This is a genomic window from Azospirillum thiophilum (assembly GCF_001305595.1).
GTDB classification, from domain to species: domain Bacteria; phylum Pseudomonadota; class Alphaproteobacteria; order Azospirillales; family Azospirillaceae; genus Azospirillum; species Azospirillum thiophilum.
Genome location: NZ_CP012401.1, coordinates 1375001 through 1431168, shown reverse-complemented (window position 1 = coordinate 1431168; position 56168 = coordinate 1375001). Strand labels below are relative to the sequence as shown.

Below are 56168 nucleotides of genomic sequence, written 5' to 3'. Positions count from 1 at the left end.
GCCGGCTGCAGAAGAACGCGCACTGGCTGTACTACAATGGCGGGCGCTATTGGGACGGCTACAAGAAGGCGGTGCCGAAATACTCGCTGGCGGTGCTGTTCAGTTCCTTCCTGATGGGCGAGATCGCGGCGGCGACCATCTTCCACCAGATGGCGGCCGGCTGCAGCGAGCCGGTGTTCAAGGAGGCCTTCCGCAACATCGGCCGCGACGAGGGCCGCCACATGGCGATCTGCATGTCGGTGATGGAGCGCGACTATCCCCACCTGGCGGTCGAGGACAAGTCGGTCATCACCAAGCAGATCCGCGCCGGCTACCTGTTCCTGTCGGCCGTGCTGTTCGAGCCGCCGCCGCAGTTCTGGGACCTGCCCGACGACTTCATCGCCACCCAGCGCGAGGCGGAGGCCATCGCCCGCAACGCCGGTTTCCACATCCCCGACTACGAGGCGAAGAAGGAGAACTGGCGCAACGCCATGCTGAACCTGAAGGGCGTGCTGGACCGCTACGGCATCCCCTTCCCCGCCATCCCCGAGGTCGGCATCACCGGCGAGGAAGTCCGCGACGTCGACATGGACGAGATCATCCCGGTGTTTTGAGCGCGCACCGTTGAGCCCCCTCCCTCCCACGGCTCCGCCGCGGGTCCCTCCCTCCCCCGCCTTTGGCGGTGGAGGGACAGGAAGCGGCAGTCCCCTCTCCCTCGAAGAGGGGGAGGGTTAGGGAGGGGGCAAACGCCGACCAAACCTTACTCTCCACCCAAGGATCCCCCCGGTGAGCCGCATCCGCCTCCACCCCTCGGGCCGCACGGTCGAGTGCCGTGACGGCGAGACCGTCCTGTCGGCGCTGGAACAGGCCGGCTATGCCCTGCCCAACAACTGCCGCGCCGGGGCCTGCGGCGAATGCAAGGTCAAGGTGATCAGCGGCCAGTTCGACCAGGGCATGGTGCTGGACATGGCGCTGTCCCAGGGCGAGCGGAAAGACGGCTACGGCCTGATGTGCATGGCCAAGCCGATCTCCGACGAGCTGGTGATCGAATACGGCACCGCCGACGCCCAGCCCAAGCTGTTCCCGCCGCGCGAGAATGTGCTGTTCATCGTCACCGACCGCATCCCGCGCACGCCACGGATCGTGGAGTTGCGGCTGCGCCCGCTGGGCCAGCCGCTGCGCTACTGGCCGGGACAGTATGTGATGCTGGGCGACGCCGCGGCCGGCGCACCGCCGCGCTGCTATTCCATCGCCAACGCACCCCGCCCGGATGGCGAGATCGTCCTGCAGGTCACCCGCGTCGACGGCGGCCCGACCAGCGGCTGGATCCACGACCGGCTTGCGGTCGGCGAGATGGTGAAGCTGTCCGGCCCCTACGGCACCTTCATCGGCGACCCGTCGGTCGACAGCCCGGTGTTGTGCATGGCCGCCGGCTCCGGCCTCGCCCCCATCCTGGCGCTGACCGACGCGGCGCTGCGCCGCGGCTACCGCCAGCCGGTGACGCTGCTGGTCTCGGCTTGCACGCGGGCGGATGTCTACGAGCAGGGGCTGCTCGGCTACTGGCAGGCCAAATACCGCAATTTCAGGGTCAAGGTGACGCTGACGCGCCAGGAGTTGCCCGGCCATCTGACCGGCCGCATCCCCGCCATCCTACCCGGCCTGTTCCCCGACCTGTCCGGCCACGCCGTCTTCACCGCCGGCAGCCCTGCCTTCGTCGAGTCCTGCGTCGCCGCCGCCCGCGCGCTGGGCGCACAGGACGACCGGATCCACAGCGAGGGCTACGTGTCCCAGCACATTCCGGAAGTGCTGCCGGCCGACCGGCTGATGGCGCTGGGCTGACGAAGGGCTCTTACGCCCTGCGGACGCCCTCGATGAAGCCGTCGATCTCGCGGGTCAGATCCTTGGACTGGCCGGCCAGCGCGGCGGCGGCGGCGAGAAGCTGGTCGGCGGCGGCCCCGGTTTCCCCGGCGCCCGATCGGATCTGGCCCATGCCGCCGCTGACCTCCTGCGCGCCGTCGGCCGCCTGGATCACGCTGCGGGCGATCTCCTGGGTCGCCGCCGCCTGCTGGTCGACCGCCGCGGCGATGCCCGATGCGATGCGGCTGACCTGGGCGATGGTCTCGCTGATGCCATGCACGGCGGTCACCGCCACCTGGGTGGCGTCGCGGATGCCCTTGACCTGGCCGACGATGTCCTCGGTGGCGCGGGCGGTCTGGTTGGCGAGGTTCTTCACCTCGCCCGCCACGACGGCGAAGCCCTTGCCGGCCTCCCCGGCGCGGGCGGCCTCGATGGTGGCGTTCAACGCCAGGAGGTTGGTCTGGCCGGCGATGTCGTTGATCAGCCCGACCACCGTGCCGATCCGCTCGGCGCTCTCGGCCAGCACGGCGACGGCATCGTCGGCCCGCTTGACGTCGGCGACGGCGGCATCGGCGATGCGGGCGGACTCCCCGACCTGCCGGCCGATGTCCTGGACCGAGGCCGACAGCTCCTCCGTCGCGGCGGCGGCGGTCTGCACATTCTCGGCGGCGGCACGGGCGGAGGAGGCGACCTGCTCCGACCGGTCGAGGCTGTGGTCGGCGATGCCGGTCAAGGCGCGGGCCGTCGATTCGAGCTGCTGGGCGGCCGACGCCAGCGCCCCGGTCAGCCCGCCGACCCGGTTCTCGAACCCGGCCTGCAACTGGGACAGCGCCGCGGCGCGGGCCTCCTTGGCGTGCCATTCGGCCTGTTGCCGGCGGTCCAGCTCGCGGGCGCGGACCAGACCGTCCTTGAACACCTCGACCGCGCGGGCCATGCCGCCGGCCTCGTCGTCGCGGTCGGCGCCCGGCACCGCGGTTTCGAGATCGCCGGCCGCCAGACGGTCCATGGCGACGATCAACGCCGTGACCGGACGGGCGATGCCGTCGCCGACCTTCCACGCCACCAGACAGCCGAGCGCCACGCAGCCCAGGCTGACCAGCACGGTCAGCAGGGTCAGACGGTTGGCATCGGCCATCACGCTGGATTGCGGCGCCGCCACCATGAAGGACCAGGCACCGTCCGCCCCGGAGAAGCGGACCGGCGCCAGTCGAAGGTAATGCGGCGCCCCGGCCAGTTCGACGATCCCGTCGAACGCCCGTCCCTCGGCGACGGCGCGGCGGGCGGCTTCCGGCAGATCGTCGGCGGTCTTCGCCAGCCGGCCGCCGTCGGGATGGGCGACATAGAGGCCGGAGCCGGTCAGCACCGCGGCGAAGCCGTCGCCATAGGGCTTCACCGAGCGGACCAGATCGGTCAGCCCGGTCAGCGCCATGTCGACGCCGGCGACCCCGATGACGCGGCCGGCCTTGCCGCCGTCCATCACCGGCGCGGCGGCGCTGGTCATCAGCCGCTTGGTGAAATCGTCCAGATAGGGTTCGGTCAGCACCGCCTTCCGCGCGGTGGCCGCCGCCTTGTAATAGTCCTTCTCCTGCACGTCGGAGAAGGTATAGCCGTCGCTGTCGTCGGCCTGTACCCCCTTGTCCCCCGGCAGCCACAGCAGGCTCATCCGGCCGGTCTTCGGCAGGCCGAGAATCTCGGTGGAACGGTCGTGCGCGGCGAATTCCCTGTCGCGGCCGTCGAAGCCGTCGTCGGCCATGTCGACCCAGACCCCGGCATAGAGCGGGTTGGCCTCGGCGGCACGGCGCAGGTAGCGGTTCACCGTCTCGCGCCGCGGGGTTCCGGTGGAGCGCTCCACCTCGACCAGCGCGGCGGTTGCACGGGCGGCGTCCAGCGCGGCGGAGAGATCGGCGGCGACCAGTGCGCCATGGCGGTCGGCGGTTTCGGCGGCCAGGGCAAGCGCCGCCTTGTGCCCGGCATCGCGCGACAATGTCAGCGACACCGCCGTCACCGCGGCGGCCCCAGCCGCCAGCACCGCCGCGACACCGATGATGATCTTCGTCCTGAACCTGGCCTTCATGCCGCGCACCTCGTCAGGTCCGCCAAAGGTTCGGAAATGAACGGAGGGGCGGCACCAAATAGGGATAGGGGGCGGCACCTTATATTCGATAACGATCGGATGGCACGTCAAATCTCCGGACCGCCGGGCAAGCGCAACAATCCTTCGGACCGACCTGCCATGCCATACTGGCCGGCGACAGGTTATTGCTGCAAATGCGAAAAGGCGCCGGAAGGGCATGCGGGTCCCGCCGACGCCAATTCCACAACCTCGAATTCAGCGGAACGCCGGGCTCACGGTCCCTCGTACCGGACCATCTCCTGTTCGATGGCGCCGAACACGCTGGCGCCGGCCGCATCGAACAGCTCGATCCGCACGCGGTCGCCGAAGCGCAGGAAGGGCGTCTTCGGCGCGCCATGCTCGATGGTCTCGATCGTCCGCAATTCGGCAAGGCAGGAATAGCCGACGCCGCCGGCACCGATCGGCTTGCCGGGGCCGCCGTCCAGCTTGTTCGACACCGTGCCGGACCCGACGATGCTGCCGGCCGCCAGATGGCGGGTCTTCGCGGCATGGGCGATCAGGGTCGGGAAGTCGAAGGTCATGTCGGTGCCGGCATCCGGACGACCGAAGGGCTCGCCGTTCAGCGTCGTCACCAGCGGGCGATGCAGCTTGGCACCATCCCAGGCCCCGCCCAGCTCGTCCGGCGTCACCGCGATGGGCGAGAAGCTGGAGGCCGGCTTGGACTGGAAGAAGCCGAAGCCCTTGCCCAGCTCCGCCGGGATCAGGTTGCGCAAGGACACGTCGTTGACCAGCATCAGCAGCCGGACATGGCCGCGCGCCGCCTCGGCCGAGACGCCCATCGGCACGTCGTCGGTGACGACGGCGATCTCCGCCTCGAAATCGACTCCCCACTCCTCGGTCGCCGCCGGGATCGGGTCCATCGGCGCCAGGAAGCCGTCGGAACAGCCCTGATACATCAGCGGGTCGGTCCAGAAACTGGGCGGCATCTCCGCCCCGCGGGCCTTGCGCACCAGCTCCACATGGTTGACGTAGGCCGACCCATCCGCCCACTGGTAGGCGCGCGGCAGCGGCGAGGCCGCCTCGGCCGGGTCGAAGGGCCGGCCGGACGCCGGATCGGCGTTCAGCGCGCGGTAGGCCTCCTCCAGCTTCGGCGCCAGCGCCTCCCACTCGTCCAGCGCCGCCTGCAGCGTTTTCGCCACGGCGGGCACCGGGATGGCGCGGGTCAGGTCGCGCGACACCACGACGAGGGTGCCGTCGCGCCCGCCCGCCTTCAGACTTGCCAGTTTCATTCGGTCCCTTCCCTTCCTGTCAGATCAGCGTCCGGCAGCCTTGTCCCCGGTTTCCGGCCCCTTGTTTCCAGGCAGCCGCTCATTTCACCTTCCAGCTGTCGGCGTAGCCGCCCCACTCGACGCCCTCCATCGCCGGATAGACGTCCAGCGGGTCGCGGGTATCGATCATCACGGCGACCTCGTCGGTTTCCTTGCGCTCGAACTTCTGCGCCACCTCGTAGGCCTTCGGATGCGGCCCGTGCGGGAAGCCCGAGGGGTGGTAGGTCACCATGCCGGGATGGATGTTGTCGCGCGAGAAGAACTGGCCGCGGTGATAGAACAGCACCTCGTCGTAATCCTCGTTGGAGTGGTAGTAGGGCAGCTTCAGCGCCTCCGGATCCGACTCGATCGGGCGCGGCACGAAGGTGCAGACGATGAAGCGGCCGGCGGCCCAGGTGGTGTGCGCCGAGGGCGGCAGATGGTAACGGTGGCTCATCAGCGGCCGGATGTCGCGCCAGTTCAGCCGCACCGGGGCGAGGTCGCCGTGCCAGCCCACCGCGTCGAGCGGGTTGAACGGATAGGTCATGGCACAGAGCTGCCCGCGCTTCCTGACCCGAACCAGCGTCTCGCGCTCGTGCTTCTGCGCCTGGAAGGCGTCGTCCAGCGACGGGACGTCCAGCACCGCCGGATCGAAGATGGCGTGGGTGCCGACCAACCCCTTGTGCGGCAGCTTGTAGGCGTCGCCGGTGGCCTCGACCATCAGCACCATCACCGCCTCGTCGGTCTCCAGCCGCCAGCAGGTGTTGCGCGGCAGCACGACATAGTCGCCCTCCCGCACCTCCAGATGGCCGTAGTCGCAGTAGAGGTGGCCGCCGCCCTGGTGGAAGAACAGCAAATCGTCGCCGTCGGCGTTGCGGACCAGATGGTCCATCTTGCCCTTGAAGCGCCACAGCCGCACCTGGGTCGCGCCGTTGCCCATCAGGGCCGGCGCCTCCAAGGGGCAGCCTGGAATTTGGCTGGGGATGCGGTCGATGTTGTTCAGGTCGAAGGCGCGCGGGCGCAGCGGCCCGTCGAAGCTGGTCCAGCCGGTCGGCGGGTGGGCATGGTGCATCTGGGTGGCCGGGCCGAAGAAGCCCTCGCGCCCCATCTCGCGCTCGTAGGTGCCGGCCGGCAGCCGGACATGGGCCTGACGCGATGCGGTGCCCTCGACCTTCGGAAACGAAATCCAGCTCTTCATGGCGCTTCCCCCTTCATGCCGCCGGCAGCCGCGACTGGGCGAACCGGCAGGCTTGTTCCATTGGCACCCATAATAGTTTCGTTTGAAACTGTTGCAAGCGCGAAATTCCGGCGCAGGATGGGACCCTACCCTTCACGATTCAGACGATATCCCGCCGATGCCGCCCGCCCGCCGTACCCGAACCGCCGCCAAACCAGCCTCGGCCCCGGCCGACCTGCCGGCGCTGCACCTGCCGCGCTTCCTGCCCTACCGGCTGTCGGTGCTGGCCAACACGGTCAGCCACACGCTGGCCAAGCTGTACGAGAAGCGGTTCGGCATCACCATCCCGGAATGGCGGATCATCGCCGTGTTGGGCGGCGGCGAGACGATGAGCGCGGGCGAGATCGCGCAGCGCACGGCGATGGACAAGGTGCAGGTCAGCCGCGCCATCAGCCGCATGCTCGATTCGGCGCTGATCCTGCGCGAATCGGGCGACACCGACCGGCGCAAGGCCCTGCTGACCCTGACGCCCAAGGCGCTGGACATCTATGCGGAGATCGTGCCGATGGCGCTGACCTATCAGGCCGAGGTGACGGACGCCCTGTCGGCCGACGAGCAGGCGCAGCTCGACACGCTGCTGACCCGTCTCCAGGCCCGCGCCGACCAGCTGGCGACCCGCCCGGCGCCGGCCGCCGCGGAGGCGGAGCCGGCGGCGGGCTGACGCTCAGCCCCCCTTCACCTTGTGCAGCGGCTGGCTGGTGCCGGCATCGACCCGGCCGCGGCCCGGCTCCTCCGCCTCCAGCGGAGCGCAGGCGACCATGGTGGCGAGCGAGCGGCGGGCGAGGCGCTGGTACTCCTCCGTCCCCTCGCCCTTCCAGGCGATCTCGTCGGGGCGCAGGTCGCGCACGACCTTCGCCGGCAGGCCGGCGGCCAGCGTGCGCGGCGGCACGACGAAGCCGGCCTTGACGAAGGCCATGGCGGCGACGATCGACTCCTCGCCGATCTCCGCCCCGTCCATCACCACCACATTCATGCCGACCAGCGCGTTGCGGCGGACGACGCAGCCGTGCAGCACGGCGCCATGGCCGACATGCCCGTCCTCCTCGACGATGGCGTCATGGCCGGGAAAGGCATGGAGCGTGCAATTGTCCTGCACGTTGCTGCCCCGTTGCAGCACGATCCGGCCGAAATCGCCGCGCAAACTCGCGCAGGGCCCGACATAGCAGCCCGGGCCCACCACCACGTCGCCGATCAGCACGGCGGAGGGATGGACGAAAGCGGTCGGGTCGATGACGGGGATAACGCCGTCGATGGCGTAGACGGTGGGGCGCGGCAAGGCGGGGGCGGTCCTGGCGGATGCGGTCATGATCGGGTCGGTCCTCGGGTGTCTCTGTCCGGTCTTTTGCCGCAAGGCTACACCGAGGCATCCTGTACGCGATACTGATTTTCCGTCATGGTAAGCATGTCTGTATCGCTTCACCGACGGACCGGCCGGTGGTCCAGCGGGGGCTTGATTGGTATCAAATGAAACTGTATCGTTGGCAACAATAACAATTCGCCCCACAGCGATCCGCCAATGCATCCCGACATCGGTTTCCGGGGGAGGAAACGCCCAATGCACGCGACCTACAGCTATCCCAAATACAGCTTCACACCATCGGAGGAGCAGCGTACCGGCACCGTCCGCCGCCATCCGGTGGTGGTCATCGGCGCCGGCCCGGTCGGGCTGACCGCGGCGCTCGACTTCGCGCGCAAGGGGGTGCCGGTGGTGGTGCTCGACGCCGAGGACACCGTCAGCGTCGGCAGCCGCGCCGTCTGCTATGCCAAGCGCGCGCTGGAGGTGTGGGACCGGCTGGGCGTCGGCCAACGCATGATCGACAAGGGCGTGGTGTGGAAGATCGGCAAGGTCTTCAACGGCGACCGCATGGTCTACCAGTTCGACCTGCTGCCGGAACCGGACCACAAGATCCCGGCCTTCATCAACCTCCAGCAATATCACCTGGAGGAGTTCCTGGTCACCGAGGCGCGGAAGAGCGACCTGATCGACCTGCGCTGGCTCTCCCGCGTCATATCCGCCAAGGCCGAGCCCGACCATGTCGTGCTCCAGGTGGAGACGCCCGACGGCGTCCATGCGGTGGAGGCCGATTGGGTGGTCGCCTGCGACGGCGCCAAATCGTCGGTGCGCAAGATGCTGGGGCTGGAGTTCCAGGGCGAGGTCTTCAAGGACCGTTTCCTGATCGCCGACGTGGTGATGACGGCCGATTTCCCGGCCGAGCGCTGGTTCTGGTTCGACCCGCCCTTCCACCGCAGGCAGTCGGCGCTGCTGCACATGCAGCCCGACAATGTCTGGCGGCTGGATTTCCAGCTGGGATGGGATGCCGACCCGGAGGAGGAGAAGAAGCCGGAGCGCGTCATCCCGCGCGTCCAGGCGATGCTGGGGGCCGACACCCCGTTCGAACTGGAATGGGTCTCGGTCTACACCTTCCAGTGCCGGCGGCTGGAGCGGTTCCGCCATGGGCGCATCCTGTTCGCCGGCGACTCGGCGCATCAGGTCTCGCCCTTCGGCGCCCGCGGCGCCAACAGCGGCGTGCCCGATGCCGACAATCTGGTGTGGAAGCTGGCGCTGGTGCTGGAGGGCAAGGCGCCCGAGACGCTGCTCGACAGCTACAGCGACGAGCGGGTGGCGGCAGCGAAGGAAAACATCCTGAACTCGACCCGCTCCACCGACTTCATCACGCCCAAGAGCGACATCAGCCGCGTCTTCCGCGACGCGGTGCTGGAACTGGCGGTCGATCTGCCCTTCGCCCGCGCGCTGGTCAATTCCGGCCGGCTGTCCACCCCCACCACCTATACCGGCAGCCCGCTGAACACGCCCGACGGCGACGCCTTCGCCGGCCGCATGGTGCCGGGGGCGCCGGCCACCGACGCGCCGGTCGAGCGCGACGGGCAAGCGGGATGGCTGATGGAGGCGCTCGACGGGCGCTTCACCGTGCTCTACGCCGCCATGGGCAATGACGGGGACGGGGACGGGAACGGGCCGGTGCCGGCGGAGGTCGCGACAGCGCTGGATGACCTCGCCCGCGGTCCGCTGCCGCTCGCCTGGCATGCGGTGACCGAGCGGCGCCGCGGCATCGCCGGGGAGCTGGTGGACAGTGCCGGCCGCATCCGCGAGCGCTATGACCTGACGCCCGGCAGTGTCTATCTGATCCGCCCCGACCAGCATGTCGCCGCCCGCTGGCGCCGCTTCGACGCCGCCGCGCTGTCGGCAGCGCTGGACCGCTGCACCGGACGCTGAGCCGGACGCCCCAAGCCGGCCGCCGATTCCCCCGATCTCCTGGAGCCCCCCTCAATGGCCGACCTCATCACCGACCAGCGCTTCGCCAGTCCGGACGACGTCTATCAGATGCTGATCGACAGCCACCGCGACCTGACCGCCGACCAGAGCGCCCGCCTGAACGCCAAGCTGATCCTGCTGCTCGCCAACCACATCGGCGACCCGGAGATATTGGCCGAGGCCCTGCGCATCGCCCGGCAGGGGGTGGCGTAGGCACGGGGTTCGGGGTCGGTCCCCGCTGACGGCCGCCCCGCTTTCGCGTAAAAAGGCGCATCGTTTCCCCGGAGGATGCGCCCACCATGCCGCCCGCCATGCGCCTGCGCCACCTGCTCGCCCTGCTGATCGTCCTGCTGTGCAGCGGCCCGGTCCTGGCCCAAGGGTTGACGCAGACGCCGTTGTCGATCCCCGCCCGCTACCCGGACGGCAGCAGCGCCAACCTGGAGGCGCTGCTGCTGCGGCCGGACGGCCCCGGCCCCTACCCGGTCGCCATCATCAGCCACGGCACGCCGCGCGACCCGGCCGAACGGGCGGAGATGACGCCGCTGCGCTATGTCCCGCAGGCGCGCGAGTTCGCCCGGCGCGGCTGGGCGGTGCTGGCGGTGATGCGGCGCGGCTATGGCGGGTCGGACGGCCCCTACATCGAAAGCAACGGCCCCTGCGACAACCCCGACTATCTGCATTCCGCCGAGCAGAGCAGCGAGGATGTCCGGCAGGCCGTGCGCTACATGGCGCGCCAGCCCTTTGCCGATCCGGGCCGTATCATCGCGGTCGGCGTGTCGGCCGGCGGCTTCGCCAGCCTGGCGCTCGCCGCCAACCCGCCGCCGGGGCTGAAGGCGGTCATCAGCTTCGCCGGCGGGCGCGGCTCGCGCGGCGACGACGACGTCTGCCAGGAGAACCGGCTGGTCGCCGCCTTCGGAACGATGGGCCGCACGTCGCGGGTGCCGACCCTGTGGATCTATGCGGAGAACGACCTGTTCTTCGGCCCGGCGCTGGCCCGCCGCTTCTGGGAGGCCTTCACCCGCGAAGGGGGGCGGGCCGACTTCGTGGCCGCTCCCGCGAACGGCAAGGACGGCCATTTCCTCTTCGGCGCCGCCATCCCGCAATGGACACCGGCGGTCGATGCCTTCCTGTCGAGGAATGGCCTCGCCCCGCGCGCCACGCCGATGGCGCTGGCCCTGCCGGCGCTGGTGCCGCCGGCCGAGCTGTCCGCCGCCAACCGCGCCAAATTCCCCGCCTATGTCGAGGCTGCCGGCAACAAGGCCTTCGCCGTGGCGCCCGACGGCGCCTTCGGCTGGAAATCCGGCCTGCGCAGCCTGGACGAGGCGCAGCGCCTGGCCTTGGAGACCTGCGCCAGGAACAGCCGGCAGGGCTGCCGCATCGCCTATGTCAACGACCGCCCGGCCGGCAGCGCCGCGGCGGCGGCGGCCGAGCCGACAGGCGCCGCCCGGGTGCGCCTGGAGCCGCCGGCCGAGTTGTCCGCCGCCAACCGCGCCAAGTTCACCGCCTATCTGGAGGCCGCCGGCCACAAGGCCTTCGCCGTGTCGTCCGACGGCGCCTTCGGCTGGAAATCCGGCATGGGCAGCGAGGATTCCGCGCGGGTCGGCGCGCTGGACAACTGCGCCAAATACACCCGGCACACCTGCTACGTCGTCTTCGTCGACGACCAGCGGCTGCGGTGAGGGGTTGCGCGCCCCGGACATGGAAAAGGCCCGCCCGGCATCCCTGGCGGGCCTTTTCCGTGGATGGAACCGGAAAGCGCGTCAGCGCGGAGCCAGCACCATGACCATCTGGCGGCCTTCGAGCTTCGGCATCTGCTCGACCTTCGCCAGTTCGTCCAGTTCGTCGCGGACACGGACCAGCACATTCATACCCAGATCCTGATGCGCCATTTCACGGCCGCGGAAGCGCAGGGTCACCTTGACCTTGTCGCCCTCCTCGAGGAAACGGCGTGCCGAGCGCATCTTCACGTCATAGTCGTTGTCATCGATGTTCGGCCGGAGCTTGATCTCCTTGACCTCGATGATCTTCTGCTTCTTGCGCGCCTCGTTGGCCTTCTTCTGCGCCTCGTACTTGAACCTGCCATAGTCGAGGATCTTGCAGACGGGCGGTTCGGCCTGGGGGGCGACCTCGACCAGATCGAGGCCGGCATCCTCGGCGGCCAGCAGGGCATCGCGCAACGACACGACGCCGATCATCTCGCCGTCGGCGCCAACGAGACGAACGGAACGAGCCGTAATCTCCCGGTTGACCCGCGGTCCATCGCGGGTCGGGGCGGCTTCGGACGGAATCCTGGCTATGGACGCTTCTCCATGGTCTTAGACCATGCGGAAACCGGCCCCCCGGAGGGAGGCCGGCGGCATCGCGCGGTCGGTTAAAACTGCGAGTCGGATCCGAAATCCCCGGCGGGAGATTTTGTTTCCTCAACCAGTTTATTCACCGCCGCGTCGAGGGCAAGAATTTCCTGATCCTTGCCGCCCAGCACGCGGAGCGCGACCGTGCGCTCCTCGGCTTCGCGCTTCCCGACCACCAGCATCAGCGGGATCTTCTGCAGGCTGTGCTCGCGGACCTTCAGGTTGATCTTCTCGTTGCGGGTGTCGAGCTCGACGCGCAGGCCGTTGCGCCGCAACAGCCTGGCCACTTCCTCGGCATAGCCGTCGGCTTCGCTGGTGATGGTGGCGACGCTGACCTGGACCGGGGCCAGCCACAGCGGGAACTTGCCGGCGTAATGCTCGATCAGCATGCCGATGAAGCGCTCCAGCGACCCCAGGATCGCCCGGTGCAGCATGATCGGCCGATGGCGGGCGCCATCCTCGCCGATATAGCTGGCGTCGAGCCGCTCCGGCAGGTTCGGATCATACTGCAGCGTGCCGCACTGCCAGGTCCGGCCGATGGCGTCGGTCAGGTGGAATTCCACCTTGGGACCATAGAAGGCGCCCTCACCCGGCAGTTCCTCATACTCCAGCCCGGCGTCGCGCAACGCCTGGGCCAGCGCCCCTTCGGCCCGGTCCCACAGATCGTCGGAGCCGGTGCGGACATCCGGACGCAGCGCCAGCTTCACCGAGATCTTGTCGAATCCCAGATCCTTGTAGACGCCGAGCTGCAGCTTGAAATACTCCGCCGCCTCGCCCTGCACCTGATCCTCGGTGCAGAAGATGTGGGCGTCGTCCTGGGTGAAGGCGCGCACGCGCATGATGCCGTGCAGCGCGCCCGACGGCTCATTGCGGTGGCAGGCGCCGAACTCGGCCATGCGGATCGGCAGGTCGCGGTAGGAGCGCAGGCCGTGGCGGAAGATCTGGACATGGCCGGGGCAGTTCATCGGCTTGATGCCCAGCAGCTTCTCGCCGCCGTCGGCCTCCACCTTGAACATGTTGTCGCCATACATGTCCCAGTGGCCCGACGCCTTGAACAGCGAGCTGTCGATCAACTGCGGCGTCTTGACCTCGACATAGCCGGCGGCCTTCAGCTTGGTGCGGATGTAGGTCTCCAGCGTCCGGTAGAGCGTCCAGCCCTTCGGATGCCAGAACACCGAGCCGACCGCCTCCTCCTGGACATGGAACAGGTCGAGTTCCTTGCCGAGCTTGCGGTGGTCGCGCTTCTCCGCCTCCTCGATCTGGTGCAGGTAGGCCTTCAGCTCCTTCTCGTCGCGCCACGCCGTACCGTAGATGCGCTGGAGCATCGGGTTGCGGCTGTCGCCGCGCCAATAGGCGCCGGCCACCTTGGTCAGCTTGAAGCCCTGCCCGACCTTGGCCGTCGTCAAGGCATGCGGACCGCGGCACAGATCCAGCCAGTCGCCCTGCCGGTAGATCGACACCGGCTCGCCCTGCGGGATCGCCTCGATCAGCTCGGCCTTGTAATGCTCGCCCAGATTCTTGAAGTAGGCGACCGCCTCGTCGCGGTCCCACACCTCGCGCACGATGGGCACGTCGGCGGAGACGATCTCGCGCATCTTCGCCTCGATCTTCTCCAGATCCTCGGGCGTGAACGGCTCGTCGCGCGCGAAGTCATAGTAGAAGCCGGTGGCGATCGACGGGCCGATCGTGACCTGCGTGCCGGGATACAGCTTCTGCACCGCGTCGGCCAGCACATGGGCGGCATCGTGGCGGATGACCTCGAGGGCGTCGGCGTGATTGCGCGTGACGATCTCGATCTTGGCGTTGGTAGTGACGGTGGTGGTGAGGTCCTTCACCGTGCCGTCGATCTTGACGGCAAGCGCATCTTTGGCCAGTCGCGTACCGATGGACTGGGCGATCTCAAGCCCCGTCACCGGCCGGTCGAACTCCCGCACGCTGCCGTCGGGCAGCGTGATGGCGATGTTGGACGTCACCGAAGTCACCATTTCAATAGTGTTGCGTATCACCCGGATCGGGCACCCGGACCAAGGCCGGGAACGCGAAATTTCCATCGCCGCGTGGGGGAATGTCAAGGGCGGCGGCGGAAATCAAGGGCTCCGGGCAACCCATGGCTTTATTTTTGCCACGCTCGCCGTATATCCTGCGTATATCCGACTCATGGTATCATCCATGATTTGCCGCAGCGGCCAGGAGGCCACGCGCATGCAGGTCCAACTCGCCCGATGGGGCAACAGCCTGGGCATCCGCATCCCCAAGGACATCGCCAGTCAGGTCGGGCTGCACGATGGCGCAAGGGTCGACATTCGCGCCGAAGGCGACCGGATCGTCATCACGGCGGACCGCCCCCGCTACAGCCTCGACGAACTCATGAAAGGCGTCACGCCGGAGGCGATGCGCGAGGCATTCGACTGGGGTCCCGACGCCGGCCGCGAGATCGTCGAAGAATGACCGGGGACGAATGGGAGCCGGAAGCGGGCGATCTGGTCTGGACCGACTTCGATCCTCGGACGGGACGCGAGCAGGGCGGGCGCCGGCCGGCGCTGATCGTGTCTCCCCGTGCATTCTGGCAAGCGACGCGCTTTGCGATCCTGTGCCCGATCACCACCCGCGTCCGCCCGTTCCCCAGCAGCGCCGTCCTGCCGCCGGGTCCACCGATCGCCGGCGAAATCCTGACCAGCCATGTCCGCAGCATCGACACCCTGGCCCGGCCCCTGGTGTTTTCCGGCGCACGCGCACCGTCCGCCATCCTGGCGGAGGTGCGCGGAAAGCTCGCGGCACTGATCGGACTTTAGAAACCCGAGCCTCACTCCGGCTTGCGGCTCAGCCGCGGCTCACCGAACAGGTAGCCCTGGCCGAAGTCGAAGCCGGTGTCGAGCACCTCGACCAGCTGGTTCTCGGTCTCGATCTTCTCGACGATCAGGTCGATGCCCTCGGCGGCGCAGCGGCGGCGCAGATCCCCGATGCGCCCGGCGTTGGCCGGGTCGAGCACAAGGGCGCGGTCCAGCTTGACGCAGCGGAACTCGTGGCGCAGCAGCCGGTCCAGGTCGATGTCCAGATCCGTCACCTGATCCATCGAGAAGCGGAAGCCGAGCCGCGCCAGCTGCGACAGGATGCCCATGGTCACCGCACCACCGGCGCCGAGGTCGTGCTGGCTCAGCTCGAACACCAGCTTCGGAACCAGCGCCTGGTTCTGCGTCATCATGTGCAGGAACTGCCGCATGAAGTCGGCGTCGGCCAGCGTCGCGGCGGAGATGTTGGCGAAGAAGCCGATGGCATGCTGCCGCCGCTCGGTTTCGCGGATCAGCTGGACGCAGCGGACCAGCAGCAGATTGTCGATGGTGGCGATCAGCCCCTCGCGCTCGGCGATGTCGAGATAGCGGTCGGGCATGATCTGGGTGCCATCGGCGGCGCGCACCCGCGAGAACACCTCGTAGAAACGGTGCTTGCGCTGGGGCAGGCTGACGATGGGCTGGAGATAGATGTCGATGCGGTCGGCCTTCAGCGCCTCGTGCACCGCCTCCAGCACCGCCGCGTCGTCCATCGGCGCGGAGGAGGGGCGAACGGAGGGCGGCACCGGGCGGACGGCGGCTTCCGGAGGCGCCCCGGCGGCGGAGCGGCGCTCGACGCTGGGGGCCGGCGGACGCGGGGCGCGGCGCTCGGTCAGGCGGGCGACCAGCGACTGGAGAAGCCTCACCTCCTGCATCACCGCGTCATAGCGGGCACCGGCATCCGGCTGGATGCCCTGGACGGCGGTCTCGGCGGCAAGGCGCTGTTCCAGCAGGCGGGCCAGTTCCTCCACCCGACCGTTCAGGCGGGCGATGCGGCGGCCGGCGGCGCGCTCGCGTCCCAGCCGGGCCGCCGTCTCATGGGCCAGCGCCCCGGCAAGAACGACCATTCCGCCGGCCAGCCCCGCCACCAGCGGATCGGCCTCCGGCCGCAGCGCCCACAGCGAGGCCGCGGCCGTCCCGCCGGCGACCAGATAGGCGAGCGCATAGACGGCGTGCGTCAGCAGGGTCATCGCATGGGACGGAAAGCTGTTGTCGGGGCCGGTGGCCGGATGGGACGTTCCATGGCGAAGCTCGGCGGTCAGGACCTTCACGGATGCGGTGCCCTTTGCGGACGGCGTGGCGCGGACCGGGCGGGCCCACCCACTGTCGGGGCACCCGCTTGACGATCCGTTAATGCTACGCCGCCGCCCGGCCCGTCCTGCGCGGCCTCAGCGGTGATCGGCCCCCACCGCCTCGGCGACCGATCCATAGCCGTCGCGGCGCAGCAGCTCCGTCAGCTCGCGGCGGATGCGGTGGACCACCGCCGGCCCGGCATAGACCATCGCCGAATAGAGCTGCACCAGCGAGGCGCCGGCCCGGATCTTGGCATAGGCGTCCTCGCCGGTCGCGACGCCGCCGACGCCGACGATCGGCAGCTTGCCGCCGGTCAGCGCGTAGATCTCGCGCAGGACGGTGGTCGAGGGCTCGAACAGCGGAGCGCCCGACAGGCCGCCAGCCTCGCCGCGCAGCGCCGCCGGGATGCCGTCGGGCCGGGCGATGGTGGTGTTGGAGACGATCAGCCCGTCGATGCCGGACTCCAGCGCCACCGCGGCGATGTCGCCCTTGTCCTCGACCGTCAGGTCGGGGGCGATCTTCAGCAGAAGCGGAGGGTTGCGGGTCAAGCTGCAGGCCGCCCGAGCCTCCAGCACCCGTTCCAGCAGGGCGCGCAGCGGATCGCGGCCCTGGAGCGCGCGCAGGCCCGGCGTGTTGGGGGAGGAGACGTTGACGACCAGATAGTCGGCCAGCGGCGCCAGCCGGCGCACGCCGATCACGTAATCGTCGGCGGCGTCGGCCGTGTCCTTGTTCTTGCCCAGGTTGGCGCCGACGATGCCGGGCGCGCGTTTGCCGGACTCGAGGCGGCGCTCCAGCCGTTGGGCGAAGGCCTCCAGCCCCTCGTTGTTGAAGCCCATGCGGTTGATCACCGCCCGCTGCTCCACCAGCCGGAACAGGCGGGGGCGCGGGTTGCCGGGCTGGGGCCGCGGGGTGACGCTGCCCGGCTCGACGAAGCCGAAGCCGAGATTGAGCATGGCGTCGACCACCTCGGCATTCTTGTCGAAGCCGGCGGCCAGCCCGACCGGGTTGGCAAAGTCCAGCCCCCACACGCGGGTGCGCAGCGCCGGTTCGTCCCTGCCGCGCGCCGGCGGAACCAGCCCGGTCTTCAGCGCCTTGATGGTCAGGCCATGCGCGGTCTCAGGGTCGAAGCGGAACAGCAGCGGCCCGGCAAGCGGATAGAGGTCGATCACGGAACGAGGTCCTGAAGGGTGAAGGGGAAGCCGGCGGGGAAGACGTGGTGTCCGTCCGGCCCCAGCGGCAGCGGGTCGGCGCGCAGCACGGCGCCGACCGGCAGCGGCCCGTAGAGGTGCGGGAACAGCTGTCCGCCGCGCGACGGTTCCCAGCGCAAGGCGTCGCCCAGCCGGTCGGCGTCGACCGTCAGCAGGAGCAGCCCGTCCTGGCCGGCGCGGTGCCTGGCGGCGCTCTCCACCACCTGGCCGGCGGTCGAGAAATGGATGAACCCGTCCCGGGCATCCTGCGACGAGCCGGGATAGCTGCCCGCCGGGCGGGCGGCGTCCCACTCGTCCCTGCGGCACATATGGTGGATGATGCGGTCGGTCATGATGGCCGGACACTATCCCAATGCACGGCGACCGGCCAGACGCATCGAAGCCGCAGGGCCGCCGCGCCGGATGACCGCGGCGGGATGCTCCTCCCCGGCCGGGCGTCACCACAACGCAAGATCGACTCCCCGATTGCAACTGCGCACGCGTCGCGCGTTGCATTTTGCAAAGCCCTCGCGAAATTAAACGGCATTTTGCGGGTATTTTTGGTTTTTGCAGCCGCCGGACCAGCCGCATCGGCCTGCTTCCCCGTGCAAAGCCAACGTTTCCACTGGCCGGAGCCTGTCGCCGAAAAGTGGCACCGCTTTTGCTGTAACAGCTGCAAGACAACGGAGGACCCGCCATGAACGCGATTTCCATGAGCCTGATGAAGAAGACCAAGCCCTGCGACGTGGAGCTGGGCGCATCGGTCACCGCCATGGGCGCGCTGTGCGAGCCGGGCCAGACCGCGGTCCCGCTGAAGCCGAGCGCCACGATGCTGGCCGCCGGGGCACGGGCCGGCGGCGTGTCGGTCGAGGTCGCCTGGAAGATCTACCAGGCGATGATCCACCACGCCGACTGAGCCGGCCCGGCCCAACAGCCGCCAACCGGTCAGCGCCGTCCGCCCTCGCAGGGGCTGAAGCCCGAATCGAGCTTGGTCTCGATCCGCAGCAGATGGTCGGTCAGGCGCTGCTCCACATCCTTGAGCGTCGCGAAGGACACATAGGTCTTCGCGACCTCCAGCTTGTAGGCGGCCAGGCTCTCGCGCACCTGTGACTGCGCCTGTTCGGCGCGGGCACGCAGATCGTCCAGCCCGCTGTCGGCGTCCTTGCGCGCGCGGACGATCATCCAGAACAGCCCGCCCATCGCCGGCAATTCGACGGCGGTGATCCACCAGGCCAGATCGAGGCCTGCAGTCAAGGTGTCGTGCATCGGGGTCTCCCGTCGTTGAGGTAAGGCAGGGTCACAATTCCCAGTCGGCCGCCGCGACCGTCGGCATGCCGGCGCCGCGCCAGTCGGAGCGACGGTCGGGCAACCGGACGGAGCGGTCGAAACGGTGGGGCTCGGCACCGAGGCAGCCGGCCACCGCGTCCAGACCGTCGTCGGGCCCGCGATAGCGGCCGTCCGGGCGCCAGTCGCGCATTTCCCGGATCAGCGGCGTTTCCCACACCAGCCGGTGGGCCAGCAGGCGGCGGTCGGCCAGCAGGGCGTCGAACGCCTCCAGGATGCGTCGGGCCTTCGGCGTGTGGCTCGACTGCTCGACCACCGCGGCGGCCAGCCGGTCGTGGCGCAGCCGCTCGCGCAGCAGGCCGGGCAGGAAGCGGCCAATGCCGTTGATCTCGATGTGGATCGCCGGCAGATGGGCGTCGGCGATCAACCGGGCGACCTGCCGGCATTGCTGGTCGGCCTCGGTCTCCTCCGCCTTCGGATCGACCGCGAGATACAGCACCCGATGCAGGTAGAAGCGGCCATCCTCGCCGCCGAACACCGCGGCGACGACGCTGCCGTCGCCGGCCTTGCCGGTGCCCTCGCCGCCCGGCCGGGCGAAGGCCGGATCCCACCAGCAGGTGGCGGAGACCAGCCGCACCCCGCCGAGCGTCAGCACCGCCCGGCCGAGCGCCTCTCGATAGTCCAGCTCCGCGTCGTAGCGGCCGAGCCGGTCGACGTCGAGCACGCCGTCGGCGACGCTCACTGGCAGCAGCAGCATCTGGCTGGCGAATTTGTTGGGGCCGGTGGTCTTGCGGATGCGGGCGACATGCGCCTCGCCGAAGCGTTCCTTCCAGGCATAGATGCGGCGGCCGTCGGCCTCCTCGCGGTAGACCGGCAGGACCAGCCGGTCGAAGCCGTCGAGGAAGGGTTGTCCGCCGTCGCCGCCCTCCTCGGCATAGAGGCTGTCCTGCGCATGCGGCGTGCCGACATAGAGCTGGGCACCGCCCGGCACCAGCACATACTCCAACTCCGACAGACGCTCGCGCAGGACCGCGCGCTTGACCGCGGTGTCGGCGTTGCGCGGCACCTCGACATCGTCGCAGATCACCACGTCGGCGCGGCTGCCGGTGATGTTCCCGCCGATGCCGGCCGCCGCCATCGACGGATCGCGCAGCTCCATCGGCCGAACCACCGTGAACTGGCCGGCCGCCCACTGGTCGCGCTCGTTGGCCGGCGGCTTCAGGTGCCGGGCCTCGGGGTGGCGCTCCAGGATGCGCTTGACGTTGCGCACCATCTTCATCGCCAGCTTCATGTCGGCGGCCAGCACCAGCAGCCGGCGGTTGGGGTCGCGCAGCAGCAGCCAGGCGGCGAACAGCCCGACCAGGGTCGATTTGCCCGAGCCGCGGAAGGCCATCAGCAGCATCCGCCGATTCGGCCCGGCCATGCAGGCCTCCAGCCAGCGCGCCATGCGGTCATGGTGGGCGGGGGTCTTCAGCTCCACCATGGCGTTCCAGCCGCGGATGAAGGCGGGAAAGCCGGTATCCTCGCCCTCCGTCATGGATTCCGCCCCAGGATGTGCCAGCCGGCGCCGTTCGACATCACGGTCACCGCATGGCCCTGGCCGGCCAGCGCGATCGCCTCGCTGTCCGGGCCGCCGCCGCCGGCCTGGGTGACGGTGACGCGGTTGCCGCCGGTGTCGGACTTCTTGATGGTGACCGTCCGGCCGACCGCGTGGGGCGCCGACGGGGCCGGCAGCCGCACCTCGACCGCGCCGCTCCAGGCGCTGACCAGATAGAGCTGCCGGGTCAGGTCCGGCTCGAACAGGCCGGCGCCCTCGTGATAGCCGGCGTTGCCGGGCGGGTTGTTGCCGGCGACGATCCACCAGCCCGCCCCGTTCGACACCAGCGTCACGAAGTCATAGCGGTTGCCGAGCGCCAGCGTGCGCCCGTCCGGCCCCGGTCCGCCGGTCTCCGTCACCGTCAGCGGATTGGCGGACGCGTCGGTGCGCTTGACCGTCACCGCATGGCCGTTCGCGGCATCGGCCTTTGGCAACCGCAGTTCCACCGGCCCACCATAGGCGCTCGCCAGATAGACCGAGCTGGCGAGGTCGAGCGCCACCACCCCGCCGGTCAGCGGCTCGACGAATTCGGTGTCGTAGCGCAGCGCCTCCACCACCAGCTCGGTGACACGGCTGCGCTGGAGCCGGTTCTTCTCCGGATATCCGGCATTGACCGCGGTGTAGCGCCCGCCCGAGCGGTCGAGGATCGCCGGCCCGGCCGAGGCGGAGAACAGGTTGACCACCGCCGTCTCGACCGACCCGGCGTCGAGCTGCAGGTTCGGCACCCCGCCCAGCGATTCGGCGTAGAAATTCACGATCAGCGTCTTGTCGGTGACGGAGCCGACGCGGAAACAGGCCTCCGCCTCCGGCCACAGGTTGGCCTCGCAATCGAAGAAGGCGTTGTTGAAGCGCCCCTGCTCGACGAAGAAGCCGCAGCCGGTCATCGGCGCCGACAGCGAATAGACCCGCACGGCATGGAAGCGGTTGGCGTTCGGCGTGTCGCCGGCCCCCGTCCGCGTCAGCCACACCCCATGCCGGGACGGCCGCGCCACCAGCACCCGGGCGATGTTGTTCCAGTAGCAGGGCAGGTTCGGGTCGTCATAGCCGTCGAACAGCAGCCCGGTCTCCGGCTCCCACAGCGTCAGGTCGGCCAGCGCGTTCTGCACGCAGGGACCGTCGCGGCCGAACAGCCGCACCCCCGCCCGCCCCCGCTCCAGCCGCAGGGCCGACAGGGTGGCGTAGCCGTCCGGCAGGTGGACGAGGTCGAAGCCGTTGGAGGCGCCGCGGATCACCGACGCCTGCCCCACCCCGTACAGCGTCTGCCCGTACCCGAGCGTCAGCGTATTGACGATGCGGTAGGTGCCCGGCGGCACGAACACCGCGCGGGCCGAGGTCAGCGCGGCCTGGAGCGCCAGCGTGTCGTCGACCAGCCCGTCGCCCACCGCCCCGAAATCCTTCACCGACACGAGATCGGCCAGCTTGTCGCGCACCGGCCGCGCGGTGGCACCCGCCCCCGGCGGCACATAGGTCGCCAGCGCCTCCTCGTCCACCGGCGGGCGGACGGTGGGATTGCCGGCGCTGTCGAAGGCCAGCAGCTTGCCCTGGCGCAAGCCGCGCTCCGGCAGCAGGGCCGACGCCGGCAGGTCGCTGTCGGCATAGCGCAGCATCAGTTCCTGGTCGCCCGCCACCTGCTGGAGCGCGGCGGTCAGCCGGTCCAGCTCGCCGTTGAGGGCGGAGGCCGGCAGCGGCCCGCTCTCGCCGAAATCGCTGCTGCGCTCGATCGGCAAGCGGCGGCGCAGCAGCACGACGATGTTCTCGGCCGGGGCATCGGCGAAGGTGACGGCCCCGCCCGCGGTGGTTCCCGCACCGGAGACAGCATAGCCGGTGCCCTGCAGGGCCGCGCCCAGGAAGACCTGGAGGTCGCCGTCGGCGAAGATCGGGAACGGGTAGGTGAAGACCCGCTGCACACCGTCGGCGAGATACTGCACGCGCGGCGTGCCGCGCGGGATGAGAAGCGACGTGGACATCGGGAGGGGCTCCGAGGGAGGAGTCGTCAGAAGAACTTGCTGAGATAGTCGAGCCGCTGGCGGTCGGCGAGCTGCGACAGCTCCAGCAGGTTGCGGCGCTTCACCTCGTCCAGGCTCTGCTGGATGGCGGCGCGCTTCAGCTGGCTGGCGGCCTGGGCGTCCTTGCCTTCGGCGTCGCTGGCGTTGGTCAGGCCGAGCAGGATCGCCTCGCCCGACCCGTCCTGCCCGGTGACGCCGCGGGCGCCCAGGCTGGCGCGCGTCTTGCCGACCGCCTGGCGCAGCGCCGCCAGCCGGCGCTGTTCGGCGGCATCGGCGGCGGCGGTCAGCTGGGCGAGCTGGGTCTGGCTGTCGGTCTCCTGGGTGCGGACCGCCTCGGACTGGCTGGCGCGGAGCTGGGCCAGCGTCTGTTCCTGGCCGGAGCGGTAATCGTCCATCTCCCTGGCCCGCGCCGCCTGGGCCGCGGCGGCGGCGGCCTCGTCCTGCTGGCGCCGAAGCTCCTGGTCCTGTCGGCGCAGCTCGTCCTCGCGCGCCCAGGCGCGGGCCTCCGCTTCGGCCTCCAGCTGGGCCTGCTGCTGGCGGGCGGTGGCCGTCGCCTGGGCGTTGCGCTCGGCCGCCGCCGCTTCCTCGCGGTATTTCTGTTCCAGCGCCGCCTGGGCCGCGGCGGCGGCGGCGGCATCCTGCTGGCGCTTGTATTCCAGCTCGGCCGCGGCCTGTTGCGCGGCGGCCTGTTGCGCGGCGGAGCCGGACTGGCTGGTGCCGGTGCCGGCACTGGCGCTGCGCACGGTGCCGATCACCGAGTTCGCCAGTGGCAGCGCCGTGGTCACGAGGGGAGCTATTCCACCCATCAGTCGTTCACCTTCAATTCCATGGTTACGGAAAGCAGCGTGAAAGGCAGCGGCGCATCCTGTTCGATGCGCCACAGCGGGACATCGGTGTCGTACCGCCAGCCGAGCGCCCGCAGCCGGCGGTCTCCCGACACGCGCGGCGGCACCCCGCCGGCCGGTTGCGGCCCCAGCCGGTGGAGCGGCAGGTCCTGCAACCCGCGCCCCAGATCGACGCGCAGTGCCGCCGTCTCCTCCAGCCGGAAGGTGACGGCGACCAGCCGCATCAGATCGGCCCCGGCCGCCTGCCCCAGCAGATTGGGCGGCAGCGGTTCGATCCGGTGGCTGTAGGGCAGCCCGATCTCGACCCTGGCCGCCGGCGGGTCGAGCGTGACGCTACCGGCCTGGACGGTGGCGGGGGTGCGCACCACCCCGTCGGCGACGATGGCGACGCTCCGCCCCTCCAGATGGGCCAGGCCGCCCCAGACAGCGGCGGGCTCCGCCCGTTCGCCGGTGATCGCGGCGTCGAGGTTGAGGCCGTCGTCGAAGCGTTCGACGCTCCACACGCCGCGGCGGTCGATCAGCAGATAGACCTCGTCGCCGACCGCGGCGACCGAACGCACCGCCCCGTCGGTCTCCAGCCGGGTCCAGGCGGTGACGCTCTCCGCCCGGTAGGCGGTCAGCGCGCCGAGCGCGCCGTCCTCCATCGCCACGAACAGCAGGCGGCGGTTCTGGTCGTAATCCTGGTCGCGCGGGTTGACCACCAGATGGCGGGCCAGCAGCGCCAGGTCGTTGGCCTGATAGGCCGCCTCGGTGTCGGTGTAGAGGAACTCTCGGATTTCGCGCCGGTTGCGCGGCACGAACAGGGTGCCCCCCTCGACGTCGCGCGGCGGGATGGCACGGTCGAGCGGCGAGCCGATGCGGGTCTGGCGGTTGACCTGCATGCTCTGCGGCGTCAGCGGGTCGCCGGTCACCATATACTCGGCGCCCGAGGTGAAGACCTGCAGATGCCGGCCGGAGAAGACGGCGCGCACGGCGTTCACCTGATCGGACAGGATGCCGAACTCGATGGCCTCGTCGTCCAGCCCCTCGCCCAGGTCGAAGTTCCAGATCCGGGCGGATTTGGACAGCCACAGCCGGTTGGGCAGGTCGCGCGACCCGCCGATCACCAGCCGGTCCTGATGGAAGGCGGCCGACACCGGCCAGCCGCGCAGGGGTGAGAAGGCCTGCTCCTCCCAGACCGTCGTCGGCTGGGTGTCGGCCAGCGTCTCCTTCGCCGTGGCGTTGAGCTGGGTCGGCGAGACGACCCCGGTCACCAGCAACTGCTTGCCCTTGATGCGGATGCGGGTGCCGTCGTGGCGCGGGTCGAAGACCGGGGCCGACGCGGTGACGGTGACCGCCCCGGCGGTGCCCGACGGGGTGAGCGTCACCGCCGGATCGCCGAAGCGGTGGAAGGGCAGCCGGACCAGTTCGCCCTCGACCGCGAAGACCCATTCGGACAGGGTCCACGCCCCGTCCTCGCCGCGCGCCAGCTTGCGCGGCGGCAGGTCGGGATGGCAGACCAGCAGCGTGTCGGCGCTCTGCGTCCAGGTGATCTGCGCCAGCTGCGCCAGCGTCCAGGGCGCCGCGATGGAGGCAAGCCTGGCCCCGCCCTGGAACACGTCGATCCAGCCGCCGGTGAACAGCAGCAGATAGGTCTGCTCGGTGTTGCGCTCGAACGCCACCAGCCGCCCGTCGCCGCGGGCCGGCGCGGTGAAGGCGAGGCCGGAACGCCGCGTCACCCCGCCGGTCGGGTCGATGAACAGGTTGCGCAAGGCCAGCGCGCCGTTGTCGTAGGCCTTGAGGTCGCCGCGCCCGAGCAGGCGGCGCGACACCTCGCCAGCGGTGAAGTTGGTCTTGACCTGATGCAGCCGTCCCATCACGCCCTCCCCATCATGCCCGCGCATCGATCAGGGTGAAATCCTCGAAGCCGGGCTGGCTGTCCTGCTGGGCATCGATCTGGCGGGCGCGGCGGAACTCGGCCTCGGCCAGCTGGGCCAGCAGCTCCGCCCGCGTCGAGCTTTCGGTCAGCGGCAGGCAGAACTCGGCGGCGAGCCGGGCGATCAGCGCCTGGTCGAAGAAGGCGGGGAAATCCTCCTCCGCCGGGCGGCCGATGTAGGACAGGGTGACGGCGGCGGCATCGCACAACAGCGTCCGGCCGTTGATGCGATAGGACAGGCCGCGCCCCCGCCCGCCGCCGCCCGCCCCCAGCGCCCGCAGGAAATCGGCCGGCAGCTGGAAGGCGCAGGCATAGTCGGCGACCGGCGCTTCGGCCAGCCGCGGCAGCGTCGCCTGGACGCTGGCGAAGCTCCAGGCGTTGGCCGACAGCAGCGCGTCGCGCGCCGGCCCATAGAGGGCGGCGGCCACCTCCGCCTCGGCGGAGCCGTCGTCGAAGGAGGCGATGGCGGTGGCGCCGAGCTTGATCAGCGCACGGCCGCACAGGCCGATGGCGGTGAGGGCCATGGGCTGGTCTCCGGTTGGGGGAGGGAGGATAAGGATCAGTCGCTGTTGGTGCCGCCGAACGGCGTCAGGTTGGCGACGTCGACCGCACCGCCGCTGCTGGAGGCGACCACCAGCATGCCGGCCGCCGGGGTGACGGTGCCGGCGGCGCAATTGGCCAGCATCATGTCGCCGGCCCGCAGCAGGCCGGCCGCCCCGTTGAAATAGCCGGCGGTATCGACGTCGGTCGCCGCATCGGGGGTGGTGTAGTGCCAGAGCGTGAAGCCGTTGGCGTAGGCGAGCACGCTCAGATCCTTGGACGCATAGGCCATGGACGGAAGACTCCGGATTTTGTGTGGGGAATACGGCCGACATCCCCCTCTCCCCCCCGGGGAGAGGGTCGGGGTGAGGGGGATGCATGGGGAGGATTCAGTGAGAAGCTGCGGCGTCGCGCGTCGAGCAAAGGCACGACGCCGCGGCTCAGCTCTCCAGGCAGCGCAGCGTCACCACGCCCGAGCCGTCGATCAGCGCGGCGCCCTGGCTCATCATGTTGTTGACGAAATGCGCCGCGCGGTCGCCGTGCCAGGTGATGTCGGTCTTCACGTCGGCACCCGCCGCGTGGCCGATCGCCGTCTTGTGGTACCAATGGCACAGGCGGACGCCGCCGTTCAGCGTCAGGCCGGAATGGGGAACCCACAGCGTGCCGAGCCAGCGCTTGGCCTGGGTGCCGCGCCAGGGCAGCTCGTCCGGTCCGACATAGTCGGTGCTGGCGAACTCGTCGATCCCCAGCAGTTGGCTCCACTGCTTCCAGCCGACGACGGCATAGCGCTGGCCGTCGTCCGGCACGTCGGCCTCGCCCATCATCTCGAAGGCCTCCAGCACCTTGGCCTTGGTCAGGCCGTCGGTGGCGGCGCCGGCATGGTTGGTCGACTTGTCCAGCTCGGCGATCAGCAGTTCGTCGGTCTTGCGGCCCAGCGCATAGGCGCCGGCATTGGCGATGATCTGCCGCTCGTCAATGTTGGTCTTCAACTCGTCCAGCCGGTCGACCCAGTCGCCGGCATAGAAGTCGTACAGCGCGCACTCGACCGGCGTGTGGTCCAGGTTCATCACCGGGACGGCGCCGTGGCGCGATTTGGTGGAGGCCGCGCCCTTGCCCACCTTCTGGAAGACGGTGGAGGCACCCTGCACGTTGTTCTTGCCGCGCACCGTGTTGCGCAGCTTGGAGCCCATGCGCTGGTAGGCTTCATGGACCTCGCGCTCGAACTGCTTGACGAACGCCTGGGCGATCGTGGTCGACATGGGTGATTTTTCCTTTCGCGTTCCTGCGGATCCCGCGGGCGCAGGGGGAGACCATGCGGGAGGGGCTCGTTCCGCCATCCGGTTGTCGGAGTGCGCCGAGGGACGCACCGCCGGCCGCGGGCGGAACGCGAAAATGAAAAGGGCCGGCCGGGCCTTTCGGTTTTCCGGCCGGCCCTTTTCGGACCGAAGCGAGGGGGGAGCTCTGGTGCCGTCAGGCGTCAGGTCCGGATGGATGGAGCTGTCGCCTTGACAAGGCTGGTTGTAGGATTTTTAGCCGCTTCGAGGAAGGACTATTTTCACAAAACCGTCTCAGTGCCGGACCGGACCGGCGACCCAATGGCTGACGATGGTCTCCGCCTGGGCCGGCGGGATTTCAGGATGGTGATAGCGATAGACGGTGACTGCGGCCTCCAGCGCATAGCGTTCCGGCTGGCCGCAGCGGCACAGGCCGGAATAGCAGCGCTGCACCGCATCGCGGCAGGCGATGACGTCGGCGGGAGGCGGGTCGACCTCGAAGAAACGGGGGTCGGTCATGGACGCTCCTCCTCATCCAGGGGCACGCCGTAGATTTCCAGCCGGTGCCCGACGATCTTGTAGCCGAGTTCGCGGGCGATGCGTTCCTTCATCGCCTCCAGCTCGGGGCTGGCGAACTCGATGATCCGCCCGGTGCGGGTGTCGATCAGGTGATGGTGGTGATCGGCCGTCGCCTCCTCGTACCGCGCGCGGCCGTCGCCGAGATCGACGCGCTCGATCACCTGCGCGTCCTCCAGCAACCGCATGGTGCGGTAGACGGTGGCGATCGAGATGCGCGGGTCGATCCGGACCGCCCGGCGATGCACCTCCTCGACGTCGGGATGGTCGTCGGCCTCCGACAACACCTGGGAGATGACACGGCGCTGCCCGGTCATCTTCAGCCCCTTCTCCATACACAACGCTTCCAGACGCGACGTCATAACCCAACCCTGGTCATTGCTTGCCGAGACCCCCATCATACTGAAAACCGTTCGCAATCCCAGAGCGGTTTCGCAGGCGACCCGATGTCGCTGTTCCGCCGGTGCCGTCCGCGGCCCGGCCAACATGGAGGAACGCCCCTCATGACCCGCCTCATGACCCGCGCATGGACCGCCCCGGCCCTGCTGTGCGCCGGACTGGCCCTGCTGGCCGCTCCGGCACTCGCCCAGCAATCCGCTCCCGCCTCTGCCCCCGCTCCCGCCCCTGCCGCCCAGGCCGCCGTCGCCGATGCGCAGGGCAAGCCGCTGGGCACCGTCACCTTCACCAAATTCCCGCACGGCATCCTGGTGCATGGCCAGCTCGAAGGTCTGGCGCCGGGCTGGCATGGCATCCACATCCATGAGAACGGCGCCTGCACGCCCGATTTCAAGGCTGCCGGCGGCCATTTCGCCGCCCAGGGCGCCAAGCACGGGCTCGAAGCCGAGCACATGCATTACGGCGAGCTTCCCAACATCTGGGCCAACGAGTCCGGCAAGGCCGGGTTCGAGGCGATCACCCACATGGTGACGCTGACCGACGGCGCCGACGGCCTGTTCAAGCAGGGCGGCACCTCGATCGTCGTCCATGCCCAGCCCGACGATTATCTCAGCCAGCCGGCCGGCAACTCAGGCGACCGCATCGCCTGCGGCGTCATCAAGAAGCCGTAAGGCTCGAAGGCGCACCGGGGCGCGACGCTATGCCGCGGCGCCCCCGCGGCGGCCCGCGCTCCTTCCCCACCCCCCTCCTCCAAGCCGTTCCACCCTGCGCACGCCTGCCGCGCGCCGAGTTTTCTTGCCAAATCAAGCCGCCGGCCCTATGTGTCCAGAGTCGGACGGCGCCCGGCGCCGCGCAGGACTTGCGCGTGCCATCTCGCCCGCCGCCCGACGGCTCCGCGCCAACCCGCCGCGGAGCGCGCAAGCCCGGCCGCTCCCTCCTGGCGCGGCCCCCATTCTGGTGACCAGGACCATCGCTTCCATGACCGAATTCTCCGGCCTCGGCCTGATCGAGCCTCTTCTGCGCGCCGTCGCGGAGGAGGGATACTCCACGGCCACGCCGATCCAGGCCGGCGCCATCCCGCTTCTGCTGGCCGGCCGCGACGTGCTCGGCCTCGCCCAGACCGGCACCGGCAAGACCGCCGCCTTCACGCTGCCGATCCTGCAGCGGCTGTTCCAGAACAAGAAGCGCGTGGCCGCCAAGTCGCCGCGCGTCCTGATCCTGACCCCGACGCGCGAACTGGCGCTGCAGATCGGCGACAGCTTCACCACCTACGGCCGCCATCTGCCGCTGCGCCGCACCGTCATCCATGGCGGCGTCGGCCAGAGCCCGCAGGTCTCCGCCATCGCCCGCGGCGTGGAGGTGCTGATCGCCACCCCCGGCCGCCTGCTCGACCTGATGGCGCAGAACCACGTCAACCTCGGCGCGATCGAGGTGTTCGTCCTCGACGAGGCCGACCGCATGCTCGACATGGGCTTCATCCGCGACGTGCGGAAGGTGGTCGCGGTGCTGCCGAAGGACCGGCAGACGCTGCTGTTCTCCGCCACCATGCCCGACGCGGTGGTCGAGTTGGCACACAGCATCCTGACCGATGCCGAGCGGATCGAAGTGACGCCGCAATCGACCACGGTCGAACGCATCAACCAGCGCGTCCTGTTCGTGGAGCGCGGCGACAAGCGCCGCCTGCTCGCCGACCTGCTGGAGGATTCGGCGATGGCCCGCACCATCGTCTTCGCCCGTACCAAGCACGGTGCCGACCGCATCGCCGACCATCTGAAGAAGGCCGGCATCGCCGCCGACGCCATCCATGGCGACAAGTCGCAGTCGGCCCGCGTCCGCGCGCTGGAGAGCTTCCGCGCCGGCGAGCTGCGGGCGCTGGTGGCGACCGACATCGCGGCGCGCGGCATCGACATCGACGGCATCAGCCACGTCATCAACTTCGACCTGCCGAACGAGCCGGAAAGCTACGTCCACCGCATCGGCCGCACCGCCCGTGCCGGCACCGACGGCAGCGCGGTGTCCTTCTGCGACCATGAAGAGGTCGGCTACCTGAAGGACATCGAGAAGACGATCCGCCAGCCGATCCCGGCCGACACCGAGCATCCCTATCACGCGGTCGACGTGGCGCAGATCCACGCGTCGAGCAAGCCGCCGCCCCGCCCGAAGGCGCCGGGCAGCAACCGCAACCAGAACAACCGCAACCAGCAGCCCCGGCAGGGCCAGCAGGCCAAGCCGGCGGGCGCCCAGGGTGCCGCTGCCAAGCCTGCGGCGCAGGCCGCCAAGGCGCCGCAGAAGGCCGGCAAGCCGAACGGCGGTCGCCCCGATGGCGCGCGCGCCGATGCCGCGCGCAACGACCAGAACCGCCACGACCGCCGCCCGGCTCCGCACGCCGTCTCGCATGGCAATGGCGGCGGCAAGCCGGCGCCGCGCGCGGCCGGCACCCCCGGCGGCAACACGCCGATGCGCCGCAAGCCCAGCGCCGCCTGACGCCCGGTAATCGACAAGAAAAAGGCCCCGTCTCTACCGAGACGGGGCCTTTTTCTTGTCCGGGACGCTTGGTGATGTCAGCCCTGCGCTTCCGCGGCGAGCGCAGCCTGCACCGCCGGACGGGCGGCGACCCGCTCGACGAAGACGACGAGGTTCGGCCAGGGCGTCAGGTCGAAGCCGATGCGCGGCAGCCAGCTCAGCACCGTGAAGGCATAGGCGTCGGCGACGGTGAAGCCGTCGCCGGTCAGATAGGCCTTTCCCTCCAACTCATGGTCGAGCAGCGCCAGCTTGGCGCCCAGCACCTTGGCGGCGAAGCCCTTGTAGGTCTCGGACACCACGTCCTTCAGCATCGGGAACAGTGGGACAACGCCCTTGTGCAGTTCCGAACCGATGAAGTTCAGCAGTTCCTGGACACGGTAGCGCTCCAGGCTGCCGGCCGGCGGGATCAGGCCGCTGTCCGGCGCCTGGTCGGCGATGTACTGGACGATCACCGCCCCTTCGGTCAGGATCCCGCCGCCGTCGAGCGCCAGGGCCGGCACCTGCCCCTTCGGGTTCACCGCGCGGAAGTCGCTGCCGTCCTCAAGCGTCTTGGCAGCGAGGTCGACCTTGACCAGCTCGAAGGGCAGCCCGGCCTCGCGCAGGACGATGTGCGGCGACAGCGAGCAGGCGCCCGGCTTGTAATAGAGCTTCATGTGTCCGGATCCCGTTCGGGTGTTTCGTGGTTGGTGATGTAACGGCTACCTCAATGGCGCCGCCGCTGCCACCCTTCCGGAAATGCGGGCCGTCGGGTCCGCCGTCAGACCGGCTGGGCCGCCAGCTTCCTGGCGCGGCGGTCGACCAGCCACCAGGCGCCGCGGGAGGCCAGCGTGCACAGGCGGGTGTGCGGCTTCAACCCGCAGGCCTTGAACACCATGGCGACGGCACGGTCGACATGCTTGCGGCGGTAGCGGCCATAGGCGCGGCGCATGTAGGCGGCGTTGTAGAACTTGTGCTCATAGGCAGCGTCGGCCGGGGCGTTGGCGGCGTAATACGCGTAGGCCAGCTCGTCGTCCTCGGACTCGCCGATGCGCGACAGGGCGACCTTCAGCCGCTGGACCCGGTTCAGCCCTTCACGCTCCAGGTACTTCTTGGCGTAGATGTAGAAGATCTTGTAGTGGCGCAGCTCGTCGGCGGCGATGTTACGGCAGATCTCCTTCAGCACCGGCTCGTCGGTCGAATCGCCGATGGCGGCATAGTAGGAGCTGGTGCCGGTCTCCACCATGCAGCGGGCGATCATCTCGCCGGTGCGCGAGCCGCGGACCGAGGCGTCGAGCTCGATCGGCACCCGGTAGCCGGCACGGAACCGTTCGACCGCCCCGCGGAAATCGAAGGCCGGATCGATCAGCTCGGCCCAGCGGCCCAGCGCCTCGCCATGCTGCACCTCCTCCTCCGCCCAGACATGGGCGACCTCCTGGAACTCGGGATCGTCCTTGAAGACGTTGCAGAGATAGGCGGTGTAGTCGTGGGCGTTGAACTCGACCAGCGCCGCCGCCTTGATCAGTGGGACCAGGTCGGGATCGACCTGGTTGGCATCGAAAAGATCCCAGGGAAGCTCGTCGATCCGCCAGTGAGCACGCGCCATGATCCGCTGTATCCGCCTCGTTCGGGGCCGCACCGGTGGCGGCCGTGGTCAATGTCCCGGGGGGGCCGGCCTTCGAATGTAGTCGCTCTTTGGAGGGATGCAACCGACTCGCAACGCGAACGGGCGGCCTGGATACCCAAGCCGCCCGTTCGACTGAAGGACTCTACGCCGTTTGCCCGGGACTTCCCCGGCCCAGCTCCGCTCAGTGGGCGGACGACTGGCTCAACGCCTCCAGCTTGGCGCGCGCGACGGCCAGCTTGGACTCAGCGGTGGCCCGCTCGGCATCCGACTTGCTGTCGTCCAGATCCTCGGACAGATCCTTGATCTGCTGCTCGACCGCGCCGCGGTTCAGATCGGCCAGCGCCACCGCTTCCTCGGCCAGCACGGTGCAGCGGGCCTCGGTGACCTCGGCGAAGCCGCCGGCGACGAACACGCGGTCGACGATGCGGTCGCCCTCATAGACGTCGATGACACCCGGACGCACGGTCGAGATCATCGGCGAATGACCGGCGAGCACGCCGAAATCGCCTTCCGAACCCGGCACCACGACCATGTCCACGGGCTGCGACTTCAGCAGCTTTTCCGGCGAGACCAGCTCGAATTCGACTTTATCGGCCATGGGTTTCCTGGTGCCTCTTCATAGGAACCCCCTCCCCCGTTACGGGAGGGAGGGGGTATGCTGATGTCGATTCCCGTCCGGCCGCGCCCCTTTCGGGATCGGGCCGGGCCGGGATGCCGCAATCCCGGATGGGATCAGGCGGCGGCCAGCTTCTTGGCCTTGGCGATCGCCTCGTCGATGGTGCCAACCATGTAGAAGGCGGCCTCCGGCAGGTGATCGTAGTCGCCGTTCACGATGCCCTTGAAGCCCTTGATGGTGTCTTCCAGGCTGACCAGCACGCCCGGCGTGCCGGTGAACACCTCGGCGACATGGAACGGCTGCGACAGGAAGCGCTGGATCTTGCGGGCGCGGGCGACGACCAGCTTGTCCTCTTCCGACAGCTCGTCCATGCCCAGGATGGCGATGATGTCCTGCAGCGACTTGTAGGTCTGCAGAACCTTCTGGACCGAACGGGCGACCGCGTAGTGCTCCTCACCGACGACGCGCGGGTCGAGGATGCGGCTGGTCGAGTCGAGCGGGTCCACGGCCGGGAAGATGGCCATTTCGGCGATCGAGCGCGACAGCACCGTGGTGGCGTCCAGGTGGGCGAAGGAGGCGGCCGGGGCCGGGTCGGTCAGATCGTCGGCGGGCACGTAGATGGCCTGCACCGAGGTGATCGAACCCTTCTTCGTCGAGGTGATGCGCTCCTGCAGGGCGCCCATGTCGGTGCCCAGCGTCGGCTGGTAGCCCACCGCCGACGGGATGCGGCCCAGCAGCGCCGACACTTCCGAACCGGCCTGGGTGAAGCGGAAGATGTTGTCGACGAAGAACAGCACGTCCTGGCCTTCCTCGTCGCGGAAATATTCCGCAAGCGTCAGGCCGCTCAGCGCGACGCGGGCGCGGGCGCCCGGCGGCTCGTTCATCTGGCCGTACACCAGGGCCACCTTGGAGCCCGGGCCGTCGAGCTTGATGACGCCCGACTCGATCATCTCGTGATAGAGGTCGTTGCCCTCGCGGGTGCGCTCGCCGACGCCGGCGAACACCGACACGCCGCCATGCGCCTTGGCGACGTTGTTGATCAGCTCCATGATCGTCACGGTCTTGCCGACGCCGGCGCCGCCAAACAGGCCGATCTTGCCGCCCTTGGCGTAGGGGGCCAGCAGGTCGATGACCTTGATGCCGGTGATCAGCACTTCGGCGTCGGTCGACTGGTCGACGAAGTCCGGGGCCGAGCGGTGGATCGGCAGCGAGTGGGCGGCGTTGACCGGGCCACGCTCGTCGATCGGCTCGCCGATGACGTTGATGATTCGGCCCAGCGTCTCCGGCCCGACCGGCATCGTGATCGGCGCGCCGGTGTCCGAGACCTCCGCACCACGCACCAGACCGTCGGTGCTGTCCATGGCGATGGTGCGGACCGTGCTCTCGCCCAGGTGCTGCGCCACTTCCAGAACGAGGGTCTTGCCGTCGTTCTGGGTGTGCAGCGCGTTCAGGATCGACGGCAGCTCGCCGTCGAACTGCACGTCCACGACGGCGCCCGTGACCTGCGTGATCTTGCCGACAGAATTGGTGGTGGCCATGGAGTAAAGCTCCCTAGGAACTCGGTAAGTGTCGGTATGCCGTCGCCGGCGCAAATGGGCTTGGCCCTACAGGTCGGATGCGGCGTTACAGGGCCTCGGCACCGGAGATGATCTCGATCAGCTCCTTGGTGATGTAGGCCTGGCGCGTCCGGTTGTAGGTGATCGTCAGCTTGTTGATCATGTCGCCGGCGTTGCGCGTCGCATTGTCCATCGCGGTCATCCGGGCGCCCTGTTCGGACGCGGCGCTCTCCAGGAGGGCGCGGTAGATCTGGATCGACAGGTTGCGCGGCAGCAGTTCGGCGAGGATCTGCTCCTCGTCCGGCTCGAACTCGTAGATCGCCTTGGCTTCGTCCGATGCGGCGGCCTGCGCCGACGCCGGAGGCGCGAAGGGAATGAGCTGCTGAACCGTCACGATCTGCGAGATCGCCGACTTGAACTTGTTGAAGACGACCGAGCAGACGTCGAACTCACCGGCGTCGAACATCGCCAGCACCTTCGACGCCACCATGTCGGCATCGGCGAAGCCGAGACGGCGGCGGCCGACATCCTCGTAGCTCTCGACGATCAGCGAGGAGAAATCGCGCTTCAGCTGGTCGCGGCCCTTGCGGCCCACGGTCAGCAGCTTCACGGTCTTGCCCTCGCCCTGCAGGCGGGCGATCTGACGCTTGGCCTCGCGGACGATGGAGCCGTTGAAGGCGCCGCACAGGCCGCGGTCGGAGCTGATGACGACCAGCAGATGCACCTTGTCGGCGCCCGTCCCGGTCATCAGCTTCGGCCCGTTGCCGCTGTCCTGCACGTTGGCGGCCAGCGACGACAGCATGCGGCCCATACGCTCCGCGTAGGGACCGCTGGCTTCCGCCTGCTCCTGGGCGCGGCGCAGCTTGGAAGCCGCGACCATCTTCATGGCCGAGGTGATCTTGCGCGTCGACTGGACGCTCGCGATCCGGTTCTTTAGGTCCTTGAGGTTAGGCATGCCGGCCCTTCAATTCCGCTCGAGGTCGTTCCGTGCCCGTCGTCCGACGGTGGGGGGCGGTTTCCCGCCCCCGCGCGGTCGGTCAGGCGAAGACCTTGGCGAAGCCGTCGAGGAACGCCTTCAGCTTCTCTTCGGTCGCCGGGGTGATCTGCTTGTCGGTGCGGATCGCCGCCAGGATATCGGCGCCCTTGGCGCGGATTTCCGACAGGAACTTGGCCTCGAAGCGGTTCACGTCCTCGACGCGGATGGCGTCCAGGTAGCCCTTCACGCCGGCGAAGATCGACACGACCTGCTCTTCGACCGGCAGCGGCTGGAACTGGCCCTGCTTCAGCAGCTCGGTCAGGCGGGCGCCGCGGGCCAGCAGGCGCTGGGTCGAGGCGTCGAGGTCCGAGGCGAACTGGGCGAAGGCGGCCATCTCGCGGTACTGCGCGAGTTCCATCTTGATGGTGCCGGCGACCTGCTTCATCGCCTTGATCTGGGCGGCGGAGCCGACGCGGCTCACCGACAGGCCGACGTTGATGGCGGGGCGGATGCCCTTGTAGAACAGGCCGGTTTCCAGGAAGATCTGACCGTCGGTGATCGAGATCACGTTGGTCGGGATGTAGGCGGACACGTCGCCGGCCTGGGTCTCGATGACCGGCAGGGCGGTCAGCGAGCCGTTGCCGTGGGCATCGCCCATCTTGGCGGCGCGCTCGAGCAGGCGGCTATGGAGGTAGAACACGTCGCCAGGATAGGCTTCGCGGCCCGGCGGACGGCGGAGCAGCAGCGACATCTGGCGGTAGGCGACGGCCTGCTTGGACAGATCGTCATAGACGATCAGGGCGTGCATGCCGTTGTCACGGAAATACTCGCCCATCGTGCAGCCGGTGTACGGCGCCAGGAACTGCAGCGGAGCCGGCTCCGACGCGGTGGCGGCGACGACGATGGAGTATTCCATGGCGCCGGCGTCTTCCAGGGTCTTGACGATCTGGGCGACGGTCGAACGCTTCTGGCCGACGGCGACGTAGATGCAGTAGAGCTTCTTGCTCTCGTCGTCGCCCTGGTTGATCGGCTTCTGGTTCAGGAAGGTGTCGATGACGACGGCGGTCTTGCCGGTCTGGCGATCGCCGATGATCAGCTCGCGCTGGCCGCGCCCGATCGGAACGAGGCTGTCGACGGCCTTGAGGCCGGTCTGCATCGGCTCGTGCACCGACTTGCGCGGGATGATGCCGGGGGCCTTGACCTCGACGCGCTTGCGCTCGACGTTGACCAGCGGACCCTTGCCGTCGATCGGGTTGCCCAGGCCGTCGACCACGCGACCCAGCAGGCCGCGGCCGACGGGGACGTCCACGATGGTGCCGGTGCGCTTGACGACGTCGCCTTCCTTGATGCCGCGGTCGTCGCCGAAGATCACGATGCCGACATTGTCGGTCTCGAGGTTCAGCGCCATGCCCTGCAGGCCACCGGGGAACTCGACCATCTCGCCGGCGCGGACGTTGTCCAGGCCGTGCACGCGGGCGACGCCGTCACCCACCGACAGGACCTGACCAACCTCGGCGACATCCGCCTCGGTCCCGAAATTCGCGATCTGCTGCTTGAGGATCGCAGAGATTTCTGCGGCGCGGATATCCATCAGACTGATCCCCCTGAGGCCTTCATGGCGAGTTGCAATTTGTTCAGCTTCGTTCGCACCGAGGTATCGACCATGCGCGAGCCGAACTTAACGATCATGCCGCCGATCAGCTCGGGATCGACGGAGGTGTTCACCAGCACCTTGGAACCGATGGACGCCTTGAGCGCGTCGATCACGGCGGCGCGCTGGGCGTCGCTCAGCGGCTGGGCCGAGGTGACGTGGGCGGTGACCTCGCCGCGGCGGCGCGCCAGCTCGGCCAGGAAGCCCTCGATCATGCCGTCGATCGAGAACAGGCGGCGGTTGGCCGCCACCAGCCCGATGAAGCGCTTGGTCAGGTCCGACAGGCCGGCGCTGTCAAGGACGGCGGCCATGGCCTTGCCCTGGTCGGCGCGGCTGATGACGGGGCTGCGGACGAGGCGACGGAGGTCAGCGCTCTCGGCCAGGATCTGCTTCAGCGTGGTCAGGTCGCTCGCGACCGTGTCCAACGCCTGGTTTTCGTCCGCAAGCTCGAACAGCGCGGTGGAGTAACGCGCGGCGAGTTCGGATACGCCTGTTCCTTCGGATGCCACCTGATCCCTCGAATTGAGTTCGGTAGACGGTGAATTCGGCGGCCTTATAGGGTGTCAACCCGAGGCACAAACACCCCGGCCGCGAAAGCGAGCGGTCCAATATCACAGGAATCGCGCCTACGCAACGGTGTCTGGACAATTTGACTGCGGCGTTTTGAGCAACTGCGGAATCATTGGTCGCAATTGTGCCCGCCAAGGACTCGAGTCGCGTTCGACTGGTCATACCGGCTGTGACTTCGAAGTGGCACCGACTCCGGCTTAATTCAAGGTTAACCAATCTGATCCAGGGTCGGACCACATCGCGCGGGCGGATGCTCCGCCCCCCCCTTCCGGCCGCTTCGCCGCCGCCGCGTCCCGTTTCCCAGAGCCGGTTCCTCGGTTCGTCCCACCCGCATCCGGTCAACGAGACCAAGGGCATCCCCCATGACGATCCTGCCGACGACCGACACCGCCGCCACAGCCGACGCCGGCGCCGATACCGGCACTCACCCGGCCGGACGCTCCCCCGATCGGGCCGCCGAACGGCCGTCGAACGTCGTCCAGTTCTGCCGCGCCCGCTTCACGCCGGAGGATCTGGACGCCTTCGCCGCGGTCGCCGAGCCGAAGCTGGGCAACGGCCATTGGGTCGGCGTGCTGCGCGAGTCGGGACGCCACCATGACCGGTTGCTGGTGCTGCTGCCCGAGGTCGACCACCCCGTCTTCCGCTTCGAACGCGATGCGAAGGGGCGCTACAGCCTCTCCTTCCATGACCGGTCCGGCTGGTACGGAATCGGCGGCGGTGACAGTGCAGCCGAATGCCTGTCGATCTGGCGCCCGCGCCGGCCGAAGGGACCGTGATCTCCGGCCGGGCTGCAACAAGGCTCGTAATTTTCGCCATGTAAAAAATGTCGCGCCGCAGCATGCCGCGCCGGTTCCATGGACGAAGACCGCCCTCCCGGCAGTCACGCCCGCCCGCCCCGGCGACAAGCCCGGCGGCACGTTCAGCGATACACCCCGACCGCCAGCATGTAGGGCTTGCCGTTCAGGACCAGGCGGCGGGCGTGCATCGTCTTGCGCGCGACCTGCCCGGTCAGCGGATCGATCCACTGATAGGTGACGTCGGTCCGGCCATCGAGGGCCACGCCGTCCAGCGCATCGAGGATGAAGGGCTTGCCGTCGACGTCGCGCAGATCCTTCAGGTTCGATCCGTTCAGCGTCGCGGTCCAGCCATGGGCGATCATCACGCCCTTGTCGTCCAGCAGCATCGGATAGAGGTCGCGGTCCATGAAAGCGCTATCATGGCCGGCAAAGGCTTCGGGCGCCGCATCCGCACCGATCCGCTCCAGCAGTTGCTGGGCGCGGTCGATCATCCTCAGCGCCTCCGCATCGGTGCCGCGGGTGCTGGCCGGGGCGCCGGCGGCGAAGGCGATGACCGCCAGCAGCAGCAGGACCGGCAGCACGGTCAGCAGGGTTTGACGCTGAACGCGCAGACGGAGCTTCGAGATCAAGCCGGCCATGAGCTGGACCCTGTCGCGGGAAATGTTTCGATCCGGAACCATTCCAACCGTGGTAATACCGTGTTTCGTCGCGCGCAATGGACCAAACGTCACAGGTGCCATGCCCGGCCGCCGCCGCGGCCGGGGCGGGTCAATTCGCCGCAGCCTCTTCCGCCGGCATCGTCGACGCCTGCCCATCACCTTAAGCTCATCGCCTACAGAAAGCTGTAGGGGTCGACATCGATCTGGACCCGGATCGCCGGCGGGATCTCCACCCGGGCCAGCCACTCCGCGATCAGCGGCTGCACCTGGGTGCTGCGCGGCGCCTTCAGCAGCAGGCGGCGGCGGTGGCGGCCACGCAGCAGGGACAGCGGCGCCGGGGCCGGGCCCAGCACATGGACCGTCTCGCTGCGCGGGGCGGCGCGGCCCAGCGCCATTGCCACCCGCTCCACCAGCGTCGGATCCTCGCCCGACACGATCAGCGCCGCCAGCCGGCCGAAGGGCGGCATGCCGGCCTCCAGCCGCATCTCCGCCTCCAGCTGGTAGAAGCCGTCGCGGTCGCCGGCTGCCAGTGCCTGCATCACCGGATGCTCGGGCATGAAGGTCTGCAGCATGACCCGGCCCGGCCGCTCGCCGCGCCCGGCGCGTCCGGCCACCTGATGCAGCAGCTGGTAGGTGCGCTCCGCCGCCCGCAGATCGCCGCCGTTCAGGCCGAGGTCGGCGTCGACCACCCCCACCAGGGTCAGCATCGGGAAATGGTGGCCCTTCGCCATCACCTGGGTGCCGATGATGATGTCCAGCTCGTGCCGGCCGATGCTCTCCACCATCTCCTGGATGGCGCGCGGGCCGTGCAGGGTGTCGGACGCCATGATGGCGGCGCGGGCCTCGGGGAACAGTTCCGCCACCTCCTCGGCGATGCGCTCCACCCCGGGGCCACAGGCGGCCATGGTGCCCTCCTCGCCACACTCCGGGCAGGCGTGGGGCAGCGGCTGCTGCAGGCCGCAATGGTGGCATTGCAGCTTGCGGGCGAGCCGATGCTCGACCAGCCATGCCGTGCAGTTCGGGCATTGCATGCGGTGGCCGCAGGCGCGGCAGAGCGTCAGCGGGGCATAGCCGCGGCGGTTCAGGAACAGCATCGCCTGCTCGCCCCCCGCCAGCGTGTCGGTCAGCGCCTTGCGCAGGCTGGGCGCCAGCCAATGGCGGGCCGGCGGACGGTCGCGCCGCAGGTCGACCAGCTCGACCTCCGGCAGCACGGCGCCACCATGGCGGGCCGGCAGGGCGATGCGGGCGTAGCGGTGGCTGTCGGCGTTGACCTTGGTTTCCAGCGACGGGGTGGCGGAAACCAGCGCGATGGGCAGCCCGCCGAGATGCGCCCGCGCCACCGCCATGTCGCGGGCATGGTAGATCGCCCCCTCCTCCTGCTTGTAGGCGGAATCATGTTCCTCATCGACGATGATGACGCCGAGATCCGGGTAGGGCAGGAACAGGGCGGAGCGGGCGCCGACCACCACCGGCACCTCCCCCTTCGCCACCGCGCGCCAGGTATCGCGGCGCTGCGCCCCGGTCAGCTCCGAATGCCATTCGGCCGGCGGCGCGCCGAAGCGGCGGGCGAAGCGGTCGAGCCACTGCGCCGACAGGGCGATCTCCGGCAACAGCACCAGCGCCTGCTTGCCCTGCTCCAGCGCCGCCGAGATCGCCTCGTAATAGACCTCGGTCTTGCCCGACCCGGTGACGCCGTCGAGCAGCACGGTCGAATAGCGGCCGGAGATCACCCGCTCCCGCAGGTCGTCGGCCGCCGCCCGCTGGTCTGGCGACAGGCTGGGACCGGGGCGGTGCCAGTCCGGCCGGCCGAGCCGGGTCGGCTGCAGCATGACGGGATCCAGCAGCCCGGCCTCCGCCAGCCCGCGCACGACGGTGATGCCGCAGCCGGCCTCCTCCGCCAGCTCCGCCGGGGTGCGGGGCGGGCCGCCGGCCAGCGTGTCGTCGAGCAAGGCCAGGACGCGCCGGCGCGGATCGGTCATCTTGAAGCCGGGCGGCGCTTCGGCATCGGCCTTGCGCAGATAGGCCAGCATCGGCTTGGGCGGCTCCAACGCCGCCGGCACGCTGACCGCCATGCGCAGCACGAATCCCGGCGGCGTCATGGTATAGGCGGCGACCCAGTCGACGAAGCGGCGGCCGGCACCGGTCATCGGCGGGGCGTCGAATTTGCGGAGCACCGCCTTCAGCCGGCCGGACTCCACCGTCCCGGCCCCCGGCCCCCAGACGACGCCGATCACCCGGCGGGGCCCGAGCGGCACCTCGACATAATCGCCGGGACCGAGATCCATGCCGTCGGGAATGCGGTAGTCGTAGGCTTCGCGCAGCGGCAGGGGCAGCAGGACGGCGACGCGCCGGTCCGGCGCCGCCGGCTTGGGTTTGGCTGCCGCCGGCTTGGGTTTGGCCCCGGATCGGACGGATTCCGGCATGGAATCGCCTTCGGGCCGCTCCGAACCGGGCATGTCCCCAAGAAGATCCCCCTGGACGCCCGGGGCGGAACTGGCGGAAGTCTCACGCATCGGCTAGAGTGGCCTCATGTCCCGGGCACCGGGCGGGACGGCGCGTCGGTCAGCTTTCCGGCGCGGCCGGTTCCGGTCAACATCAGCAAGCATGGACCCTTCGTCATGAAGTTCTTCGTCGACACCGCCGACATCGCCGAGATCCGCGATCTGGCCGACAGCGGCCTGCTGGACGGTGTTACCACCAACCCCTCCCTGATCGCCAAGTCCGGCCGTCAGTTCCTCGACCTCGTGGCCGAGATCTGCGATGTCGTCAACGGCCCGGTCAGCGCCGAGGTCGCGTCCACCGATTTCGAGACCATGCTCGCCGAAGCCCACAAGATCGCCAAGATCTCCCATCGCGTCGCGGTGAAGGTGCCGCTGACCCCGGCCGGTCTCAAGGTCTGCAAGATCATCTCGTCCGAAGGGACGATGGTCAACGTCACCCTGTGCTTCTCCCCTGCCCAGGCGATCCTGGCGGCCAAGGCCGGCGCCAGCTTCGTGTCGCCCTTCGTCGGCCGGCTGGACGACATCGGCCAGGACGGCATGGGCATCATCAAGGACATCTGCGAGATCTATAGCAACTACGACGCTTTCAAGACCGAAGTGCTGGTGGCGTCGATCCGCAACCCGATGCACATCGTCAAGGCCGCCCGCCTGGGCGCCCATGTGGTGACCGCGCCGGCGTCGGTGCTGAAGCAGCTGTTCAACCACCCGCTGACCGACAAGGGCCTCTCCCAGTTCGTCGAGGACTGGAAGAAGACCGGTCAGTCGATCCTGTAAGGCGGGCCGGAGCGATCATGGCCGACATGGGCCGCGAACCGGGCCCCCCCTCCCGCCGGACGCCGGCGCTCTCATCCGAGGATGTGCGCGCCTATCTGCGGAGCAACCCGGATTTCCTGGCCCAGAACGCCGATCTGGTCCACCACCTGACCCCGCCGTCGGTCGACCGCGGGCGCGGGGTGGTGGACCTCCAGGCCTTCATGGTGGAGCGGCTGCGCGCCGAGGTCCGGACACTCAAGGACCAGCAGCGCGAGTTGATCGGCACCAGCCGCGCCAACCTGAACAGCCAGAACCGCATCCATGCCGCGGTCCTCTTCCTGCTCGATGCCCAGAGCTTCGAGCAGTTGATCCAGACCATCACCACCGACCTGGCGGTGCTTCTCGACCTCGACGTCGCCTGTCTGGTCATCGAATCGAACGGCTCCGACAGTCCCCACGTCCACCGGTCCGGCGTGCGGGTGGTAGAGCCGGGGGCGATCTCCGACCGGCTGGGCCGGGCCGACGTGGTGCTGAACACCGACATCCAGGGCGATCCCGAGATCTACGGCCCCGGCGCCGGGCTGGTGCGGTCGGAGGCGCTGATCCGCATCCAGGTGTCCAGCGAGACCCCCGACGGCCTGCTCGCCTTCGGCAGCCGCGAGCCCGACACCTTCCACCGCGGCCAGGGCACCGAGCTGGTGGGCTTCCTTGCCCGCGTCATCGAGCGGGTGATCCGCGGCTGGCTGGAGCTGCCGGCGTGACCGAACATGTTTTGGGCTTTTCCGCCAAGCCCGACGTCCAGGACGTGCTGGCCCACTGGCGGCGCTGGATGGAGAGCGAGAAGGCGGTTTCCCGCCACACCCTGTCGGCCTACACCGCCGACGTGGGCGAGTTCCTGCGCTTCCTCACCGAATTCCGCGGCGGTTCCCCGCCCTCGCTGAACGATCTGGGCGACCTGAAGGCGGCGGATTTCCGCGCCTGGATGTCCAGGCAAGCGATGGACGGTCTGATCGGCGCCAGCCGGGCGCGCAAGCTGGCGGCGGTGCGCAACCTGTTCCGCTGGCTCGACCGCAGCGGCCGCCTGCACAACCCGGCGGTCGCCACGCTGGCGACCCCCAAGGTCAAGCGCCCGGCCCCGCGCCCGTTGACCGAGATCGACGCCGACCGCCTGCTGGAGGAGGCCGAGCGCGACCGCGAGGATCCCTGGGTCGGCAAGCGCGACCGGGCGCTGTTCACCCTGCTCTACGGCTGCGGCCTGCGCATCTCCGAGGCGCTGGGGCTGGCGCGCAAGGATGCGCCGCTCGGCGACACGCTGCGCGTCACCGGCAAGGGCCGCAAGGACCGCATGATCCCGGTCCTGCCGGCGGTGACCGAGGCGGTGCGGGGCTATCTCGACGCCTGCCCCTTCACGCTGGCACCGGACGACCCGCTGTTCGTCGGCACCCGCGGCGGCCGGCTGAACGCCAGCATCGCCCAGCACCAGATGCAGAAGCTGCGCGCCCTGATGGGCATGCCGGACAGCGCCACCCCGCACGCCCTGCGGCATAGTTTCGCAACCCATCTTCTGGCCGATGGCGGCGACCTGCGCGCCATCCAGGATCTGCTGGGTCACGCCTCCCTCTCCACCACCCAACGTTACACGGATGTGGAGAACGAGCAGCTGATGACCGTGTACCGCAACGCCCATCCCCGGGCGCGCAAGGGCTGACCCCACAATGGAAAAGGCTCCCCCGCCGAGCGGCGGAGGAGCCTTTTCCTTAAAAAACCCTCGGTCCGATCAGATGTGCAGCGGACGCCCGTCCACCGCCAGGGCAGCTTCCTTGACCGCTTCCGACAGGGTCGGGTGGGCATGGCAGGTGCGGGCGATGTCCTCGGCCGACGCGCTGAACTCCATGGCCAGCACCAGCTCGCCGATCATCTCCGACACGTTCGGGCCGATCATGTGGACGCCCAGCACCTGATCGGTGGCGGCATCCGACAGGATCTTCACGAAGCCGTCGGTCGTGGCGCTGGCGCGTGCGCGGCCGTTCGCCGTGAACGGGAACTTGCCGGCCTTGTAGGCAACGCCCGCGGCCTTCAGCTGCTCTTCGGTCTTGCCGACGGCGGCGACTTCCGGCCAGGTGTAGACGACGCCGGGAACCAGGTCGTGGTTGACATGGCTCTTCTGGCCGGCCAACTGCTCGGCGAGCGCGACGCCCTCCTCCTCGGCCTTGTGGGCCAGCATCGGGCCGACCACCACGTCGCCGATGGCGTAGATGCCGGGGACGCTGCTCTGGAAATGGCCGTCGATCTTGACGCGGCCGCGATCCAGCTCGACGCCGACCGCTTCCAGCCCCAGCCCTTCGGTGTAGGGGCGGCGGCCGATGGCGACCAGCACGGTGTCGGCCTCGATGGTCTGGGCCGCGCCGCCGGCGGCGGGCTCGACCATCAGGGTCACGCCGGTCTCGGTCACGGTCGCGCCGGTCACCTTGGTGCTCAGCTTGAAGTCCATGCCCTGCTTGGCGAAGATGCGCTGGGCCTGTTTCGACAGCTCGCCGTCCATCGTCGGCAGCACGCGGTCGAGGAACTCGACCACCGTCACCTTGGCGCCCAGGCGGCCCCAGACGGAGCCCAGCTCCAGCCCGATCACGCCGCCGCCGATGACCACCAGATGCTTCGGCACCTCGGCCAGGTCCAGCGCGCCGGTGGAGGACACCACGCGCTTCTCGTCGATGGCGATGCCCGGCAGCGGGGTGACTTCCGACCCGGTGGCGATGACGATGGCCTTCGACGCGGTGACGGTGCCGACGCCTTCGACCTCGACCGTGTTGGCGGCGGTGATCTTGCCGGCGCCCTTCAGCCAGGTGACCTTGTTCTTCTTGAACAGGAATTCGATGCCGCCGACATTGTCCTTAACGACCTTGTCCTTGTGGGACAGCATGCCCGGCAGGTCGAGTTCGACGCCGCCGACCTTGATGCCGAACTTGGCCAGGCCGTGGGCCGCCTCCTCGAACTTCTCCGACGCCGCCAGCAGAGCCTTGGACGGGATGCAGCCGACGTTCAGGCAGGTGCCGCCGAGGGTCCCGCGCTTTTCGACGCAGGCGACCTTGAAACCGAGCTGCGCCGCACGGATCGCGCAGACATACCCGCCGGGACCGCCGCCCACCACGACGACGTCAAAAGTGCTTTCAGCCATGAGAGGCTTTCCTTTCGCCATTCTTGCTCGTTGCCAAAAGCCGTCCCATCCAGCGGGGAGGGCCAGCGGAAAGTGCCGCGGGGCGAGTTATGCCCGCGCTCACGCCCTGTGGCAACGGGACACTTCGTCTCTGGGGCTAGGGCTGCGGATCCGGCAGGTTCTCCCGCCCCATTCGCCGCACCGGAACGCAGGATACCCCTTTTGCGCAAGCCCCCTCCCCTTTCGGATCCGGAAACCTTTACTGCCCCGCTTGCGTTCCAGGTGGCATCACATCGCCACCGAAAGGGAGACCACCATGACCACCGTCAAGAAGTTCGCCATGCTCGCCATCCTCGGCTCGCTGCTGGGCACCACGCTGGCCGCCTGCAACACCGTCGAAGGCGCCGGCCAGGACGTTCAGGCCGGCGGCCGCGCCATCGAACGCGGCGCCGACAACGTCCAGAAGAAGATGTAAGGCCAGCGTCGGAAAGTTCCGAGGAAGCGCCGGGACAGGGCGTAACATCGTCGACATCACCCGTCCTCGGAAACGTTCGGGCCTACGCAATGCAATGCCGCTGATTCCAATCCGGAATCGGCGGCATTTCCATTTGCACCCGACAGTTCGGGTGCCCAAAGCCGCTTCCGGACTGAGCTTATTATAAAATCGCACACTTCCGTAAGTATTTTTCAAAAAACTTCAAGTTAGAAAACCTTCATACCAATTGACTCCTGCATAATTATCAAAATACTTTTGGTTCGTGGGATTAATTCATATGAATTCAGTTCCACCATCAAAGGACGATGAATTCTTATTTCAAAGATAAAATCCTTTCTCTTGAACCACTCTATCCATCGTAAAGGACCATACTGCCATGACTGAAGGCACCGCCACTGCGCAACCCAATATCCTGATGATCGTCGTCGACCAGTACCGGTATCCACGCTTCTCCTATGGTCCCGATGGCGGGATGGCTGAGCCGCTGAAACAGATCCTGGGGTTCCGGGGCCCTGCGGATGTCGGCGACAACGACTACGCCCGGTATTTCCCCGGCCTGACCCGCCTGCGCAGGAATGCAGTGGCCCTGCACAACCATACCATCGCGTCCAGCGCCTGCACCCCCAGTCGGGCGGTGATGTTCACCGGCCAGTACGGCACCCGGACCGGCGTGACCCAGACCGACGGCATGTTCAAGGACGGCAACGCGCCGCACTTCCCGTGGCTCCGGGCCGACGGCTATCCCACCCTGGGCCATTGGATGCGGGCGATCGGCTACTCCTCCCATTATTTCGGCAAATGGCATGTCAGCGATCCGCCCGGCCATTCGCTGGACCGCTTCGGCTTCGCCGATTGGGAACTGTCCTATCCCGAACCCCATGGGGCGGCCATCAACAATCTGGGCATCTACCGCGACCCTGGGTTCGCCGACAACGCGTGCCTGTTCCTGCGCCGTCGCGGGCTGGCGCAGCCTTACAATTACGGGACTTCGGCGGACGAGGCGCGTATCGGCGACGGTACCCAGGCGACCGATGCGGCCAAGCGTCCCTGGTTCGCGGTGATGTCCTTCACCAACCCCCACGACATCGCCACCTATCCGACGGTGATCTCCCAGGCATTGCCCCCGACTGCCGCACAGGATTCGTCCCGAAAGAGCCAGCCGGTGTTCGGTCCGCTCGATGTCCCCGACCAGGGGCAGGCATCGCACATGCCGGTCGAAGGCACCATGACGATACCGCTCAATCCGCAGGGGTTCCCCCAGGACTGTGCCGGCACCATCCCCACCTGGAACGAGGATCTGTCGACCAAGCCGTCCTGCCAGTTCGACGCGGCCTACAAGATCGGGCTCGCCCTGTCCGCCAAGGCGAGCCACGGCGCCGTCAGCGCCGGCGGCGGCAACGACAAGGAGGCCGATACCGGAATCGGGGAGGACGAATGGGCGGCCGCGGTGGCCTTGGCCCTCAAATTCTCCATCCCGTTCCAGCTTTCCGAAGACCCGGAGGGCTACAGCATCCGGTTCCTGCAATTCTATGCCTGGCTGCATTCGCAGGTCGACCCCCAGATCGACCGCGTACTCCAGACTCTGGAGGACACCGGTCAGGCCGAGAATACCATCGTGCTTTTCGTGGCCGACCACGGCGAGTTGGGCGCCGCCCATAACATGATGCTGGAAAAGTGGCATGTCGCCTATCAGGAGGCGGTGCATGTGCCGATGGTCGTGCGGTTTCCGCAGTCGATGCGCAAGGATGGCACGCTGAGGCATGTGGATGCCGTGACCAGCCACGCCGACCTCGTGCCGACCGTTCTGGGGCTGACCGGTGTCGGGCGGGACGTCCTGGTCGAGGCGGAAGCCGGACTGTCCGAACGGCACAGCATGGCGCCGCTGCCCGGCGTCGATTTGACCCCGGTGCTGAAGGCACCCGGCACGGCGGTCACCTACCCCGATGGAACGGAACGCGAAGGGGTGCTGTTCATCACGGACGACGAGGTGACCCAAACCGCGGCAGGCGGCGAACGCGATTATCATGAGGCGTACGAGGTCTATTGCCGCACGGTGGAGGCCGTCCGCAACGGCGCCTTCAGCATCAAGGGGGTGCCGGATTTGGCCCCTGGCCCGGTGCGTCAGCCCAACCACATCCGGTGCGTACGCACCAAGGACGCCAAGCTGGTCCGCTATTTCGACCCGTCGAACGAAAGCCGGCAGGAATGGGAGATGTATGATCTCGCCAGGGATCCGAACGAAGCGATCAATCTGGTGCAGGTGACGGGACAGACTCCGATCGCGCGCGAGGATCTGGAAAACCTGCCCCCATGGTTCGACTGTGCGACGGTCCAGGCCGACGCCGACCATCTCGCCGCTCTGCTGGCGGAGTTGGAAACGCGCGACTTGGCGATCCCGGAAGCGCAGGTAGTGGCAGCGTAAGCCCGGACGCACGAACGCCCCGGCTCTTTCGAACCGGGGCGTTTGGTGTGTTTGGTTGCGGGGGCACGCAATCTCCGCTGTCGAACCCGTCCGCTTCCCGAGGTTGACTTTCCGACGCTGGCGGCATGAGGTGGACGTCTACCGTCCCATCCTGAGCGCCGATGCAGCCGGTTCCCTTCCTTCCAGCCACTCCCTAATATGGGGTTAGATTGCTTGGGAGGAGATGATGTCAGATAGACCGGTCGAGTATGGGTTGACCAGGATGGTTCTAGGATCAGAAGCTTTCTTAAAAATTACTGAAGATCAGTTCGATAAACTATTGGTATTTCGCGACATCATCATAAACTCTATATACATAGAAGAGAAATTTGATCTCCTGATAGAGAATGCAAAAGAGTTAGAAATAGAAATTATCAACATTGCCGCATCAAGCTACCTTTTCCATGGAAAAGAGCATAAAGACTTTCATATAGAAGGAAATACGCTGAATCGCAGAATGGCGAACCTTCTTACATCATGCCGACTATATATCGACCACATCGACCATCATCTCTCTGATCTTCACAAGATAACTCGACTTGATATTGATTCTGTTGGCAAATTTAAGTCTGGACAGTACGATCAGCACTTTGGATACCGCTTCATGGAGGCATTACGAAACCACGTCCAGCACCGTGGGTTGCCGATCAACTACACCACATACCATGACGAAAAGAAAAAAGTGGACAACGAAACCAAATTTTTTGTTTCTCTGTCCCTCTACATGAACACAGACGATATTGTTAGCAACAAAAAGGTGAAGAAATCCATTAGAGAAGAAGTGGAAGAATACGGCAAGAAGATAGATATTATGCCTCTTGCAAGAGAGTACGTTGACTGTATATGGAAGATACACGATCACGTCCGAAGCACACTAAGCAGTGCAGAGACAGAAGCAAAATCTGCAATAAGATCCCATATGGATTCGTTCCGTCTAGCATTCCCAGACGAGCCATCTCTTATCGGATTGGCTTCTGTTTCAAAATATGCCGATGGAACATTTAAAGAGTCTGTAAATCTGTTTGAAGATTTCCTTGAGTACAACACACATTTTCGGAACAAGCATAAATTCCGGAAAAGAATGGCTGATACAATAGTATCCAACATGAGAATTTGGAAATGAATATGGCGCTGGCCGCATTTCATGAAAATCCGGAATAGTGTTATATTCAACCTTTGATTGCCTTTTCTCGCTCATCGCGTTAGCGACCATTGAGGGAATTCGTCACCGTTACAGAAACACCGATTAACGACCCATCCTCGCCCCCATGGATGATGAAGGGCGGTAGCCGCGGCTAGCCCCCATGGTGTCGTCCTTCGTCGGGTTCCGGCTCTTGTCCTCACGATCCCGCTTCAGGCGGTCGGCCTCCTCGATCACCTTCTTCACCGCGTCGGCAGCCTTGCCGGATGCGAAGGCGGACACGTCGGCCCCCGCCTTCAATCCCGTCTCGTAGACGGCAGCCGAAGCGGGAACCTTGGCGGCAAGGCTCTGAGCCTTCGGGTGCGAGCGGCCAAACTGCTCCCGCGTCTTGGCGTAGCGGTGAAGGTCTGCGGGTTCCTCGCCGCTGTGGCGATGGCGCTCCAGCGACTCGCAGAACTCCTTCCACTCCTGCGGATCGAGGCCGTCAGCGATGGGCGTGGCTTCGCCTCCGTCGTCGGCGCCGCCGGCTTCCTCCAGCCCGTTCTGGGCTTTGATGATGCTGTCCATGGAACGCCCGCCAGAGCCGCCGCCGCCCCCAGCGGTCGGGTTCTTCCCGACGCTCGTCGCGGGTGCGCCGCCGCTCTTGGCGCCCTTCTCTGGGGTGGCTGCCGAACGCTGGGCGACCGGCTGGGCGGGCGGCTTGGCCGTCGTCGCCTTCAGTTGGGTTGAGAGCGCGTGGAGGCGGGTGCCTCCCCCTCTCTGAACAAAGTCGGCCGCATCCTTCCTAATGTTGACTCGATCTCGGACAGACGCATTTCGAACCCGTTCAAGGTATCGCTTATCCGCTCCAAGATTTCGGCGATCTGATCCAGAGGATTCGGCCCGCCGTCCTTCTCGTCCTCGGTCAGCATCTCTATGATCTGCTGGGTTCCCTTCTTCGCCCTTTCGGCTTCGATGCCCACCAGCCTCACCAGATCGTCGCCCTTGGCCGTCCTCGGCGAAACGGGCTTGGCCTTCTGCTCTGCCATTCTTGGTCTCCTGTTCAACGCTGTTGCCTCCCCCCTTAAAGCCGGCGCAGCCGGCTTTAAGGGGGGACTTCGCGGCTTCATTCATGGCCGTCTGGACGTGATCGACAGTCGGCAGCCGAAGACCGGCGATGCCGTCGCGAACGTCCTTGGCCTTGATGCCGAGGGTTCGGGCGAGGCCGTGGACGGTGCCCGACGCATCGACGAGGACCGGCTTGCCATGGCGCCCTGTAGCGATGGCGAAGCCCGCCGCGGCGAGGCTGGCCTCGCGTGCCTTGGGGGAATCGCCGGCGGCCCATGCCGCCGCGGCGGTGCGGGGATCGACACCCGTCCGCTCCATGATCGCCCGCTGTTTCGGGGTGATGCGGTCGGCCCGAAGCTCCTTGGTCTCCCCCGCAACACGGACGGCGGCCGCCACATCATGGCGCCCTTCCTTGGTGAGAGCAGCCACGACGGCAGCGTTGTGCTTGCCCCGCTGAACCTCGTGGCCGAACTCCACCTCAGCCAGCCTGCACACCTTCTCCCGCCGCGCGTAATCGTGGCTGAGGCTGACGACGGAACCGTCATCACGGGTGAGGGAATACAGGCGGTGCTCGTGGTCGAGGCTGTTCTTGGTGTGGGTGACGGAGGCGTAGGGCTGACCCTGTAGGCCGAACTCCTGCTCGTAAAGCTCCCAGAGGCGTTGCCATTGGGCGTCCGTCATGGGGGCATCGCCCGGGTTCATGAAGACGTGATGGATGGGACGATCGGTGCGACCGTGGGCGGCTCCCGCCACAAGCTCGCGCACCTGGTCGCGGAGGTCGTCGCCGGCGAGGCCGCGAGGATCGTTGAGGCGAACGGTCTCGTTCTGCTCGACGTTGGTCAGGTGGCGGGTGATCCCCTTCCCACCGCTCCCGCGGCTGGCTCCCGACATCATGGCGCAGGCTTCTTCGCCGCCTTCTTGGCGGTCCGCTTCAGGGACTCCGCGACGTCGACCAAGGTCGGCTGGATCGCCCGCAGGTCGGCCAACGCGGCTTCCGCTTCCGCGTGAAGGTGCGCGTCACCGTCTTCGCGGCTCCGCTTGGCGAACTGGATCAGGGCACCTGCAACGGTTCCCAACTTCCCAACCAGACGGGACACCTCGGCGAGATCCTCGGCGGGAACATGGACGGGTCGGCGACGGCGGGAACGCTGAACGTCTTCGGGGCGGGCGGCGGAAGTCATGTCCACGGCGAGGGAGCGGAGCCAGCCGGCGGCGGACACCTTCGCAGACTTATGTAGCACCCGCCACCGCCTGATCCTGCCGCGTCGCCGCCCTGCCAGCTACCCTGTCGCCCTGAAGCCGCACAGAAGGGGCATGGAGTATGGGCGAGCCGCACGTTGTCAGCGCCTTGCGGGAGAAGCGGGGCGAGATCTCCGGGGCAATCCTTGAGCTTGAGAAGCGGATGTCTCAGCACCGGGCCGACCTGGTGCACCTGGACGCCACCTTGCGCCTGTTCGCCCCGGAACTGGAGCCGGAGAGCATCGCGCCGAAGAAGCCGCCGGCGAGGCGCTCCCACTACTTCGCCAGCGGCGAGCTGGCGCGCCGCTGCCTGGAGGCGCTGCGCATGGCAGAGGGACGTGTCGTTGCCGCTGAGGAGATCGCCGTCGCCGCGCTGCGCGACAAAGGGCTCGATCCGGAAGACCGCAAGACCCGCTCCGACTTCATCCAGCGCGTCCTCAACACCCTGACCGCCCTGAAAGGCAAGGGCACGGTGGAGAAGATCGGCAATGGCCTGGGCGCCCGCTGGCGCCTTCCGGCCGAACCCGCCGATCACGCCGCGTGAGCGCGCTGCCAGTAGCCGCAGAAATCGACCGACGGGCCGGTCTTCGTCACCAGCCCGACCACGACGCGGAACTGCTCGCCGTTGCTGGTCCGGCGATGATCCTCTCGGAACGCGGCCTCATTGGCGTAGCGGTGCAGGTAGAGGCCCGAGATGTGATGATGGTGCCCGATCTCCCCGCGGCGGATGCGCGAGAAGAAAGATTCCGCCCCGTTGGTGCAGGCGCCGTCCTGGCTGTAGGCGTCCTGGTGGTTGATGCGGTGCATCGGGTAGCGGGCGTGCAGGTCGTTCCAGGCGCTGGACTCGTCCGCATGCACTTCGGTGCCCTTGGCGACGCGCGAGCGGATGAAGCTGCCGGCGGCGTCCTCGGACGGGAACACGCCGGTCAGGGTGCGGCCGTCGCGCTCGCGGATGGTGACGACACACCGGCGCTTGCCGGTCTGGTTGATGGCCAGCCGGCGGTCCTTGCGCTCCGCCTTGCGGTTCTCCGGGCGGACGTGGCCGCCGAAGTAGGCCCCATCGATCTCCGCCGCCTTGCCCGCGCCGCCGATGACGACACCGCGGCTCTCGGCCGCCATCGCTTCGCGGATCTTGTGGCCCAGCACGAACGCCGTCTTGTACTGGACGCCCAGGTCGCGCGACAGCGGCAGCGCGCCCTTGCCCTTCACCTCGTTGACGAAGATCACCACGGCGGCGAGGTACATCCGGAGCGCCAGCTTGTGGAAGGCGAACAGCGTGCCCGAGGTGAGGGAGAAGTCTTTGCGGCACCGCTTGCAGCGCCAGCGAGGCGCACCGCTCGGCCGGCGGCAGTCGTACACCGCATCACAATCGCACGCCGGGCACACGGGACGCCCGTTCGTCTCCGGCCAGCGGATCGCCGCGAACACCGTCTCGGCTTCCGTGTCCGACAGGCGCAGCACGGTCGCCAGCGACAGCGTGCGCGCCGCGGCGCTGAGAAGGAAGTGCTGGCTTTTGGTGCGACGGGGCATGGCGATCTCCGACACGGTGATTGCCCGAGTCTACCCGGCCACGACTCCGTTGTGAATCATCAAGTTCATGATTTGTGCTCACCCGCCGGTCATAGTGGCGGATGCTACATAAGTCCGCACCTTCGCCGCCTTCGCCTCGGCGACGACGGCGGTCGCGAGCTCGTCGGACAGCCGCACCGTCACGGCGGCCGCCAGCTTGCGCTTCTCGCTTCCGCTCCGCTCCATGGCTTCAGCCCTTGGGGTAGAGAGCGGCCAACTTGGGCGCCGTCTCCTCGAAGAAGGCGGTGGCGGCCGCCGCCTCGGCGGCTCGCTCGGGGGTGCCGGCCACGCCGGAAACGCGGCGATCGCCCGCGATGACCGTCCACCGCCACCCGTCCTCGATCGCCTCGATGCTGCTCTCAACGGTCATGTGCTTGTCTCCTCTGAGGGGGTCCACGGGGGAGCTTCGCTCCCCCTGGCCGGGCTGGGGATTGGAGCGGCGACCGAAGGTCGGCGCGGAAATCACCATGCCTGGCTTTCCCAGTTAGCCACAGAATAGCTGAATGATTAGCAAGACTCAGCTTCTCGTTTGCTTGTCGTGACAAAGTGATTATCCAGACATAAAAACGAGATTACAAGAATAGGCAGCGGGTCTCAGGTTGAGGCAGATTGAGCCCCGTCGACGCCTCGGGGAAAGCAGGGAGGGGCCTCATCCTTGAGCCAAGCCCCGAGCGAAACTGTTGCCTTCAAAGAAGGCGGAAGGCTCCCTCGCACTTAGCTCATCCCGTCGCGTCGCCCCTCGCTGTGACCGTCTCGGAAGGGTTGGGCGGGTTCCGTCAAGCCTCGCGAAGCGACCCGAAGGGCTTGGACTTGACGGGTTCCGACCAAGCCTTCAGGTCACAGATAGCGAGGGGTGATGCGACGGGATGAGCGTCGGAAGACAGGAAGTGGGGGGGTGGTCAGGTAGCCGGCGACTCGATTCCGACGCTGTAAGGCCGGTTTCCAGGAATGTTGACACGGTCGCCGGTTCGGCGGCCCCTCCCCAGACCCCTCCCCGTCGCTGTCGCGCCGTGGTGCCCGCATGTCAGCGCTGAGTGCAGCACCCCGCCCCTCCGCAGACCTACGGGGCGGCCCTTCGGGCTGGGCACCAGGAGCAAGCTCCGCATCGGGCATCCCAGGAGGTCTTTTGATTGTAGCTCCCGCCGCCGCTTCGGTCCCCCAGAGGGGGACGCTCGCGGTCGGCTCCTGCCGTCGGCGCTGATGCCGGAAGCTGCCGTGTGTGGAAGTCCAGAGACTCCGAACGCGGTCTCCCGGCGGGTATACCTGATGTCGGAAAAATGGCCCACGTTGACAAAGCCATATGACGGAAGGTCGCCGCCGAAATCCTGTCAACAAACTAGAGGGTATTCAGAATGTTGGTCACAGTCCGCCGTGGAATGCCTGTGATCGCCGCGATCATGGCGTTAGTGGGACGCTGCCCAGATGCGCGGATCGATGCCTCAGCGTCCAAGATGGCGGCAACTTTGGTGTCTCGGGTACGCTGGCGTAGAACCGGCTTCGGCGTTCCCGTGTAATCCTCTTCCATAAAGCGACACACCGACTTGGCCGTAGCGTCAACTTCCTTGGACGGTAATGGGACTGAGAACATTCCGTTGAAATCGTGGGCTATGCCGTAGACTTCAGCCCAGTCGCCCGTCCAATTCTGATAGGACCAATGCCGAACATGATCGAAGAGATCGACATTTCTGGAATAACCATGCGGCGATGGTTTGATGTTACTGTTTGCAGCCTTCGTGTAGAATCCGCGTGGTAGAAGCCAATCATCGAATTCATGGAGGTCAACCGGCCGTGCATCTGGATAGAAGATGGTACTCCATTCCTGATGCCATGGATTCTTCATTAGAGTGTTGGTGAAATTCACGTCTCCATTGAGGTGATAGGTAAGAGCCATTTGAACCGCGGCAAGCAATGCCAATGGTTTCCGCCGAGCGTTCTCTCCGATGATGACCGGCGAAGCAAGCTCCCAAATCACATGATGACGCTGACTGTCACGGGTAATAGGGGTCCATCGCGGCTTCGGCATTGATCCAGGGAGCATGTCCCAGTTCTCGTGATCGCAGTCCACAGCAAGGAAGCGAACGACATTGCTCTCGGGGTCGTTCATGGAAATGTACGGTCGCTCCACCGCATACGATGAATACTCGATCCATGAGGATGCTCGTGAACCCTTCAGGGTCTCCGCTACGCGTTGCTTTTTCGGAAGGATCTTTCTCGCTGACAACATTTCTGGCGCCTCCTATGTGGGAGGTCCGGCCTGCTGTCATTTTGGTCTTGGCCACCGCGATAGGCTGCGCTATCTCTCTGGTCATGACTTGCCGCCCTAACAGCAGGTCCGAACCCTAAGGTTCCAGTCGGCGTCCGCTTGCCACGGGCGCCGACTTTCTTTTAGCGGTAGCGCACAACCGCGTTGTGGCCAAGGCATTGTTCCAAAAACAAAAAATGTTGACCGGAGCTCCCGGTCGGTTCGGCCTATGCTACTCTGTTGACAGCACGACTTGGAGGGACCGTTCATGCCACCGAAGCCGTCCGCCATGAAGCCGATCCGGGCGGCCGTGTACGTAAGGTACTCGTCGGACGAACAGCGACCGGAGTCGGTTACGGATCAGCTCGAATCCTGCCGCCGCCTTTGCGAAGCCAAGGGGTGGACGATGGTCGGGACCTACGCGGACGCCGCCATGTCGGGCGCGTCTGACAACCGCCCCGAGTTCAGGCGCCTGCGCGAGGACGCCGAGGCGGGCCTGTTCGACATGGTGGTCACGGAGTCCCTCGATCGCCTCAGCCGGCGGCTGGCAGATGTGACCGGCTTCCACGACCGCCTCACGTTCCTGCGGATCGGGCTACACACCGTAGACCGCGGCGAGATATCACCATTGCTGGCCGGCGTGCTGGGCGCCATCGCCCAAAGCTACCTTGACGACTTGCGGCATAAAACCCGCCGCGGCCTCCGCGGCAAGACGCTGGCGGGCCTTTCGGCGGGCGGCGTGACCTACGGCTACGACGTCGCCACCACGGATGACGGCGAACCCGGTGCCCGCA

General features: G+C 67.8%; 55 protein-coding genes (2 of these 55 running past the window's edge). 20 read left to right on the top strand and 35 right to left on the bottom strand.

The genetic code is table 11. The features are described 5' to 3' along the window. Both AL072_RS06625 and AL072_RS06620 read left to right on the top strand, forming a co-directional pair. Window positions 1–593 carry the 3' portion of a hypothetical protein gene (locus AL072_RS06625; RefSeq protein WP_060721696.1) on the top strand. The gene continues 436 nt to the left of window position 1, outside the view, so the window shows 593 of its 1029 coding nt (coding positions 437–1029); its start codon lies beyond the left edge, outside the window; the stop codon is at window positions 591–593. 172 nt (window positions 594–765) lie between these two features. Next, on the top strand, window positions 766–1818 hold the full coding sequence (locus AL072_RS06620; protein ID WP_045580998.1) for a 2Fe-2S iron-sulfur cluster-binding protein: 1053 nt from the start codon (window positions 766–768) through the stop codon (window positions 1816–1818). 10 nt (window positions 1819–1828) lie between these two features. Here AL072_RS06620 and AL072_RS06615 read toward each other — a convergent pair whose 3' ends face one another. The 3 genes from AL072_RS06615 to AL072_RS06605 form a co-directional block, all read right to left on the bottom strand. After that, complete coding sequence (locus AL072_RS06615) at window positions 1829–3910, bottom strand: methyl-accepting chemotaxis protein (protein WP_045580999.1); 2082 nt, start codon at window positions 3908–3910, stop codon at window positions 1829–1831. Between the two features lie 272 nt (window positions 3911–4182). Then, entirely contained in the window at window positions 4183–5199 is a 1017-nt protein-coding gene (locus tag AL072_RS06610) for a fumarylacetoacetate hydrolase family protein (protein WP_045581000.1), read from the bottom strand. A 79-nt stretch (window positions 5200–5278) separates the two neighbouring features. Further along, window positions 5279–6415: a homogentisate 1,2-dioxygenase gene (locus AL072_RS06605; protein ID WP_045581001.1), complete on the bottom strand. Its 1137-nt coding sequence runs from the start codon at window positions 6413–6415 to the stop codon at window positions 5279–5281. Between the two features lie 157 nt (window positions 6416–6572). Between AL072_RS06605 and AL072_RS06600 the strand changes: the two genes are divergently transcribed. Then, entirely contained in the window at window positions 6573–7115 is a 543-nt protein-coding gene (locus AL072_RS06600) for a MarR family winged helix-turn-helix transcriptional regulator (protein ID WP_045581002.1), read from the top strand. 3 nt (window positions 7116–7118) lie between these two features. Here the strand turns inward: AL072_RS06600 and AL072_RS06595 are convergent, their stop codons facing one another. After that, on the bottom strand, window positions 7119–7760 hold the full coding sequence (locus tag AL072_RS06595) for an acyltransferase (protein WP_045581003.1): 642 nt from the start codon (window positions 7758–7760) through the stop codon (window positions 7119–7121). 249 nt (window positions 7761–8009) lie between these two features. Here AL072_RS06595 and AL072_RS06590 point away from each other — a divergent pair, with 249 nt between their 5' ends. The 3 genes from AL072_RS06590 to AL072_RS06580 all read left to right on the top strand — a co-directional run bounded on the left by AL072_RS06590 (window position 8010) and on the right by AL072_RS06580 (window position 11407). Next, a complete protein-coding gene (locus AL072_RS06590; protein ID WP_045581004.1) occupies window positions 8010–9689 on the top strand; it encodes an FAD-dependent oxidoreductase in 1680 nt (559 codons plus the stop codon). 54 nt (window positions 9690–9743) lie between these two features. Continuing rightward, a complete protein-coding gene (locus AL072_RS06585) occupies window positions 9744–9941 on the top strand; it encodes a DUF2783 domain-containing protein (RefSeq protein ID WP_045581005.1) in 198 nt (65 codons plus the stop codon). Window positions 9942–10027: 86 nt separating this feature from the next. Continuing rightward, window positions 10028–11407 carry a CocE/NonD family hydrolase gene (locus AL072_RS06580; protein ID WP_045581006.1) on the top strand — a complete coding sequence of 460 codons (1380 nt, stop codon included), beginning with the start codon at window positions 10028–10030 and terminating at the stop codon, window positions 11405–11407. 81 nt (window positions 11408–11488) lie between these two features. Here AL072_RS06580 and infC read toward each other — a convergent pair whose 3' ends face one another. Further along, window positions 11489–12016 carry a translation initiation factor IF-3 gene (infC, locus tag AL072_RS06575; protein WP_045581007.1) on the bottom strand — a complete coding sequence of 176 codons (528 nt, stop codon included), beginning with the start codon at window positions 12014–12016 and terminating at the stop codon, window positions 11489–11491. Between the two features lie 83 nt (window positions 12017–12099). After that, window positions 12100–14064, bottom strand: coding sequence for a threonine--tRNA ligase (thrS, locus tag AL072_RS06570; protein ID WP_045581008.1), 1965 nt, complete (start codon window positions 14062–14064; stop codon window positions 12100–12102). Between thrS and AL072_RS33290 the strand changes: the two genes are divergently transcribed. Then, a complete protein-coding gene (locus AL072_RS33290; protein ID WP_158511046.1) occupies window positions 14039–14527 on the top strand; it encodes an AbrB/MazE/SpoVT family DNA-binding domain-containing protein in 489 nt (162 codons plus the stop codon). The two genes, thrS and AL072_RS33290, sit on opposite strands and share 26 nt — an antisense overlap. Further along, on the top strand, window positions 14524–14871 hold the full coding sequence (locus AL072_RS06560) for a type II toxin-antitoxin system PemK/MazF family toxin (protein ID WP_045581010.1): 348 nt from the start codon (window positions 14524–14526) through the stop codon (window positions 14869–14871). The genes AL072_RS33290 and AL072_RS06560 overlap by 4 nt, the downstream gene beginning before the upstream one ends. An 11-nt stretch (window positions 14872–14882) precedes the next feature. Here AL072_RS06560 and AL072_RS06555 read toward each other — a convergent pair whose 3' ends face one another. From AL072_RS06555 to AL072_RS06545, 3 genes are all read right to left on the bottom strand, one after another. Further along, window positions 14883–16178: an EAL domain-containing protein gene (locus AL072_RS06555; protein ID WP_245636785.1), complete on the bottom strand. Its 1296-nt coding sequence runs from the start codon at window positions 16176–16178 to the stop codon at window positions 14883–14885. Window positions 16179–16295: 117 nt separating this feature from the next. Further along, complete coding sequence (locus tag AL072_RS06550) at window positions 16296–17369, bottom strand: quinone-dependent dihydroorotate dehydrogenase (RefSeq protein ID WP_045581011.1); 1074 nt, start codon at window positions 17367–17369, stop codon at window positions 16296–16298. Beyond that, window positions 17366–17740, bottom strand: a complete 375-nt coding sequence (locus AL072_RS06545) for a DUF952 domain-containing protein (RefSeq protein ID WP_045581012.1) — start codon at window positions 17738–17740, stop codon at window positions 17366–17368. The genes AL072_RS06550 and AL072_RS06545 overlap by 4 nt, the downstream gene beginning before the upstream one ends. Before the next feature lie 344 nt (window positions 17741–18084). On the opposite strand from AL072_RS06545, the gene AL072_RS06540 reads away from it, so the two are divergent. Next, window positions 18085–18303, top strand: a complete 219-nt coding sequence (locus AL072_RS06540; protein WP_045581013.1) for a hypothetical protein — start codon at window positions 18085–18087, stop codon at window positions 18301–18303. Between the two features lie 29 nt (window positions 18304–18332). On the opposite strand, the gene AL072_RS06535 is transcribed toward AL072_RS06540, so the two are convergent. The 10 genes from AL072_RS06535 to AL072_RS06490 all read right to left on the bottom strand — a co-directional run bounded on the left by AL072_RS06535 (window position 18333) and on the right by AL072_RS06490 (window position 27786). Continuing rightward, the gene (locus AL072_RS06535; protein WP_045581014.1) at window positions 18333–18653 is read right to left on the bottom strand and encodes a hypothetical protein; all 321 of its coding nucleotides are present in this window, start codon (window positions 18651–18653) and stop codon (window positions 18333–18335) included. Window positions 18654–18684: 31 nt separating this feature from the next. Beyond that, on the bottom strand, window positions 18685–20208 hold the full coding sequence (terL, locus tag AL072_RS06530) for a phage terminase large subunit (RefSeq protein WP_045581015.1): 1524 nt from the start codon (window positions 20206–20208) through the stop codon (window positions 18685–18687). Continuing rightward, window positions 20205–22235: a glycosyl hydrolase family 28-related protein gene (locus tag AL072_RS06525; RefSeq protein WP_045581016.1), complete on the bottom strand. Its 2031-nt coding sequence runs from the start codon at window positions 22233–22235 to the stop codon at window positions 20205–20207. The genes terL and AL072_RS06525 overlap by 4 nt, the downstream gene beginning before the upstream one ends. Before the next feature lie 26 nt (window positions 22236–22261). After that, on the bottom strand, window positions 22262–23059 hold the full coding sequence (locus AL072_RS06520) for a hypothetical protein (protein ID WP_045581017.1): 798 nt from the start codon (window positions 23057–23059) through the stop codon (window positions 22262–22264). A gap of 20 nt (window positions 23060–23079) precedes the next feature. Then, window positions 23080–24975 carry a phage tail protein gene (locus AL072_RS06515; protein WP_045581018.1) on the bottom strand — a complete coding sequence of 632 codons (1896 nt, stop codon included), beginning with the start codon at window positions 24973–24975 and terminating at the stop codon, window positions 23080–23082. 13 nt (window positions 24976–24988) lie between these two features. After that, on the bottom strand, window positions 24989–25558 hold the full coding sequence (locus AL072_RS06510; RefSeq protein WP_045581019.1) for a phage connector family protein: 570 nt from the start codon (window positions 25556–25558) through the stop codon (window positions 24989–24991). A gap of 35 nt (window positions 25559–25593) precedes the next feature. Next, window positions 25594–25866, bottom strand: a complete 273-nt coding sequence (locus AL072_RS06505) for a hypothetical protein (protein WP_045581020.1) — start codon at window positions 25864–25866, stop codon at window positions 25594–25596. Between the two features lie 148 nt (window positions 25867–26014). Beyond that, complete coding sequence (locus AL072_RS06500) at window positions 26015–26833, bottom strand: phage capsid protein (protein ID WP_045581021.1); 819 nt, start codon at window positions 26831–26833, stop codon at window positions 26015–26017. 309 nt (window positions 26834–27142) lie between these two features. After that, on the bottom strand, window positions 27143–27367 hold the full coding sequence (locus AL072_RS06495; RefSeq protein ID WP_045581022.1) for a hypothetical protein: 225 nt from the start codon (window positions 27365–27367) through the stop codon (window positions 27143–27145). Further along, window positions 27364–27786 (bottom strand): Fur family transcriptional regulator, encoded by a 423-nt coding sequence (locus AL072_RS06490; protein ID WP_045581023.1) that lies wholly within the window; start codon window positions 27784–27786, stop codon window positions 27364–27366. Before AL072_RS06490 ends, AL072_RS06495 begins: the two co-directional genes overlap by 4 nt. Before the next feature lie 141 nt (window positions 27787–27927). Here AL072_RS06490 and AL072_RS06485 point away from each other — a divergent pair, with 141 nt between their 5' ends. Both AL072_RS06485 and AL072_RS06480 read left to right on the top strand, forming a co-directional pair. Then, the gene (locus AL072_RS06485; RefSeq protein ID WP_245636784.1) at window positions 27928–28491 is read left to right on the top strand and encodes a superoxide dismutase family protein; all 564 of its coding nucleotides are present in this window, start codon (window positions 27928–27930) and stop codon (window positions 28489–28491) included. Window positions 28492–28798: 307 nt separating this feature from the next. Continuing rightward, on the top strand, window positions 28799–30304 hold the full coding sequence (locus AL072_RS06480; protein WP_045581024.1) for a DEAD/DEAH box helicase: 1506 nt from the start codon (window positions 28799–28801) through the stop codon (window positions 30302–30304). Between the two features lie 77 nt (window positions 30305–30381). Here AL072_RS06480 and gstA read toward each other — a convergent pair whose 3' ends face one another. The 7 genes from gstA to AL072_RS06445 form a co-directional block, all read right to left on the bottom strand. Next, window positions 30382–30996, bottom strand: coding sequence for a glutathione transferase GstA (gene gstA, locus AL072_RS06475; protein ID WP_045581025.1), 615 nt, complete (start codon window positions 30994–30996; stop codon window positions 30382–30384). A 104-nt stretch (window positions 30997–31100) separates the two neighbouring features. Continuing rightward, a complete protein-coding gene (locus AL072_RS06470) occupies window positions 31101–31925 on the bottom strand; it encodes a ferritin-like domain-containing protein (protein WP_045581026.1) in 825 nt (274 codons plus the stop codon). Window positions 31926–32127: 202 nt separating this feature from the next. Then, window positions 32128–32544, bottom strand: coding sequence for a F0F1 ATP synthase subunit epsilon (locus tag AL072_RS06465; protein ID WP_045581027.1), 417 nt, complete (start codon window positions 32542–32544; stop codon window positions 32128–32130). Between the two features lie 134 nt (window positions 32545–32678). Then, on the bottom strand, window positions 32679–34100 hold the full coding sequence (gene atpD / locus AL072_RS06460; protein ID WP_045581028.1) for a F0F1 ATP synthase subunit beta: 1422 nt from the start codon (window positions 34098–34100) through the stop codon (window positions 32679–32681). A gap of 85 nt (window positions 34101–34185) precedes the next feature. Continuing rightward, a complete protein-coding gene (locus AL072_RS06455) occupies window positions 34186–35073 on the bottom strand; it encodes a F0F1 ATP synthase subunit gamma (RefSeq protein ID WP_045581029.1) in 888 nt (295 codons plus the stop codon). Window positions 35074–35155: 82 nt separating this feature from the next. Continuing rightward, window positions 35156–36685, bottom strand: a complete 1530-nt coding sequence (gene atpA, locus AL072_RS06450; protein ID WP_045581030.1) for a F0F1 ATP synthase subunit alpha — start codon at window positions 36683–36685, stop codon at window positions 35156–35158. Further along, window positions 36685–37254, bottom strand: coding sequence for a F0F1 ATP synthase subunit delta (locus AL072_RS06445; RefSeq protein ID WP_045581031.1), 570 nt, complete (start codon window positions 37252–37254; stop codon window positions 36685–36687). The genes atpA and AL072_RS06445 overlap by 1 nt, the downstream gene beginning before the upstream one ends. 423 nt (window positions 37255–37677) lie before the next feature. On the opposite strand from AL072_RS06445, the gene AL072_RS06440 reads away from it, so the two are divergent. Next, window positions 37678–38091, top strand: a complete 414-nt coding sequence (locus AL072_RS06440; RefSeq protein ID WP_045581032.1) for a hypothetical protein — start codon at window positions 37678–37680, stop codon at window positions 38089–38091. 143 nt (window positions 38092–38234) lie between these two features. On the opposite strand, the gene AL072_RS06435 is transcribed toward AL072_RS06440, so the two are convergent. Both AL072_RS06435 and AL072_RS06430 read right to left on the bottom strand, forming a co-directional pair. Then, window positions 38235–38750: a cache domain-containing protein gene (locus tag AL072_RS06435; RefSeq protein ID WP_045581033.1), complete on the bottom strand. Its 516-nt coding sequence runs from the start codon at window positions 38748–38750 to the stop codon at window positions 38235–38237. A 194-nt stretch (window positions 38751–38944) separates the two neighbouring features. Continuing rightward, a complete protein-coding gene (locus tag AL072_RS06430; protein ID WP_045582443.1) occupies window positions 38945–41194 on the bottom strand; it encodes a primosomal protein N' in 2250 nt (749 codons plus the stop codon). Between the two features lie 195 nt (window positions 41195–41389). On the opposite strand from AL072_RS06430, the gene fsa reads away from it, so the two are divergent. The 3 genes from fsa to AL072_RS06415 are packed head-to-tail and all read left to right on the top strand — an operon-like array spanning window position 41390 to window position 43733. After that, window positions 41390–42046, top strand: a complete 657-nt coding sequence (gene fsa, locus AL072_RS06425) for a fructose-6-phosphate aldolase (protein ID WP_045581034.1) — start codon at window positions 41390–41392, stop codon at window positions 42044–42046. 17 nt (window positions 42047–42063) lie between these two features. Further along, a complete protein-coding gene (locus tag AL072_RS06420; RefSeq protein ID WP_045581035.1) occupies window positions 42064–42786 on the top strand; it encodes a DUF484 family protein in 723 nt (240 codons plus the stop codon). Then, on the top strand, window positions 42783–43733 hold the full coding sequence (locus AL072_RS06415; RefSeq protein ID WP_045581036.1) for a tyrosine recombinase XerC: 951 nt from the start codon (window positions 42783–42785) through the stop codon (window positions 43731–43733). The genes AL072_RS06420 and AL072_RS06415 overlap by 4 nt, the downstream gene beginning before the upstream one ends. 69 nt (window positions 43734–43802) lie before the next feature. On the opposite strand, the gene lpdA is transcribed toward AL072_RS06415, so the two are convergent. Next, entirely contained in the window at window positions 43803–45200 is a 1398-nt protein-coding gene (gene lpdA / locus AL072_RS06410) for a dihydrolipoyl dehydrogenase (protein WP_045581037.1), read from the bottom strand. Between the two features lie 295 nt (window positions 45201–45495). Here lpdA and AL072_RS06405 point away from each other — a divergent pair, with 295 nt between their 5' ends. The 3 genes from AL072_RS06405 to AL072_RS34205 all read left to right on the top strand — a co-directional run bounded on the left by AL072_RS06405 (window position 45496) and on the right by AL072_RS34205 (window position 49259). Further along, window positions 45496–45654, top strand: a complete 159-nt coding sequence (locus AL072_RS06405; protein WP_045581038.1) for an entericidin A/B family lipoprotein — start codon at window positions 45496–45498, stop codon at window positions 45652–45654. Window positions 45655–46051: 397 nt separating this feature from the next. Continuing rightward, window positions 46052–48097: a sulfatase-like hydrolase/transferase gene (locus AL072_RS06400; protein WP_045581039.1), complete on the top strand. Its 2046-nt coding sequence runs from the start codon at window positions 46052–46054 to the stop codon at window positions 48095–48097. A 223-nt stretch (window positions 48098–48320) separates the two neighbouring features. After that, window positions 48321–49259 (top strand): hypothetical protein, encoded by a 939-nt coding sequence (locus AL072_RS34205; protein WP_144428166.1) that lies wholly within the window; start codon window positions 48321–48323, stop codon window positions 49257–49259. 123 nt (window positions 49260–49382) lie between these two features. Here the strand turns inward: AL072_RS34205 and AL072_RS34200 are convergent, their stop codons facing one another. Then, window positions 49383–51218: a relaxase/mobilization nuclease domain-containing protein gene (locus tag AL072_RS34200; protein WP_144428165.1), complete on the bottom strand. Its 1836-nt coding sequence runs from the start codon at window positions 51216–51218 to the stop codon at window positions 49383–49385. Further along, the gene (locus tag AL072_RS34195; protein WP_144428164.1) at window positions 51215–51544 is read right to left on the bottom strand and encodes a hypothetical protein; all 330 of its coding nucleotides are present in this window, start codon (window positions 51542–51544) and stop codon (window positions 51215–51217) included. Before AL072_RS34195 ends, AL072_RS34200 begins: the two co-directional genes overlap by 4 nt. A 101-nt stretch (window positions 51545–51645) precedes the next feature. Here AL072_RS34195 and AL072_RS06370 point away from each other — a divergent pair, with 101 nt between their 5' ends. Continuing rightward, entirely contained in the window at window positions 51646–52107 is a 462-nt protein-coding gene (locus AL072_RS06370) for a hypothetical protein (RefSeq protein WP_052709885.1), read from the top strand. On the opposite strand, the gene AL072_RS06365 is transcribed toward AL072_RS06370, so the two are convergent. The 4 genes from AL072_RS06365 to AL072_RS33285 form a co-directional block, all read right to left on the bottom strand. Next, window positions 52095–53093, bottom strand: coding sequence for an IS1595 family transposase (locus tag AL072_RS06365; RefSeq protein ID WP_045580516.1), 999 nt, complete (start codon window positions 53091–53093; stop codon window positions 52095–52097). The two genes, AL072_RS06370 and AL072_RS06365, sit on opposite strands and share 13 nt — an antisense overlap. A gap of 78 nt (window positions 53094–53171) precedes the next feature. Then, complete coding sequence (locus tag AL072_RS34860; protein ID WP_158511045.1) at window positions 53172–53318, bottom strand: hypothetical protein; 147 nt, start codon at window positions 53316–53318, stop codon at window positions 53172–53174. A 4-nt stretch (window positions 53319–53322) separates the two neighbouring features. Next, the gene (locus AL072_RS34190) at window positions 53323–53502 is read right to left on the bottom strand and encodes a hypothetical protein (protein ID WP_144428163.1); all 180 of its coding nucleotides are present in this window, start codon (window positions 53500–53502) and stop codon (window positions 53323–53325) included. A gap of 966 nt (window positions 53503–54468) precedes the next feature. Then, window positions 54469–55236, bottom strand: a complete 768-nt coding sequence (locus AL072_RS33285; RefSeq protein WP_158511044.1) for a replication initiation protein — start codon at window positions 55234–55236, stop codon at window positions 54469–54471. A gap of 406 nt (window positions 55237–55642) precedes the next feature. On the opposite strand from AL072_RS33285, the gene AL072_RS36230 reads away from it, so the two are divergent. Next, window positions 55643–56168, top strand: the 5' portion of a protein-coding gene (locus AL072_RS36230) for a recombinase family protein (RefSeq protein WP_425388586.1). The gene runs 1166 nt beyond the window's last position; the window shows 526 of its 1692 coding nt (coding positions 1–526); it begins with the start codon at window positions 55643–55645; its stop codon lies beyond the right edge, outside the window.

Bases quoted from the DNA above. Each gene is read 5' to 3' on its own strand.
- AL072_RS06365 (WP_045580516.1), bottom strand. From the start codon at position 53,093: ATGCCCCGTCGCACCAAAAGCCAGCACTTCCTTCTCAGCGCCGCGGCG.
- AL072_RS06500 (WP_045581021.1), bottom strand. From the start codon at position 26,833: ATGTCGACCACGATCGCCCAGGCGTTCGTCAAGCAGTTCGAGCGCGAG.
- AL072_RS33290 (WP_158511046.1), top strand. From the start codon at position 14,039: ATGTTGGACGTCACCGAAGTCACCATTTCAATAGTGTTGCGTATCACC.
- AL072_RS06455 (WP_045581029.1), bottom strand. From the start codon at position 35,073: ATGCCTAACCTCAAGGACCTAAAGAACCGGATCGCGAGCGTCCAGTCG.
- AL072_RS33285 (WP_158511044.1), bottom strand. From the start codon at position 55,236: ATGAACGACCCCGAGAGCAATGTCGTTCGCTTCCTTGCTGTGGACTGC.
- AL072_RS06370 (WP_052709885.1), top strand. From the start codon at position 51,646: ATGGGCGAGCCGCACGTTGTCAGCGCCTTGCGGGAGAAGCGGGGCGAG.
- AL072_RS06605 (WP_045581001.1), bottom strand. From the start codon at position 6,415: ATGAAGAGCTGGATTTCGTTTCCGAAGGTCGAGGGCACCGCATCGCGT.
- AL072_RS06435 (WP_045581033.1), bottom strand. From the start codon at position 38,750: ATGGCCGGCTTGATCTCGAAGCTCCGTCTGCGCGTTCAGCGTCAAACC.
- AL072_RS06465 (WP_045581027.1), bottom strand. From the start codon at position 32,544: ATGGCCGATAAAGTCGAATTCGAGCTGGTCTCGCCGGAAAAGCTGCTG.
- AL072_RS06510 (WP_045581019.1), bottom strand. From the start codon at position 25,558: ATGGCCCTCACCGCCATCGGCCTGTGCGGCCGTGCGCTGATCAAGCTC.
- AL072_RS06495 (WP_045581022.1), bottom strand. From the start codon at position 27,367: ATGACCGACCCCCGTTTCTTCGAGGTCGACCCGCCTCCCGCCGACGTC.
- AL072_RS06515 (WP_045581018.1), bottom strand. From the start codon at position 24,975: ATGGGACGGCTGCATCAGGTCAAGACCAACTTCACCGCTGGCGAGGTG.
- AL072_RS06600 (WP_045581002.1), top strand. From the start codon at position 6,573: ATGCCGCCCGCCCGCCGTACCCGAACCGCCGCCAAACCAGCCTCGGCC.
- AL072_RS06480 (WP_045581024.1), top strand. From the start codon at position 28,799: ATGACCGAATTCTCCGGCCTCGGCCTGATCGAGCCTCTTCTGCGCGCC.
- AL072_RS06405 (WP_045581038.1), top strand. From the start codon at position 45,496: ATGACCACCGTCAAGAAGTTCGCCATGCTCGCCATCCTCGGCTCGCTG.
- AL072_RS06615 (WP_045580999.1), bottom strand. From the start codon at position 3,910: ATGAAGGCCAGGTTCAGGACGAAGATCATCATCGGTGTCGCGGCGGTG.
- AL072_RS06535 (WP_045581014.1), bottom strand. From the start codon at position 18,653: ATGCACGACACCTTGACTGCAGGCCTCGATCTGGCCTGGTGGATCACC.
- AL072_RS34860 (WP_158511045.1), bottom strand. From the start codon at position 53,318: ATGGAGCGGAGCGGAAGCGAGAAGCGCAAGCTGGCGGCCGCCGTGACG.
- AL072_RS06505 (WP_045581020.1), bottom strand. From the start codon at position 25,866: ATGGCCTATGCGTCCAAGGATCTGAGCGTGCTCGCCTACGCCAACGGC.
- atpA (WP_045581030.1), bottom strand. From the start codon at position 36,685: ATGGATATCCGCGCCGCAGAAATCTCTGCGATCCTCAAGCAGCAGATC.
- AL072_RS06430 (WP_045582443.1), bottom strand. From the start codon at position 41,194: ATGCCGGAATCCGTCCGATCCGGGGCCAAACCCAAGCCGGCGGCAGCC.
- AL072_RS34190 (WP_144428163.1), bottom strand. From the start codon at position 53,502: ATGACCGTTGAGAGCAGCATCGAGGCGATCGAGGACGGGTGGCGGTGG.
- AL072_RS06420 (WP_045581035.1), top strand. From the start codon at position 42,064: ATGGCCGACATGGGCCGCGAACCGGGCCCCCCCTCCCGCCGGACGCCG.
- AL072_RS06560 (WP_045581010.1), top strand. From the start codon at position 14,524: ATGACCGGGGACGAATGGGAGCCGGAAGCGGGCGATCTGGTCTGGACC.
- atpD (WP_045581028.1), bottom strand. From the start codon at position 34,100: ATGGCCACCACCAATTCTGTCGGCAAGATCACGCAGGTCACGGGCGCC.
- AL072_RS34200 (WP_144428165.1), bottom strand. From the start codon at position 51,218: ATGATGTCGGGAGCCAGCCGCGGGAGCGGTGGGAAGGGGATCACCCGC.
- AL072_RS06580 (WP_045581006.1), top strand. From the start codon at position 10,028: ATGCCGCCCGCCATGCGCCTGCGCCACCTGCTCGCCCTGCTGATCGTC.
- AL072_RS06470 (WP_045581026.1), bottom strand. From the start codon at position 31,925: ATGGCGCGTGCTCACTGGCGGATCGACGAGCTTCCCTGGGATCTTTTC.
- AL072_RS06585 (WP_045581005.1), top strand. From the start codon at position 9,744: ATGGCCGACCTCATCACCGACCAGCGCTTCGCCAGTCCGGACGACGTC.
- AL072_RS06590 (WP_045581004.1), top strand. From the start codon at position 8,010: ATGCACGCGACCTACAGCTATCCCAAATACAGCTTCACACCATCGGAG.
- AL072_RS06545 (WP_045581012.1), bottom strand. From the start codon at position 17,740: ATGACCGACCGCATCATCCACCATATGTGCCGCAGGGACGAGTGGGAC.
- fsa (WP_045581034.1), top strand. From the start codon at position 41,390: ATGAAGTTCTTCGTCGACACCGCCGACATCGCCGAGATCCGCGATCTG.
- gstA (WP_045581025.1), bottom strand. From the start codon at position 30,996: ATGAAGCTCTATTACAAGCCGGGCGCCTGCTCGCTGTCGCCGCACATC.
- AL072_RS06400 (WP_045581039.1), top strand. From the start codon at position 46,052: ATGACTGAAGGCACCGCCACTGCGCAACCCAATATCCTGATGATCGTC.
- AL072_RS06490 (WP_045581023.1), bottom strand. From the start codon at position 27,786: ATGACGTCGCGTCTGGAAGCGTTGTGTATGGAGAAGGGGCTGAAGATG.
- AL072_RS06440 (WP_045581032.1), top strand. From the start codon at position 37,678: ATGACGATCCTGCCGACGACCGACACCGCCGCCACAGCCGACGCCGGC.
- terL (WP_045581015.1), bottom strand. From the start codon at position 20,208: ATGACGGAGGGCGAGGATACCGGCTTTCCCGCCTTCATCCGCGGCTGG.
- AL072_RS06525 (WP_045581016.1), bottom strand. From the start codon at position 22,235: ATGTCCACGTCGCTTCTCATCCCGCGCGGCACGCCGCGCGTGCAGTAT.
- thrS (WP_045581008.1), bottom strand. From the start codon at position 14,064: ATGGTGACTTCGGTGACGTCCAACATCGCCATCACGCTGCCCGACGGC.
- AL072_RS06595 (WP_045581003.1), bottom strand. From the start codon at position 7,760: ATGACCGCATCCGCCAGGACCGCCCCCGCCTTGCCGCGCCCCACCGTC.
- AL072_RS06540 (WP_045581013.1), top strand. From the start codon at position 18,085: ATGAACGCGATTTCCATGAGCCTGATGAAGAAGACCAAGCCCTGCGAC.
- AL072_RS34205 (WP_144428166.1), top strand. From the start codon at position 48,321: ATGATGTCAGATAGACCGGTCGAGTATGGGTTGACCAGGATGGTTCTA.
- AL072_RS06485 (WP_245636784.1), top strand. From the start codon at position 27,928: ATGACCCGCCTCATGACCCGCGCATGGACCGCCCCGGCCCTGCTGTGC.
- lpdA (WP_045581037.1), bottom strand. From the start codon at position 45,200: ATGGCTGAAAGCACTTTTGACGTCGTCGTGGTGGGCGGCGGTCCCGGC.
- AL072_RS06610 (WP_045581000.1), bottom strand. From the start codon at position 5,199: ATGAAACTGGCAAGTCTGAAGGCGGGCGGGCGCGACGGCACCCTCGTC.